The sequence below is a fragment of the Paraburkholderia phenazinium genome, assembly GCF_900100735.1.
In the GTDB taxonomy this organism is placed as follows: domain Bacteria; phylum Pseudomonadota; class Gammaproteobacteria; order Burkholderiales; family Burkholderiaceae; genus Paraburkholderia; species Paraburkholderia phenazinia.
The window spans coordinates 1-48,748 of record NZ_FNCJ01000034.1 but is presented as its reverse complement, the minus strand read 5'-3'; the positions used below and the strand labels follow the sequence as shown (position 1 = coordinate 48,748).

Below are 48,748 nucleotides of genomic sequence, written 5' to 3'. Positions count from 1 at the left end.
AAAACCATGAAGCCCCTTCATCAGCCTTCAGGTATCACCCACGGGCTCGAGTTCCTGATCGCCGAGAACTGGTCTGCTGATCAGGCGCTCGCTGTCGTCGAACTTATCGACGATCTCCGCGAGCGCATCGTCGGGCACTATCAGATTGCGCTCAACGAACTGCTGCGCGAACAGCGCTCGCCTCCTGGAAACCCTCACCCTCCTCGTGACAACGAGGCCGCCCCATTCTGACTAACGACCGGCACGCTCGACCATGGGCGCCAACGACTGACCACGGTTGTTGACGCTTTTACTCAACCTTGCGCCGCCGTTTAGTGTCGGATTTGCACCGCCGCTAACAGCACCTACTTTTCTTTGCCGGCCGCAAAGAAAAGTAGGCAAAAGAAAGCGGGCTCACACCGCCAGCTTGTAGGTGTCGACCGCTGCACCGTTATCGTTAGCGGTCCGAAAACAAGTTCAGCTCTCGCACCACACTACTGAGTGACACAGCGCTCATTCATCCCGCCCACGCACTTCGTGCATGGCGGTTCGGCATAACTACTCCCCTGCCGTCCCGCGCGTGGGCGTGGGCGTGGGCGTGGGCGTGGGCGTGGGCGTGGGCGTGGGCGTGGGCGTCGCAGTTTATGCTCTCACCGCAACGAAGTCGTTGCTAGTGCGCGATAGCGCGCGCCGTGTCTCGCCAAAGTACTCGAGTAAAGGATCAGTGACTCGAAACGCGCCAGTAGGTTCGGTGGCGTGTGCGCTGCCTGCTCCGCTGCCCCGGCGTCGCGGCCAAAGCGCGCTAGTGTTATGTGTGGTCGGAACGCTCGCGCGTCAACCGGTAAGCCGTGCTCGATCATCAGCGATCGTACCTGCCAGTCAAGTTTTACGAACTCGTCCGTCATCGCTAACGTCGCTACCGTCAGGCGCGGGTGCGCCGCGCTCGGCCAATGTTCTATGCGCGTCACCTCCGTAGGTGTCAGCGGCGCGCTATGTTCAGCCAGTGCTTCGGCGAGCGCGCCCCCCTGCTCTACGGTCAAGGCGCCGATGAACGTTACCGTCAAATGCAATTGCTCGTAGGGCACCCGCCGTGCATTCGCTGAAACCGGGATCGCTCTCAGTGCATCGCGCGTCTCAACATCCGGCGCCAATGCGATAAAGCAGCGCTGCCAGCCGTCGATCGCCTCTGAATCCGTTGCCTGCATCGTTTGTCACCATCCCCTGGTTAAAACTCCGCTCGCGCAAGAATACTGCGGGTGCCGCACCATACATCCGGTCTCGTCTCGCCAAACGTGTACTAGATTACGTCAGCGGCAAGCCCCTGCATCCTTCGCAAGCAGTTGCCAGCGCTGGCGCAGGTGGCCCCAAAACGACGTCATATTATCGCCGCCCTGCCCGCCCCCATCCTCCAATTGAAAAGCCGGGTCACCCTTGCGGGTGCCCGGCTTTGGGTACTGCTTTGTCGTCTCCACCTCGTCCTGCAAATCGTTGCCGGTCCTTCGCCCTTCGACGCGGCCGGCCGGAGACTTAGCGCGGCAGTTCCGAATGACCCATCAGGTAAGCGTCCACCGAGCGCGCGCACTGGCGCCCTTCGCGGATCGCCCACACTACCAGCGACTGTCCGCGGCGCATGTCGCCTGCCGTGAAGACCTTGTCCACCGAGGTGTAGTACGCCTTCTCGCCTTCCGTCGAGGAACGCACATTGCCGCGTGCGTCCTTGTCCACGCCGAAGGCTTCCAGGACCGGCGACACCGGCTGCGTGAAGCCCATCGCCAGCAGCACCAGGTCGGCCTTCATTTCGAACTCGGAGCCCGGCACTTCCTGCATCTTGCCGTCCTTCCATTCGACCCGCACCGCGATCAGCTTCTCGACCTTGCCGTTCTTGCCCTCGAAGCGCTTCGTCGCCACCGCCCAGTCGCGCTCGCAACCTTCCTCGTGCGACGACGACGTGCGCAGCTTGATCGGCCAGTACGGCCACACCAGCGGCTTGTTCTCCTCTCCCGGCGGTTGAGGCAGCAGTTCGAACTGCGTGATGTCCTTCGCGCCGTGCCGGTTCGAGGTGCCGACGCAGTCAGAACCTGTATCGCCACCGCCGATCACAACCACATGCTTACCCTTGGCCAGCAGTTGGCCTGCAACCTTGTCGCCTGCGTTCACCTTGTTCTGCTGCGGCAGGAATTCCATCGCGTAGTAGATGCCTTCCAGTTCGCGGCCCGGCACCGGCAAGTCGCGCGGCGTTTCCGAACCGCCCGTCAGCACCACCGCGTCGAACTGTTCTTTCAGTTCGGCAGGTGTGATGGTTTCCTTCGCCGTGTTGCCAATGTGCGCCGGCAACGGATCCTTGCCGATGAACACGTTGGCGCGGAACGTCACGCCTTCGGCTTCCATCTGACGCATGCGGCGATCGATCAGCCACTTTTCCAGCTTGAAATCAGGGATGCCGTAACGCAGCAGGCCGCCGATGCGGTCGTTCTTTTCGAACACCGTCACATCGTGCCCCGCGCGCGCGAGTTGCTGCGCGACCGCCAGGCCGGCGGGGCCGGATCCGACCACCGCGACCTTCTTGCCGGTCTTGTGCTTCGACGGAAGCGGGGCAACCCAACCTTCGGCCCATGCCTTGTCGATGATCGCGTGTTCGATCGACTTGATGCCGACCGGGTCGTCGTTGATGCCGAGCGTGCATGCTGCTTCGCACGGCGCCGGGCAGATGCGGCCGGTGAATTCCGGGAAGTTGTTCGTCGAATGCAGCACTTCGATCGCGTTCTTCCAGTCCTGGTGGAACACCAGGTCGTTGAAGTCCGGGATGATGTTGTTCACCGGGCAGCCGTTGTTACAGAACGGAATGCCGCAGTCCATGCAACGCGCGCCTTGAATCTTCGCGTCTTCGTCGGACAGCGCCGCGACGAATTCCTTGTAGTGCTTCACACGCGTGAGCGGAGCTTCGTACGCCTCGTGGCGGCGCTCGAACTCGAGAAAACCGGTTGCCTTGCCCATATGGTTCTCTTCTCTATCTGTATCAGGTGGGGTAATCGGTACCCGCCGCACACGAGGGCGGCAGGTACAACTAAGGGGTATCTATCGTCTTGCGCTGCAAATTACGCGGCGAGCACTTCGTTTTTCGCCTTCTTCGCAGCCATTTCGCCCAGCGCGCGCTTGTATTCCGTCGGGAACACCTTCACGAACTGACGGCGCGACGCATCCCAGTTTTCGAGCAGCGCCTTCGCACGCGGCGAACCCGTGAACTGGAAGTGACGTTCGATGAGCCCCTTGAGCAGCACTTCGTCAGTTTCGCCCGCGTGCCACAGGCCCTTGTCGACCGTGCGTTCCTGTTCTGCCTGTTGCAGCACCGGATCCAGCGCGACCATCGACTTGTTGCACTTGCCGGCAAACGTGCTGTCGGAGTCGTACACGTAGGCGATACCGCCCGACATGCCGGCCGCGAAGTTACGGCCGGTTTCGCCGAGCACCACGACCGTTCCGCCCGTCATGTACTCGCAACCGTGGTCGCCCGTGCCTTCGACAACCGCCGTTGCGCCCGAGTTACGCACGCAGAAGCGCTCGCCTGCCACGCCGCGGAAGAACGATTCGCCTTCGATTGCGCCGTACATCACCGTGTTGCCGCAGATGATGTTCTCTTCCGACTTGCCGCGGAAATCGTTGGTCGGACGAATGATGATGCGCCCGCCCGACAGGCCCTTGCCCACGTAGTCGTTACCGTCGCCGACCAGATCCAGCGTCACGCCCTTGGCGAGGAACGCGCCGAAGCTCTGGCCTGCGGTGCCCTTCAACTGGATGTGAATGCTGTCGTCAGGCAGCCCGTCGTGACCGTACTTCTTCGCGATCAAGCCGGACAACATCGCGCCGACCGTACGGTTCACGTTGCGCACCGGCTGGATGAACGAGACATGCTCGCCCTTCTCGATGGCCGCCTTCGCCTTCTCGATCAGCGTGTGGTCGAGCGCGCGGTCGAGGCCATGGTCCTGCACGTCGACGTGCTTGCGCGCCACTTCCGCCGGCACCGACGGGAGGTGGAACACGCGCGAGAAATCGAGACCCTTCGCCTTCCAATGCTCGATGCCCTTCTTCATGTCGAGCAGTTCGGCATGACCGATCAGGTCGTCGAACTTGCGGATGCCCAGTTGCGCCATGATTTCGCGCACTTCTTCCGCAACGAAGAAGAAGAAGTTGACGACGTGTTCCGGCTGGCCCTGGAACTTCGCGCGCAGCACCGGATCTTGCGTCGCGACGCCGACCGGGCAAGTGTTCAGGTGGCACTTGCGCATCATGATGCAGCCTTCGACGACGAGCGGCGCCGTCGCGAAGCCGAATTCGTCCGCGCCGAGCAGCGCGCCGATCACCACGTCGCGGCCGGTCTTCATCTGACCGTCGGCCTGCACGCGGATCCGGCCGCGCAACTGGTTCAGCACCAGGGTCTGCTGCGTTTCCGCGAGACCCAGTTCCCACGGCGTACCGGCGTGCTTGAGCGACGACAGCGGCGAAGCGCCCGTGCCGCCATCATGACCAGCGATCACGACGTGATCGGCCTTCGCCTTCGCCACACCCGCTGCCACCGTGCCGACGCCCGATTCCGACACGAGCTTGACCGAGATGCTGGCGGCCGAATTCGCGTTCTTCAGGTCGTGGATGAGCTGCGCCAGATCTTCGATCGAGTAGATGTCATGGTGCGGCGGCGGCGAGATCAGGCCGACACCCGGCACCGAGTAACGCAGCTTGCCGATGTAATCGGACACCTTGTGACCCGGCAGCTGGCCGCCTTCGCCCGGCTTCGCGCCCTGCGCCATCTTGATCTGGATCTGGTCGGCCGACGACAGATATTCCGCCGTCACGCCGAAACGGCCCGACGCCACCTGCTTGATCTTCGAGCGCAGCGAATCGCCTTCCTTCAGCGGAATGTCGACAATGACTTCGTCGCCGATGACCGACTTCATGGTGTCGCCGTTCTTGATCGGGATGCCGCGCAGTTCGTTGCGATAGCGGTTGGCGTCTTCGCCGCCCTCACCCGTGTTCGACTTGCCGCCAATGCGGTTCATCGCCACCGCCAGCGTAGCGTGGGCTTCGGTCGAGATCGAGCCGAGCGACATCGCGCCCGTTGCAAAGCGCTTGACGATTTCCTTCGCCGATTCGACGTCGTCGAGCGGAATCGCCTTGGTCGGGTCGAACTTGAACTCGAACAGGCCACGGAACGTCATGTGACGCTTGGTCTGATCGTTGATCAGGTGCGCGTATTCCTTGTACGTCTGGTACGAATTGCTGCGCGCCGAATGTTGCAGCTTGGCGATCGCATCCGGCGTCCACATGTGTTCTTCGCCGCGCACACGGTAGGCGTACTCGCCGCCCGCGTCGAGCATCGTGGCCAGCACCGGGTTGTCGCCGAAGGCTTCGCGATGCAGACGGATCGCTTCTTCCGCGACTTCGAAGAGGCCAATGCCACCCACCTTCGACGAGGTGCCCTTGAAGTACTTCGAGACCAGGTCTTCCGCAAGGCCGACCGCTTCGAAGATCTGCGCGCCGGTGTACGACATGTAGGTCGAAATGCCCATCTTCGACATGACCTTCTGCAGGCCCTTGCCGACTGCCTTCGTGAAGTTGTAGACCGCCTTCTCCGCCGACAGGTCGCCCTTCAGGCCGGCAGCCATCTGCGCGAGCGTTTCCATCGCGAGGTACGGGTGCACGGCTTCCGCGCCATAGCCCGCGAGCAGCGCGAAGTGGTGCGTCTCGCGCGCCGAGCCGGTTTCGACGACCAGACCCGCGCTCGTGCGCAGGCCGTGCTGCACCAGATGCGTGTGGATCGCGGCCGTGGCGAGCAGCGCCGGGATCGCGACGTTGTCGCGGTCGGTGCGGCGGTCGGACACGATCAGCATGTTGTAGCCGGACTTCACCGCATCGACAGCTTCCGCGCACAGCGACGCGAGGCGCGCTTCGATGCCTTCCTTGCCCCAGGCCACCGGGTAGCAGATGTTCAGTTCATAAGAGCTGAACTTGCCGCCGGTGTATTGATCGATGGCGCGGATCTTGGCGATGTCGCGGAAATCGAGCACCGGCTGCGACACTTCGAGACGCATCGGCGGGTTGATGTTGTTGGTGTCCAGCAGGTTCGGCTTCGGACCGACGAACGACACCAGCGACATCACCATGTTTTCGCGGATCGGGTCGATCGGCGGGTTCGTCACCTGAGCGAACAGCTGCTTGAAGTAGTGATAGAGCGTCTTGTTCTTGTTGGACATGACCGCCAGCGGCGAGTCGTTGCCCATCGAACCGACCGCTTCTTCGCCGGCTTGCGCCATCGGCGCCATCAGGAACTTGAGATCTTCCTGCGTATAGCCGAAGGCCTGCTGGCGATCCAGCAAGGCGGCGGCTTCGCGGCGCTCCGTCACGACGTCTTCGGCCTTCGGCTCGATTTCGTCGAGCTTGATGCGCACCGCATCGATCCAGCTCTTGTACGGCTTGGCGTTGGCGAGGTTGTCCTTGAGTTCCTTGTCGTCGATGATGCGACCGTGTTCCATATCGATCAGGAACATCTTGCCCGGCTGCAGACGCCACTTCTTGACGATCTTCGACTCAGGAATCGGCAGCACGCCAGCTTCAGACGCCATGATGACCAGGTCGTCGTCGGTAATGATGTAGCGCGCCGGACGCAGGCCGTTACGGTCGAGCGTGGCGCCGATCTGGCGGCCGTCGGTGAAGGCGATCGCAGCGGGGCCGTCCCACGGCTCCATCATGGCGGCGTGGTATTCGTAGAACGCGCGGCGGTTGTCGTCCATCAGCGTGTGCTGTTCCCATGCTTCCGGGATCATCATCATCACCGCGTGGACGAGCGGGTAGCCGGCCATCACCAGCAGTTCGAGACAGTTGTCGAACGAAGCGGTGTCCGATTGGCCCGGGTAGATCAGCGGCCACAGTTTCGGCAGGTCGTCGCCGAGCACGTGCGAGGCGATCGCGCCGGTACGGGCGTTCAGCCAGTTGACGTTGCCCTTCACCGTGTTGATTTCGCCGTTGTGGGCGATCATCCGGTACGGGTGAGCCAGTTCCCACGCCGGGAAGGTATTGGTCGAGAAGCGCTGGTGCACCAGTGCCAGCGCCGAAATGGTCCGGTCGTCCTGCAGGTCGCGGTAGTACACGCCGACCTGGCCGGCCAGCAGCAGCCCCTTGTAGACCACCGTGCGCGCCGACATGGACGGCACGAAGTATTCCTTGCCGTGCTTGAGCTTGAGCGCCTGGATGCGGTGGCTCGCGGTCTTGCGGATCACGTATAGCTTCCGCTCGAGTGCGTCGGTCACCATGATGTCCTTGCCGCGGCCAATGAATATCTGGCGGATCAGCGGCTCGCTCGCCTTGACGGTGGGCGAAATCGGCATGGAGTGGTCGACCGGCACATCGCGCCAGCCCAGCACCACCTGGCCCTCGGCCTTCACCGTCCGTTCGAGTTCCTGTTCGCAGGCGAGCCGCGAGGCGTGTTCCTTCGGCAGGAAGATCATGCCGACGCCGTATTCGCCGGAAGGCGGCAGCGTCACGCCCTGCTTGGCCATTTCCTCACGATAGAACGCGTCCGGGACCTGGATCAGGATGCCCGCACCGTCGCCCATCAGCGGATCGGCGCCGACGGCGCCCCGGTGGTCGAGGTTTTCGAGAATCTTCAGACCCTGCTGGATGATCTCGTGGCTTTTCTTGCCCTTGATGTGTGCAACGAAGCCGACGCCGCAGGCGTCATGCTCGTTTTGCGGGTCATAGAGACCTTGCGCGGCGGGAACCGAGGAGACCGGTTGCTGGTGATCGTTCATGGGGACACCGTCTGTAAGGGGGCCGGGGAAGGCCGTTGAACCGTTTTGTTATTGCCCGCAGTCACACTGCAACCGCGCAGCCGGCTTCGACGCAATCCGCATCGAAACAGCCGGAATTCGGAATATACGCGACGAATCAAAGGAATAGCAAATAAAACGTGCTGGTATGACCCCGATTATCATATTGGTGCATCGCACCCTAGTTTTATTGGTGCCATATCAAAAAGGTGCAAAATAAAACGGCACCCGGAGATGCCGTTTTGCGCAGACTGCCTACGCAGGCCGTTGAAACAACACGACTTATTGGGTCTGCGGCGTTTCCCGGACCTTGCGCGGCCGCCCGCGCGGTAGCGGCGAGACCCGGCGATTGGCCGCCCGCGCTGCCCACTCACGGTAGGTGTCGCTACCGAGCACCCAGCCCTTGAGCGTGGCCTGCTGCAGTTGACTGGCTTCGCGCTCGTCGAGCGGCTGCTCGCACAACTCGCGATACGCTCGCTGCCGCTCGAACGGCGTATTGCCGAGCGACCAGTACAAGGGATGGTCGGTGATCAGGCTGTCGAGCGTGAGCCCAATGTGGTGCCGGTAGCTCGACCAGCGGTAGTCTTCCGGCGCGCTCACCAGTTGGCCGCGCACCGGACACATCTCGACCACCCGGCTTGCCAGCAGGAAATAGCGCTCGCCTTCAATCACCGTGGCCCGGTAGCGCCCCTCCCATAGGGTGCCGCGCCGCGCGTAGCGCCGGTTGAAGTGCGCCACGTAGCGGCGGCCGACTGCCTGCATTGCCTTGGGCAAGCTGGACTCCTCGGTCGGTGTGACGAGCAGTTGCACCGCGCCTGGCATCAACGCATACGCGTGAATCGACAGGTGGTGGTCGCGGGAAGCCGCCTTCAGGCAATCGATGAAGAGCTCGTAATCCTGGTCGTCGACAAATGCGGGCTGCTGATCGAGCCCGCGCAGGATGACGTGTTGCGGCTGGTCGGGAACATAAAGACGTGCGAGCCGTGCCATGCTGGAGTATCCAATAGTCGCGTTGGTATATACCCGAAGGTCCAAAAAAGCCGAACGCCCGTACGATTCGGTGCGAAGCGGCTGAGCCGAAAACCGCGCGGAGCTTAGGGAGAAAGCTCTAACCGCCGCGTATGGTTTGTTTCAAACGTTGTGGTCATAATGAGCGGGCCTTTTCTGGAGGAGCACATATATGAAATTAAAACAGGCCATGACGGGGATCGCGGCGCTCGCCTGCATGACGGCAGCCCACGCGCAATCGGCCGGAACCTTTTACATCACGAACGGCTGGTTGCATCTTGCACCTCAGTCCAGTAGCCAACCGTTGAGGGAGACAAGCGTTGGCGGTTCACCCGTCAATGTCACCTTGCCTAACACTGGAGCCAACCTCGATAGCGCCGACACATTCGGCATCACCGCGGGTTACTTCGTCACCGACCACATCGCGACTGAATTCGTGGTTGGCATCCCGCCGAAGTTCAATCTCGACGGCTCGGGTTCCTTCGCGCAATACGGCAAACTCGGTGACGCCAAGCAGTGGAGCCCCACGCTGCTCTTCAAGTACTACTTCTTGCCTGCGCAATCGCGATTCCGTCCTTACCTGGGCGTGGGTGTCACCTATGTCAAGTTCACCGACGCAGAGATCACCAACAGCGTATTCCAACAAGAAGTCCTGCATGGTCCGACCACCGTATCCACGGATAGTTCGTGGGAGCCGGTGTTTAATGGGGGCTTCACGTTCGCCATCGACCAGCACTGGTTCGCCGGTTTCTCGCTGTCATACCTGCCGCTCAGCACTACCGCCAAGTTGAACACCGCAGCCCAGACCCCGGTCGGCACGCTCAACGTCCAGTCGCAGACGAAGATCAAGCTGAACCCGATCGTCAGCTACGTCAGCATCGGTTATCGTTTCTGACACTAAGACTAAGGGTAGACGAGTTTTGGGGGCTTGAACAATGCCGTCATGCGATCGTGACGGCATTTTCTTTTGTCTGACGCACAAAGTGCTTGTGCGGAAGGCAGGGCGACACCCTGCTTTGTAAATTTGACTAGCGGCGGCGCGCCTGTCGTGCAAATTGTGCTCCGGCAAAAGGTACGGCGCGCCGCCGGGAACGACGTCGGGGATTGGGCATCGAAGTTGCGTAGTATCGGGTTTACTCCCCCGATTCAAGCGGGGTCTCTTTGACTCATCTACGACGGAGCGACCATGACTGCACTACCGAATACGCGAGACGCCCTCGGCGAATCCTGGACATCGACCAGCCGCCGTACGCGCCGTATCGCGCGCCACAGCCGCCACGCGGCCGAAGACATCGCCACCGAACTGCGCTCACTGATGTCGGAACTCGAAGACACCTTGGCCGACGGCACTCAGGCCGATGCGGTGGCCCTGCGCGCCCAGTTGAAGAAGCGCCTGGATGTCGCCCGCGAGCGCCTGAATGAAACCCGTGACGCGGTGCGGCAACGCGCCGAAGTCGCGCTCGCGGACGCCGACGACTTCGTGCATGAAAACCCGTGGCAAACCCTTGCTATCGTGGGCGGCGTTGCGCTGATTGCCGGCGCGTTGCTGGCGCGCAGCCGCTGAACCCTGCGAGGCCCTCAAGTCCGTGCCTGAGTAACGCGAAGGACGGGGGGATCGCATCGACGCGCGCGCCGGTGTTCAGATACTTCGCCGGCGCATGTTCGTTGAGCATTGCGGGTGCGGCTTCGCTCGACGTTGCTCGCCTGCCGCGGGCCTAGTTGTCGGCGATCACGAACAGGCGCTGGTATTCCTTCAGCGCGTAACGGTCGGTCATGCCCGCAATGTAGTGGGCGATCAGGCGCGGCTGGATCTGCGCATCCGGCGACTGGTACGAAGGCGGCAGCAGCCGCGGATCGTCGGTAAACGCGTCGAACAGGCCGAACATCACCCGGCGCGCCTTGTTCGCCATGCGCATCACTCGATAGTGCCGGTACAGATTCTTGAACAGGAAGCGCTTCAGCACCGCCGCCTGTGCGGCTACCGTCTCGCTATGGGCGACGAGCGGCGGCGCGGCACGCACGGCATCAAGTGAAGCCGGGGCGTGCTGAATCAGATTACTGGTGGTGGTTTCGATCAAATCGACGATCAGCGTATTGATGATGCGCCGCACCGTCTCGTGAATCAGCCTGCGCCCCTCGATGTGCGGATAGTCGCGGCGCGCCGCTTCGAAGTGCGTCTGCCAGAGTTCGACTTCGGCCAGTTGCTCGACCGTGATTAGTCCAGAGCGCAGTCCGTCGTCGACGTCGTGATTGTTGTACGCGATCTCATCGGCGACATTGGCGATCTGCGCCTCGATCGACGGCTGCCGCCCTTCCAGAAAGCGCTCGCCGAGGGGCCCGAGGCGCCGCGCGTTTTCCCGTGAGCAATGCTTCAGGATGCCTTCGCGCGTTTCGAAACACAGATTGAGGCCATTGAACGCGCCGTAGTGCTCTTCGAGATCGTCGACTACGGCGAGGCTCTGCAGGTTGTGCTCGAAGCCGCCATGCTCGCGCATGCGCTCGTTGAGTGCGTCCTGGCCGGCATGGCCGAATGGCGTATGGCCGAGATCGTGAGCCAGCGAAATGGCTTCGACCAGATCCTCGTTGACGCGCAGGTTGCGAGCCACCGAACGGGCGATCTGCGCAACTTCAAGACTGTGAGTGAGACGGGTGCGAAACAGGTCGCCCTCGTGGTTCACGAACACCTGGGTCTTGTATTCGAGGCGCCGGAACGCGGTGGAATGGACAATCCGGTCGCGATCGCGCTGGAACTCGGTGCGCGCGCTGGGCGGCGCTTCGGCGTAGCGGCGGCCGCGCGATTGCGACGCGTGCGCGGCATAAGGTGCGAGATGCGCTTCGAGCGCGGCCACGGTGGGCGTCACGGGAAACGCTGGCGCCCCGCTCGCGGACCTCGCGCCGGTTGATTCATTCAAAGTCTCGCTATGCGTCTCGCTCACCAGCTTCTCCGAATCAATGGCGACACCCGGGACGCGAGGCAGCAGCGCGCCCTCCAAGAAAATGTGCGCCGCTCCCTACCTCGGGCCTGGCGCGTGGCGCCAGCTTCGCGGAGCGCTCAGACGGCCGCAGCTAGCGTGGCATGCACAGCAGGCTCGGGGGCCGGGCCGATCAGCGTCTCACCGAAACGCTTCAGCAGAATGAATTTGATCTCGCCAGCTTCGGCCTTCTTGTCGACCCGCATCAGGTCGACATAGCGGGCCTCGCCGAGCGCCGGAGCACGGGTGGGCAGATGCGCAGCCGTGATCACTTCGACGAGACGCTTGCGCGAAGCTTCATCGAGGTGGCCGAGGCGCACCGACAGATCGGCCGCCATCACCATGCCGCAACCAACAGCCTCGCCATGCAACCATTCGCCGTAGCCGAGTCCGGCTTCGATCGCATGACCGAAGGTGTGGCCGAAGTTGAGGATCGCGCGCAGGCCGCCTTCGCGTTCGTCCGCCGCCACCACCGACGCCTTGATCTCGCACGAGCGCTTGACCGCCTCTGCGAGCGCCTGCGGCTCGCAGTGGTTCAAGGCGCCGATATTCGCCTCGATCCAGTCGAAGAACCCCGCGTCGGCAATGGCACCGGTTTTGATGACTTCCGCAACGCCTGCTGCGAGCTCACGCGCCGGCAGCGTCCGCAGCGCGCCGATGTCGGCGATCACGGCCTGCGGCTGGTAGAACGCGCCGATCATGTTCTTGCCGAGCGGATGGTTGATCCCAGTCTTGCCGCCCACCGACGAATCGACCTGCGACAACAAGGTAGTCGGCACCTGGATGAACGGCACGCCGCGCATATAGCAAGCGGCGGCAAACCCCGTCATGTCGCCGATCACGCCGCCGCCCAGCGCGATCAGCGTGGTCTTCCGGTCAGCCCGCGCGCCAAGCAGCGCGTCGAAGATCAGATTGAGCGTTTCCAGGTTCTTGTAGGCCTCGCCATCCGGCAGCACTACCGTGGAGACCTGCTTGCCCAGTGGCGCCAGCGCGCGGCGCAGCGCATCGCCATAGAGCGGTTCAACCGTGGTGTTGGTGACGATGGTGACGGACGAACCGGCGATATGCGGTGCAAATAGCGCGGTCTGGCCGATCAGGTCGGTACCGATATGGATGGGGTAGGCGCGATCGCCCAGTTCGACATTGACGGTAATCATGCTGGCATTATGACGCAGGATGTTTGGCGACGCCGGCCATCTCGAGCTGCATGAGGACCATGTTGACGAGGCCGTTGACCGACGGTCGGCCGGTTTCGATGACGAAATGGGCGCACTCCCGGTACAGCGGGTCGCGCACCTCGTAGAGTTCTTCCAGACGCCCTTTGGGATCTTCGGTTTGCAGCAGCGGGCGATTCTTGTCGCGCCGCGTGCGCAGCCACAGGTCATGCGGATTGGCTCGCAAATAGACGACAAGGCCGTTATTGTGCAGCGCCAGGCGATTTTCCTGCCGCAATACGGCCCCGCCACCGGTGGCCAGCACGATGTTTTGCTGGCCGGTCAGGTCGGTGATGACCTGCGATTCCCGGTCGCGAAAGCCCCCTTCGCCCTCGAGTTCGAAGATGACGGGGATGCGCGCGCCCGTGCGCGCCTCGATTTCGTGGTCGGAATCGAAGAACGGACGATCCAGCCGGCGCGCCACCGCGCGGCCCACGGTGGTCTTGCCTGCCCCCATGAGCCCTACAAAAAATACATTGGCGTGTGCGTCCCGCGCTTGCAACGGTGTCCTCTGGCTAATCCGGTATGGTTCGTGCCGCAGCTTACTGGCAAAGCGACTGCCTTGTCGAGCCTGCGGGCCGCGGCTGCGGCAGGCGCTCAATTCGTCTGCACAACGCGCGGGGTGATGAAAACGACCAGCTCGCTGCGCTGGTCACGGTGTGCCCGATGACGAAAAAGTGCGCCCAAAAGGGGTATTTTGCCCAGGAGTGGCACCCGCGTCACATCATCCCGGTCATCCGTGGCATAGATGCCGCCAATCGACACCGTGCCGCCGTCCTCCACCTCGACGCGCGTGCGCACGTGTTTGGTGTTGATGGCCGGGCCCGCGGCGGTCTGCTCGCCCACGCTGTCCTTGGCGATGTCGAGATCCAGCACCACCCGGCCGTCCGGCGTAATTTGCGGCTCGACCTCCAGTTTCAGGCTGGCGCGGCGAAACTGCACGCCGGAGACACCCTGGCCGACCTTGGCCTGATATGGCAGCTCGGTGCCCTGCTCGACGATCGCTTTCATGCGGTCGGCAGTTACCACCCGGGGACTGGAGACCGTTTCGCCATGCCCTTCGGCCTCCAGCGCGCTCAATTCGATGTTGAGAAGCCGCGTGGCCTGGGCCGCAAACAGCGTGAGGCCCGCTGTGGCGGCGTCAAAACCGGCCAGCGGCCGCGCCGAGAGATCATAGACGGTGCCGTCCTTGCCGCCGGCGAATCCGGTTGCCGTGCCGCCGTCGGCACTCGCCGTGGCGAGCGACAGGCGCACGCCCAGGTTGCGCGAAAAGCCCTGCTCGCCTTCGACAATCCGTGCTTCGATCAGCACCTGGCGCGATGGCCGGTCGATCGAAGCCAGCAATTCGGCAATCTGCGCGAGACGCGCCTCCAGATCCGTCACGAATAGCAGGTTGGTGCGCGTATCCGCCATCGCCGCGCCGCGCTTTGACAGCACCCGCTGGCTCCCCGAGCCGGTCAAGAGGCGCCGCACGTCTTCCGCATGCGCGTAATGCAACTCGAACGTGCGGCTCGCGAGCGGCTCCAGATCCGCAACCCGCGCGTGGGCCTCGAAGCGTTGTCGCTCGCGCGCCGCCAGATCGGCGAGCGGCGCGACCCAGAGCACATTGCCGTGACGCTCCATGGCGAGGCCGTTGACGTCGAGCAGAGTATCGAAGGCGGTGCGCCATGGCACCTTGTCGAGCCGCAGCGAGACCGTGCCGCGTACGCGCTCGCTTGCGACAATGTTCAGGCCCGTGAACTGGGCGAACGCATTCAGCACCGCGCCGAGTTCCGCGCGCTGGAAGTTCAGCGAGATCGGTTTATCAGGCGCGAGACCGTCGTCGCTGCGGCTAGACGCGTCGCCAAGGCGCTGCGCCGGGGGAAGCGGGACCGGCGGGCCTTCGAGAGCCCCGGCCGGCGCTGGCTCCCGGTTCGCCGTGGCGCGCGATGCCGACAGCGGTGTGCCCTCGAGTGGGGTGTTGTCCGGCAGAACGCCGTCGGGTGAAGCACCATCAACTTGAGCGCCGTCGAACTGTGGGCCGCCGACGCCACCGCTGCCGACGCCCTCCGCGTTTATCGCGCTTTCCGGACGCACGGAAGCCTGTGAGTCGTCTGCGGAGTCCTGCCCCAGAAACGGGTTCGGCACGTCGACCGCGAGATTGCGCGGTAACGGTGGCGCGCCGTACGGCTCGACCGTGTCGTCGGACGGCATCATCGCGGGCAGCGGCGGCAGCGACGCCTGCGCCACGCCCATCAACAGACAGGCAGCGCCGATTGCCAGCCGGATGCTCTCGGCCCACGTTCTCATGAGGCCTCCGTCAAGGCAAGCGTGCGCGAACCGACACGATTCGTCAGCGTGATACTGAGCGCGTCCATGCCCGTGACCCGGTCGTCGCCCACCCGCTGACCTCGCTCGACAGTCGCCGCGCCATCGGCGGTTTCGAGCAGCGCAAGGCCGCGCGTGCGGTCGCGCAACAGGCCGACTAGCCGCAGGAGGCCAGCTTGCGCTGCGTCCCCGTCCGCTTGCGGTTGCACTGAAAACGGGTCGTAGAACACCACGACCTCGTCGTCGGCCTCGAGGTCTTCGTCGATGAAAAGCTCCTGGCGGACCGGCGCGGGGCTCAGCGCATGGAACAGATGCAGGTTTGCGCTGATGAGCAAGACGCCGGTGCCGCGCTTGACGGTCACATCTTCAGGCACGACCAGCAGCGGCAGGTCCGACAGGCCACGCAGGAACACCATCAGGTGCAGGAAGTCGGCCTGGGCGGTCAGATGCATCGAGCGCATCGTATCCAGCCCTGCACTCCCTGCATCGTGTCCTGCGCCCGGCGCCAGAGTGAGCAAGGTCACGCCGCTGCGGGCTGCGAGCAGTGATATCAGACGCACGTCATCGGCAGGCGTCCACGGCTCTGGCGCCGGTCCAAGCGGCATCGCTGCGACGTTACGCCGCAGTTCAGGCAACTCGCCAAGCGAGCGCTGCGCCCTGGCGAGTCGATTTCGAGCCTCAGAGAGAGCCGCGCGGCCAGCCTGCACTCCGGCCAGATCCGCAGAAATCCACGCGTTCGCGCCGGCACAAAAGACAGCAATGCCTATCAGCACCCCAACCAGAAGCCGGCGCCGTCCGCTCCACGCCGTCAGCGGCAAGCGCAGCCGGTTCAACCAGCTCGAAAGCAGCGCCGTCTCTCCCGCTGCGGCAGCGTGCTGAGCAAGCAAGGTGCTCATCGCACACCTCCCGGCTGAGCCGGTTCGCGCATTGGTCCGCTTGCGGAGACTCCCGATGGCGGCGCGTCTTTAGCGGCCTCATCCCAGTGCAAGCGTGCGGCAAACTCGAGCGTGCCGCCGCCGCTCGCTGCGACAGCGCGTCCGGTACGCGCCAGAGGACGCAGATCGGCGACCTCGGCGCTCTTCACGCCACGCACCATACTCAATTGCTTGAGCCACAGCGTGGACCCCAAAGGATCCCGCGAAGTCGCGAGCAGTTCCGTCTCGTGCCCGCGCTGCCGTAGCTGTTGCAGGGCGACGTCGTCCGTAGGCAGGCGGCTCAAGGTGTCGAGCAGATCAAGCAGACGCATCAACGGCGCGGATAGCGCGACCGCACGCGTGTAACGGTGGTTGCGTTGATCAGCTTCGTGGCGCAGTCTCGCGTGCTCCGCAAGGGGGGGCGCCAAGCGCGCCAGTTCGTGCTCGCTCGACACGCGCTGCGTATCCAGCCGGGTACGTTCGAAGGTCTGCCAGCCGGCCACCGCAAGCACCGCCGCGCAGCCCAGCAACGCCGCGCCCAGGCATTCGAGCAGGCAGCGCCGCCGCGCGCGCCGGGCGTCGCGTTGCCTGTATGGCAAAAGATTGAAGCCACCGATCCAGACCGCTTGACCGGCCGCCCCCATGCGCGAGTTCATCCACGTCATTCCATCACCCCACGCAAGGCGAGACCGAATGCCACCACGCAATTTGGCTCGCGCAACAGTGCGGCGGACAACGGGCGCGCGCAATCGCCAATCGCAACGCATTCGAACGGCAGCAGCGTGCAGCCCAGCACATCGCCGAGATCCGCGACCGAAAAACCGACCCCATCAAGCAGATCCAGTTCACCTCCGAGCAACGCGCAGCCGAGTGCACCGCCGTCTGCAAGGTCGCGTAACGCGTCGGCCAGATCTTCGTGCTCGGGGGCGGGATAGTGCATCTCACCGACAACGGCCTCGTCTGCAATACGCCAGCCATACACGCCGTCCGCGCCGATCCAGAGCGCCGCGTAGGTTTCGTGCGGCTCCAGTTCGAGGGCCGCTGTATGAACCAGCGCGCGCAGCGCGGCGTGCGGCTCGCCGTCGATCGCGGTCAACGTCACGCCAGCCGCTGCCGCACACTCGATGCGCGCCTCGAGATGCTGGCGGGTAGCTGCTGCAATCGTCACGGAACCTGCCCGGCGCGGCGAGCCATCTACGAACCAGTCGACCGCCAGCGCATGACGCTCGATCCCCGCGATCCGCTCCGCTTCGCTCAATACGGCCGACTCCAGCGCCGCGAGCGAGGCGCCGCTCGCGGCCGTTACGGCGCTCATGCCACCGAGCCGCGCCAGCGGCAAACTCGACATGAACGTCGCCGAGGCCGGCAGCGCCATCGCGCAACGCAACGAGCTGGACGCACAAGGGCGTGGCAGCTCCGCGAACACATCGCGCAATGCGCGGATCACCGCCGCGCGATCCACGATCTCCACACCCGCGATCGCCCCCGCGACCAATGGGACAGCCGCGAGATACTCGACGCGCACCGGGCCGCCCACGGGCACACGCTGACTCAGCACCACCAGCCTCACCGCCTGCGGGCTCACGTCGATTCCCGCAGCAAAACGCCGCACCTTCACCAACAACGAACTTCTGATCGCCATCCCGCCTCCCCTCAGACACACGCCAAACACGCAACACACGCGGCGAACCATTCGCTCGCGCGTACCGGGCAACCACCTTCCCGACGCTGTGCGCCATGCCCCCCGAGGAGGCCGGAAAACGTGGAAATGCCCTGCTATTTCTTGAGAGGAGAATTGTGCGCAGCCGCTGCGTTGCGCGATATTCAGCCGAATGGCTAACGTGAGGTCCCACGGCTCCCTGGGCGACCTCAAAGCGTCTACAGTAGGGTCATCTCCTGCGCGGCACGCCACCCATCCGTAAGCATGCCGAAAGCTGATGAGCCTGGCGGCTATAATCGCGGGACTGTTTTTTGGTGTTCATATGCAATCTTCGTCCCCTACGTCCCCGCCGCCCTCGCCACCCGCTCCGCAGAAGCGCAAACGTTCGTTGTTACTGACGCTCGTCCTGGGTCTGGTTGGTCTGATGTTCGCCGGCATCGCTTGTGCCGGACTCGTGCTCGGCTATGCGCTGGTCGTGGCCACGCCGAACCTGCCTTCGCTCGACGCGCTCACCGACTACCGTCCGAAAGTGCCGCTGCGCATTTACACGGCGGACCACGTGCTGATCGGCGAATTCGGCGAAGAGCGGCGCGATGTCGTGCATATTCAGGACGTGCCCGACAGTCTCAAGAAGGCCGTGCTCGCCATTGAAGACGCACGCTTCTACGACCACGGCGGCGTCGACCTGACGGGTATTGCACGCGCCGGTTTCGTGGCGCTGACCAACGGTCACGCCACACAAGGCGCCAGTACGATCACCATGCAGGTGGCGCGCAACTTCTTCCTTTCGAGCGAAAAAACCTACACCCGTAAGATCTACGAGATGTTGCTCGCGTACAAAATCGAATCGAAGCTGTCGAAAGATCAGATTCTCGAGGTGTACATGAATCAGATCTATCTGGGCCAACGCGCCTACGGCTTCGCTAGCGCGGCGCGGGTGTATTTCGGCAAGGACATGAAGGACCTGACGCTCGCCGAATCCGCCATGCTAGCCGGCCTGCCCAAGGCCCCCTCGGCCTATAACCCGGTGGTCAACCCCAAGCGCGCCAAGGTTCGTCAGGAGTACATCCTGCAGCGCATGCTGGAGTTGCACTACATCACGCAGGAGCAGTACGACGAAGCGAGCAGGCAGCCGCTCGCCGTCAAGGGCGCGGGCAAGGAGTTCAGCGTGCACGCGGAATACGTCGCGGAGATGGTCCGTCAGATGATGTACGCGCAGTATCACGAAGAGGCCTACACGCGTGGGCTGAATGTGGTGACGACGATCGACTCGGCGGATCAGGATGTCGCATACCGTGCGTTGCGCAAAGGCCTGATGGACTACGAGCGGCGCCACGGCTATCGCGGGCCGGAAGCCTTCATCGATCTGCCCTCCGACGCGGACGAGCGCGAACAGGCCATCGACGACGCCCTGCTCGAACATCCCGACAACGGCGAAATCATCGCGGCCGTCGTAACGACCGCCAATCCGAAGCAGGTCGAGGCGACCCTCGCCGACGGCAATGTCGCCACCTTGCAAGGCGACGGCCTGCGCTTCGCAGCCTTCGCACTGGGCCCGCGCGCGCAGCCGAACCAGCGTATCCGTCCCGGCGCAATCATCCGCGTCGTCAAGGGTGACGACGGCACCTGGTCAATCACGCAGTTGCCGCAGGTCGAGGGCGCCTTCGTCTCGGTCGTGCCGCAAGACGGGGCGATCCGCGCGCTGGTTGGCGGCTTCGACTTCAACAAGAACAAGTTCAACCACGTCACCCAGGCGTGGCGGCAGCCGGGTTCGAGCTTCAAGCCGTTTATCTATTCGGCTTCGCTGGAAAAGGGCCTCGGCCCGGCCACGGTCATCAACGACGCGCCGCTCTTCTTCAGCGCCGCGGAAACCGGCGGTCAGGCGTGGGAGCCGAAGAACTACGGCGGCGGCTTCGACGGCCCAATGACAATGCGCACCGCGCTGCAGAAGTCGAGGAACCTCGTATCGATCCGGATTCTCAGCCAGATCGGCCCGAAGTACGCGCAGCAGTACATCACCCGTTTCGGCTTCGATGCGGATCGCCACCCGGCCTATCTGCCGATGGCGCTCGGCGCGGGTCTCGTCACGCCGCTACAGATGGCCGGCGGCTTTTCGGTGTTCGCCAATGGCGGATATCGGATCAACCCGTATCTGATCGCGGAAGTGACCGACCAGCGCGGTATGGTCGTGGCGCAAGCCAAGCCGCTCGTCGCCGGACAAAGCGCGCCGTACGCCATCGACGCGCGCAATGCCTACGTGATGAACAGCCTGCTGCAAAGCGTCGCGCAACGCGGCACCGGGGCGAAGTCCAATGTCCTGAAGCGCACCGACCTCGCGGGCAAAACCGGCACGACCAACGATTCACGCGACGCCTGGTTTGCGGGTTACCAGCACACGCTCACCGCCATCGCATGGATCGGCTACGACAATCCGCGCAGCCTCGGCGACAAGGAAACCGGCGGCGGTCTGGCGTTACCGGTGTGGATCGACTACATGGCCAAGGCACTGAAGGGCGTGCCCGATTACAAGATGCCGATGCCGCAGGGGGTCGTCACGCTCGGCGACGAACTGTATTTCGACAACTTCACGCCGGGCAACGGTTTCGTCTCGACGGTCGGGATAAGTCAGGCCGATCTGGATGCGGACTCGAGCGATGCGGCATCCGGTGCGGCGGCAGCGCCTGCGCCGGAACAGGTGGGCGACCAGGAAAAGCAGGACATCATGAACCTGTTCCGCGGTCATTAACGGTTTCGTTGGTGCGGCCGTGTCAGCGCGGCTGAGTCCGCACGGCTGTGTCGCCGCGGTTTCGTCAGCGCGCTATCGGAAGCGCGCCAACGAGATTGCGACCGTTCAATGCGGTCGCGAGCGGCTGGCCATACAACGTCCTCGGCCTCCTCCGGCGTCAAGAAAGACGCCGCTGAGACCTCGCGCTTACGGCTGGAAGCGAACCGGCTCGCCGGCCTGCTGCGTCGCGTAGTCCGACAGCGCGGCGAAAAACTCGGTGCCATTGCGGGTGTCGCGCCATGCGTCGTCGGTAAAGCGGAAATGGAAACCGCCTGCTTTTGCAGCGATCCAGATTTCCCGCATCGGCGGCTGCAGATTCACGATGATCTTCGAGCCATTCTCGAATTCGAGCGTCAAAACATTGCCGCTGCGTTCGAACTCGATATCGGCTTCCGTATCGTCGAGCGTGCGTTCGATGGCCGCAAGCGCGGCCTCGGCGCGGGTCAGGTATTCGCTATCGGACATGCTAAACTCCAACGATCATTTTTTCAGGGACAGTCATGCGAGTCGTTTCTCGGATGCGCACAGTGGCGCCCGGCGCGTGGGCGCCCCGCGCGATTGTAGCCGCTTTGGTCATTGTCGCAGGTTGCGCTCTTGGCGGCTGCGGGCAACGCGGGCCGCTCTACTTGCCGACCGTGCCGCCAATGCCGGCCAAACCCGTCGACGAGACCCAGACGCGATCCACTGACGCAGTGAAACCCGATTCGCAAGCGGCCTCCGGCACGATCCCCGACACCTCGGGTACGCCGTTGACGCTCGCGCCGGAAACCGAACTCCATACCGTACCCGACTCGGCTGCGTCGGCACCGCAAGTGCCGGCCTCCGATAGCACCCCCGTTCAATAAGACTTTCGCATGACTCGATCCGCATTTGCCTATGTCGACGGCGTCCTGCACGCCGAAGGCGTGTCCGCCGTTTCACTCGCCGAACAGTTCGGCACGCCGCTGTACGTGTATTCGCGTGCGGCGCTGACCGCTACATGGCAAGCCTATGCGGGCGCATGCGCAGGCCGCCGCGCCACGGTTCACGTGGCCGTCAAGGCAAACAGCAATCTCGCAGTGCTGAACGTGTTCGCAAGGCTCGGAGCGGGCTTCGATATCGTCTCCGGCGGTGAACTGGCGCGCGTCCTGGCTGCCGGCGGCAAAGCGGAACACGTCGTATTTTCGGGTGTCGGCAAGAGCGCCGGCGAAATGCGCGAGGCGCTCGAAGCGGGCGTCAAATGCTTCAACGTCGAATCGATTCCCGAACTCGACCGCCTGAACACCGTGGCTGCGTCGGTGGGCAAGAAAGCGCCGGTCTCGCTGCGCGTGAATCCCGACGTCGATGCGAAAACGCACCCGTATATTTCCACCGGCCTGAAGTCGAACAAGTTCGGCGTCGCGTTCGACGAGGCGCGCGCCACCTATCGCGCCGCCGCGGCCATGACGCACCTCGAGGTGGTTGGGATCGACTGCCATATCGGTTCGCAGATCACCGAAATCGCGCCTTATCTGGACGCGGTGGACAAGGTGCTCGAACTGGTCGAACAGATCGAAGCGGACGGTCTGTCGATCCGCCACATCGACGTGGGCGGCGGTCTCGGCATCACCTATGACGACGAAACACCGCCGGATATCGGCGAGTTCGTGCGTACGGTGCTCGATCGTATCGAAGCGCGCGGTCATGGCCATCGCGAAGTGTATTTCGAGCCGGGTCGTTCGCTGGTCGGCAATGCCGGCGTGCTGCTCACGCGTGTCGAGTTTCTCAAGCCCGGCGCCGAAAAGAACTTCGCCATCGTCGACGCAGCGATGAACGATCTCGCGCGCCCGGCCATGTACGAGGCGTATCACGGCATCGAACCGGTCGTGAAGCGCGACTCCCCGGCGCATGTGTACGACGTGGTCGGCCCGGTCTGCGAAAGCGGCGACTGGCTCGGCCGTGAGCGCCTGCTGGCCATCGAGCCGGGCGATCTGCTCGCGCTGCGCTCGGCCGGCGCCTACGGTTTCGTGATGAGTTCGAACTACAACACGCGTCCGCGTGCCGCCGAGGTCATGGTCGATGGCGACAAGGTGCACCTGGTCCGCGCGCGCGAAGAGGTCAAGCAGTTGTTCGCCGGCGAAGCCATCCTGCCCGATTGAGCGGCTGATCGACAGCTAACGAACGGCTCAACACACTGCAAACAAAAAGGCGATGCCACCGCGGCATCGCCTTTTTTATTGGTCGGTGCTTAAGACAGCCAAAGGCGCTCGGTCACCTCTTCGCAACTCCTAAGGCCACGCGCTCGCGCAGCCACACAAGCAGCCGCCATCCCAGCAAGGCAAGCATGATCGCGCCGTAGATCTTAGGCAGCAGCAGATCGTGCTTGCCGGACTTCATCCACCAGAAATGCAGGATCGCGAGCACGCCGATCGCGTAAATCGCGCGGTGCAGCGTCTGCCAGCGGCGCCCGAGCTTGCGCACCATGGCGCGCGGCGAAGTCGCGGCCAGCGCGATCAGCAGCACGAAGGCCGCGAAACCGACCATGATGAACGGGCGCTTGCCGATGTCCTTCAGGATGGCCGCCACGTCGAACCATTTGTCGAACCACAGGTACGTCGTGAAATGCAGCGTAGCGTAAAAGAATGCGTACAGACCGAGCATGCGCCGAAAACGCGCCAGCGCAGTCACGCCGGTCAAGCGGCGCAACGGCGTCACAGCCAGCGTGATGCACAGGAACACCAGCGTCCACAAACCGGTTGAGCGGGTGATGAACTCGATCGGATTGGCGCCAAGCCGGTCAGTCAAGCCGAACAACACGATCCGCGCGAGCGGATACCACGCCGCCACGAAGACAGCGATCTTCACCGGCACCACCCAGCGGGTGCCCGCTGCGGCGGGACGCTTTGCAGCAGGCGGCGGGCGTCGCGAAGCGGGCTCAGTCACGGTGGGGGTTTCAGAGGAGGACATGGCAGATAACGCTCAAAAATTCTTCTTCAGGTCCATGCCCTGATAGAGCGACGCGACCTGATCGCCGTAGCCGTTAAACATCAGCGTCTTTCTCTTGGGCGTGAAGAAACCGTCTTCGCCGATACGCCGCTCGGTTGCCTGGCTCCAGCGCGGATGGTCGACATTCGGATTCACGTTCGAGTAAAAGCCGTATTCGTTCGGCGCGTAGGTGTTCCAGCTCGTGGCCGGCTGCTTGTCGACGAAGCGGATCTTCACCAGCGACTTGCCGCTCTTGAAGCCATATTTCCAGGGAACGATGATCCGCAACGGCGCACCGTTCTGGTTGGGCAGCACTTCACCGTAGACACCCACCGTCAGTAAGGTCAGCGGATTCATTGCTTCGTCCATCCGCAGGCCCTCGGAGTACGGCCAGTCGAGAATCGGCGTGGACAGCCCCGGCATCTGCGACGGATCGGCCAGTGTGATGAACTGCACGTATTTGGCATTGCCGTTCGGCTGGGCCCGCTTGATGAGCTCCGACAACGGAAACCCGATCCACGGCATCACCATCGACCAGCCCTCGACACAGCGGTGCCGGTACACGCGCTCCTCGAGCGGCGCCAGCTTCAGCAGATCGTCGATGTCGTACACCTTGGCGTTCTTCACCTCGCCCTCGACGCTCACGCGCCAGGGGTGCGGCCGCAACGTCCCGGCATTCTGCGCCGGATCGCTCTTGTCGGTCCCAAACTCGTAGAAGTTGTTGTAGGTAGTGATGTCCTTGTAAGGCGTGACCTTATCCGCCGCGACGAACCTGGAATTCGTCTTCGCCGTCAGCTTCTGTCCCTTTGCATCCGGCGACGAATACTCGGCGAACGCCTCACCGCTCACGCCGATCAGACTGCCCATCGCTGCCGCGCCCGCCGCCCGCAGCACGCGCCGCCGGTTCTCGTACGCCCGCTTCGGCGTGATTTCGCTGGGGGAGATATCGTCACCCTGCAGTGCAATCCTGTCGCTTCGCTTGATCCACATCGTGCAGCTCCTGCTGGCCCGGCGGGCCATGTTGATGATCGTTCGACTACGCATCCATAGCTACTATTCTGACCAACACTCTGGATGCGCGAATATTCCCGTGCATAAGAAAAAACCGCCGGTGCGGGGCACACGGCGGCTTTTTAGTCGATTCAGAACGGCGGATATTACAGCTTGCCGTAGCTATGCAGCCCGGAGAGGAACATATTCACGCCGAGGAACGCGAACGTGGTCACCAGCAGACCGGTCAGCGCCCACCATGCGGCAACCGCGCCGCGCAGCCCCTTCATGAGCCGCATGTGCAGCCAGGCGGCGTAGTTCAGCCAGACGATCAGCGCCCAGGTTTCCTTCGGGTCCCAGCTCCAGTAGCCGCCCCAGGCCTGAGCCGCCCACAGCGCGCCAAGAATCGTGGCAATCGTGAAGAACGCAAAACCGACCGCGATCGACTTGTACATCAGGTCGTCGAGCACTTCGAGCGGCGGCAGGCGGTCCGCCAGCACGCCTTTTTCCTTCACCAGATACGCGACGCCAACCATCGCAGACAGCGCGAAGCTGCCGTAGCCGATGAAGTTAGCCGGCACGTGGATCTTCATCCACCAGCTTTGCAGCGCCGGCACGAGCGGCTGAATCTGCTGCGCATCGCGCGAAATCGAGTACCACATCAGGAAGCCGACCGCGGCGCTGATCACCAGCAGCACAAAGGCGCCGAGCGCCCGGGTGTTGTAGTGTTGTTCGTAATACAGATAGAAGAGCGCGGTGATCAGGCTGAACAGCACGAACACTTCATACAGGTTCGAGATGGGGATATGGCCCACGTCCGAGCCGATCAGGTACGACTCGTACCAGCGCACCATCAGGCCCACAAAGCCCATCAGCACGGCGGCCCACGTCATCTTCGAGCCGATCGCGGCACCGGTGGGCGAACGCGAGATCAGACCGATCCAGTAGAACAGCGTGGCAAGCACGAACAGCGCGCTCATCCACAGGATCGCGGACTGGCTCGACAGGAAGTATTTGAGGAAGAACGCGCTGTCAGCCCGTGCCAGGTCGCCCTGATAGACCTGGATCGCGAACAGCGACAGCAGCGCGATTCCGGCAATCAGGAGCCGCGCCGGCTTCCAGCGCCAGCCGAGCGTGACGAAAACCGGCACCGCACACACCAGCACCAGCTTGTCGTAGTAGTTCATGAACGGGTGATAGCGCGACAGCGCGAACCCCGCGCCCCCGACCATCGCAAGAGCAAACAGCCAGTCGAATACGCCGAGGCGCTTCAGAAAGGGCCGTTCGTCGAGCAGCGCCGGATGCTGTTCCGGCCGGGCTGCCGCGTTCTTGGCCGACGCGCTGCCGCGCGACGGGGAGGAGGAAACCTGAGTCAAGTCCATGATCTTACCGGGTCGAATCGTGTGAGCCTGCGGACGATGCACCGGAGGTGCCGGCCTTGTCGGCTGCGTCATTGGGTTTGGCACCCAGCACGGCGCCGACGGCGTCGCGCGTCTGAGCAAACTCCTTGTCGAAGTCGAGCGTCTTGCGCGCGCTCGACATCGCCATCACGACGTTCGTGCCGTGACCGGTATCTTTGATCCAGAACCAGAGGCGCCGTTCGCGGACGTAGAACATCGAGAAGATGCCCAATACGAGGAGCAGGCTGCCAAGATACACGACTTTTTTGCCCGGCGCGCGCGTCAACTGAAATACCGAAGCTTGCACCTGCTTGAATGAGTCGAGTTGTAAATAGACCGGCGAACCATACAAAAAGCTGTCGGATATGGCGTTGATCGAGCTCTGAATAAACAGGCTGTTGTCTGCCGAGGCCGCGACATCGGGCTCGCCGGCCTGCTCGCGCGCCAGTTGCCACAAGTCCCAGGTCGAGCCTTCGAGCATGCGCAGCAGCAGCGAGGCCGCCTTTTCCTGCTCGCCCTTCGGCACCGAACGGTCGATGAACGCCGCAATCGCCTGGAAGCCGCCGATATTCTGGCCGCCCTGCACGATGCCGACGCTGCTGTCCCCGCCCGCAAAGAGGGTCATGACACGCAGCGCGCTTTCTTCCAGGTGTTGCTGCAGATCCGGGTTCGACGCCGGCACCGAGCGCTGCGCGAAACGGTGCGCAGCGGCGGCACGCATCGCCGGATTCTCGAGCGTGGCGCGCAGGTTCATCCATTCCTTAACGGTACCGCCCTGGTCAGCGGGAATGCGCAGATAGCGGAACGGATCGTCCGGATTGATGCGCATGCCGGCAAGGAACATCTTCTCGCCGCCCACGTCGACCGGCAGCATGTAGTTGTTGTACTCGCGCGCCTGGCCGTCCTTGCCACGCACCTTGTACTGTACCGAGGGACCGACATTGTGCAGGTCCAGCGGCTTCGAGCTCTTCGCGCCCGAGCCAAGGCGCTCGTCGAACGCCTCCTTCAGCGACTGATGCGCGACGCCGCGGGCATCGTTGGCGCCGCTGCCGTTCGAGACGTTTTCGACGTTGATGGCGCGGAAATCGGCGAATTCGATAGTCTGGCCATCCGCGTCCGGCACCGCGTTACCCAAGGGCGCCGAGTTGCCGATCGTGCCGCCGAACGGCGCGGTTTTCGCACTGTCACCGGTCATCGGATACGCGGTCATCTGCATTTGCGAGCCGCCGTCCTGGAAACTCGACTGGTAGATCGACACGCCGTCGTACTCGAACGGCTTGTTCACCTCGACCCGTGCCGGAATCTTCTCGCCGGTCTTGTGGTCGATCACGACAATGTCGCTCGCGAACAGCTTCGGCATGCCGGTTGAGTAGTAATCGACGATGAACTTGTTCAACTGGATCGAGAACGGCAGGTCCTGGATCAACGATCCATTCGGCTGGTTCAGGATCGCCGTGGAGACGTGTTCGCCTTCCGGCACCCACGCGTAGCCGCGGAACGTCGGGTTGGACTGCGACAGGCGGTGCTCGGGCGGAATGTCGCTGATCACCGAGTTATTGTTAATGGGCGTCTTGTTGAACATCCACATCTGCAGCTTGATCGGCAGGTTGCTGTCGAGCAGGCCGCCCAGGCAGATGATGACGATCGCAAGGTGCGCGGAGATATAGCCGAGCTTGGTGAGCGCGCCGCGCTTGGCGGCAATCAGCGTCGCGCCACTCGATTCCCGCGTGACGAACTTGTAGCCGAGCCGGCCCGAAAGTTTCGCCAAGGTGGCCGTAGCCTGCTCGCGCGTGCCGCCCACGGCGAACTCACCCTTGTGATGGAACGCGCGCAGGCTCGATTCGCGGACCTTGTCCTTCCAGCTCTTCATGTCGGCGATCACCTTCGGCGCGTTGCGGGTCACGCATAGCGATACCGAAACCATCAGAAAGCCGAGGATCAGCATGAACCACCACGAGCTGTACACGGTGTACAGGCTCAGCGAACGGAAGATGTCCGCCCAGAACGGGCCGAACTGATTGACGTAGTTGGGATACGGGTCGTCCTGGGTGAGGACGGTGCCGATGATGCTGGCAATCGACAGGATCACCAGCAGCGCGATGGCAAATCGCATCGAACTCAGCAACTCGATGACGCGACGCATGGGCCGCTGGCCCGACTTCAATTCAATACCCGACGTGGTGACGCTCATTCACACTCCAACAGAACAGCAAAAAAGGGTGAACGGCCGCCGCTGACGCACGAAGCGCACGACGCCATCACCCTTTTCTTGTTTTTCACCGGCCTCGTTGGGCCGGTTGCACTTGCGTGCGGGCTTCTTAATGCAAGCCCGCGATGTAATCCGCCACGGCCTTGATATCGCTATCCGAGAGCCGCGACGCAATGGTATGCATTGCATCGTTGTTGTTGCGCGCGCCCGGACCCTGCGTGAACGCGGTCAACTGCGTCACCGTATAGTCCGCCCACTGCCCCGACAGACGCGGATACTGCACCGGAATGCCCTGGCCGGTAGGCCCGTGGCAGCTCGCACACGCCGGCACAGCCCGTTCGGCGATGCCCGCGCGATAAATCTTCTGCCCCAACGGGACCGTGTTCTTGTCGTGTGCGTAACCCGGCTTCGGCGTCTGCGCCGCGAAATACGCGGCGACGTTAACCATATCCTGGTTGGAGAGCGCTGCGGCCATGCCGGCCATAATCGCATTATTACGCGCAGGCTGCTTGGCGCCGGGCTGGGTTTTGAAATCCATCAACTGCTTGACGAGATATTCGGGGTGTTGGCCAGCCAGCTTGGGATAGGCCCCGCCGGCGCTATTGCCGTCGGCACCGTGACACGACGCGCATACTTGCGCCGCAATTGCCTGCCCCCGATTGATGTCCGGTTTTGCCGGATCTGCTGCTCGCGCCTGAACTGCTAAACCTGAAAGACCTGCCGCTACTTGAAACACCATCAGAGCTTTGCACAGTCGATTCATTCGCACACCCTGTTTCGTCTTGTGGGAATTAGAGGTTCTGCAAAACGACGGCGACCGATTTACCGCAGAGGCACGCGCGCTGGCCCCTCCTCAGGTCTTCAGTAAATTCAGTAAACCGTCGTATTGTACAATAACTCGCTAATCGCTTAGACGCCAGTCGGGCTTGACCCGTCCCCACTCCGGGTTCCCCGGCGTCTCATATCCTGGTTCCCCCATGTCTTCCTTCCTGCTCCACCAATCGCGCTTCTTTACGACCGTCAATCACCTGCGTGATCTGCCGGCCACTCCGCAACCCGAAATCGCGTTTGCCGGGCGCTCGAATGCGGGCAAGTCGACGGCGATCAATCTGCTGTGCAACCAGAAGCGCCTCGCGTTCGCCAGTAAGACGCCGGGCCGCACCCAGCACATCAACTACTTCTCGGTGGGGCCTGCGGCCGAGCCAGTGGCTCATCTGGTGGATCTGCCCGGTTACGGCTATGCGGAGGTTCCTGGGGCCGCCAAGGCGCACTGGGAGGCACTGTTGTCCACTTACCTGCAGTCGCGCTCGCAACTGCGCGGCATGATTCTGATGATGGATTCGCGGCGCCCGCTGACGGATCTGGATCGCCGGATGATCGAGTGGTTTGCGCCGACCGGCAAGCCGATCCATACGCTGCTCACAAAGTGCGACAAATTGACACGGCAGGAGAGCATCAACGCGCTGCGGGCCACCCACAAGGGTCTGGCCGAATATAGCGCCGCTGGCTACCAGGGAGAATTGACCGCCCAATTGTTCTCGGCCCTCAAACGGGTCGGTCTGGACGAGGCCCACGAACTCATCGAAGGCTGGCTGATCCCTGAAGAGACGGGCGGTACGGACGCTGTCGAATAAGTTACAGCGGCTGCGAAATAAGCGCCTGATACGACATTGACACCGCTGGGGCCCTGTCTGGGCCCTATTTCGTTCGCCCATAAAAAAACCCGCCGCTACTGACGGCGGGCCAAACAGCCTAATCGAAAAACGACAGGCACCCGCTCAGGGAGGAGAAGCGGGGAGGTCAGCGCATGGCGCCTTGCTCGATCGGTATGATATACCATTGTCTCGAAAAGAGTTTCCGGCAGGCGGAGGCACGCGTTTTTGTCATCTCCACGAAATCCACGACATTCGATATGAGCTTCTATCCGCATCATCGTCTGCGCCGCATGCGCCGTGACGACTTCTCGCGCCGCCTCATGCGCGAAAACATCCTCACCACCAATGACCTGATCTACCCCGTGTTCGTTGTCGAAGGCACCAACGTGCGGCAAGCCGTACCGTCGATGCCGGGCGTCGAGCGTGTCTCGGTCGATCTGCTGATGGGCGTGGCCGAACAGTGCGTCGAACTGGGCGTGCCCGTGTTGTCGCTATTTCCGGCAATCGAGCCGTCGCTGAAGACCCCGGATGGCCGCGAGGCCACCAACGCAGCCGGCCTGATTCCGCGTGCGGTTCGCGAACTGAAGAAGCGTTTCCCGGATCTGGGCATTCTCACCGACGTTGCGCTCGATCCGTACACGAGTCACGGCCAGGACGGCGTGCTCGACGAAGCGGGTTATGTGATCAACGATGAGACCGTCGAGATTCTCGTCGAGCAGGCACGGGCGCAAGCTGAAGCGGGTGTGGATATCGTCGCGCCCTCGGACATGATGGATGGGCGCATCGGCGCGATCCGCGAAATGCTCGAGAGCGAGGACCACATCCACACGCGGATCATGGCCTACTCGGCCAAGTTCGCGTCGGCCTTCTACGGCCCGTTCCGCGATGCTGTCGGTTCCGCGACGAACCTCGGCAAGGGCAACAAGATGACCTATCAGATGGACCCGTCGAATTCGGATGAAGCGCTGCGCGAAGTGCGCGCGGACATCGAAGAAGGCGCGGACATGGTGATGGTGAAGCCAGGCATGCCGTACCTCGATATCGTGCGACGCGTGAAGGACGAGTTCCGCTTCCCGACTTATGTCTATCAGGTGAGCGGCGAGTACGCGATGCTCAAGGCGGCGGCGCAGAACGGCTGGCTCGATCACGACAAGGCGATGATGGAGTCGCTGCTGGCGTTCAAGCGCGCTGGTGCGGATGGCGTGCTGACGTACTTCGCGCTCGATGCAGCGCGCATTTTGCGGGCGCAGAAGTAACGGGTTGCGGGGCGCAGATTTCGGCGCCTCATGCTCGCGTATGTGTGAATGCAGGCGCGAACCCCGCTCAAATGGCTGGCGTGTAATGGCCGAACGTGCAGGTGCCGGTTGAGCGGCAGACGTTAGACCGACACGGCGGCGCCGATCAGGCAGCTAGCGGTTGATGAAGCGGAAGTGCCGGAGGCGGCGCTTCCGCTTTTTTATGGTTACGTGCTTGCAGTTTGCAAAGGGGACCAATCCTGGCGAACTGGGCACCGTAAAAGGCGTTCCGCCCGGTTACGACTGAGGTGGCGTAGATAGCCGGTCGAGGCTCCGCAGAAACGTATCCGCCGACTCGTAACCCACCACACGAAGCACTTCGGCGCCGCTTTGATCGAAGAAGATGATGCCCGGCGGCCCGAACAGCTTGAAGCGCTTCAGCAGCGCCTGGTCGTCCGGCGTGTTCGCGGTCACATCCGCGCGCAACAGATTGAGTTGCTGCAGACGGGTATGCACGCGTGGGTCGCTAAAGGTGAACTTCTCCATCTCCTTGCAGCTCACGCACCAGTCCGCATAGAAATCGAGCATCGCCGGCTGGGCGGCGGTCTTGACGGCCTGGTCGAGCTCAGTCGTTGACCGGACCGGCGCAAATGTGAGGCTGTTCGCAGGCGCAGCATTCGGCGCGCCTGAGGGCGTGCCGGCCACTTCGCTCACGCCGCCACGCGCGGCCAGTACCGCTAGCGGTTTCAGCGGATCCGACGAGCCGGCTGCGAGCCCGACCAGCAGCACCGCCGCCCAGATGGTCAGCGCGACGCCCAGACCGCGGCCGAGCCGGCGCCACAGCGAACTCGTGCCAGCCGGCGGCGAGAACAATCCCAGCGCGGCCGCCGCAACCAGCAACCACAACGCGCTCAGCAACATTTGCGCAACCGCCCCCAGCACCGGCCAGACGATCCACAGTGCGGCGGCAAGCAGGACCACGCCGAAGAACACCTTCACACCGTCCATCCATGCGCCCGCACGCGGCAGGAACGTACCTGCGCCGAGACCGATGATCAAAAGCGGAACACCGAGGCCGATGCCCATCGAGAACAGCGCGGCCCCGCCGAGCACCGCGTTACCGGTATGCGCGACAAACGCGAGGATGACGAAGAGCGGCGCGGTCATACATGCACCTACAACCAGCGCGGACAGCGCGCCCATGGCCGCCACGGCCGCGAATTTGCCACCCGAGCGCCCTTGCGATGCACGCGAGGCGCCATCCTGCCAACGCTGCGGCAAGGCGATGTCATAACCGGCTATCAGCGTCACGGCAAACCCCGTCAGGAGCACGCCGAATGCACCCAGCACCCAAGGATTCTGCAGCCACGCGCCAAGGCTCTGGCCAACCAACGCCGCGGCGATCCCGAGCGCCGTGTAGACCAGCGCCATGCCGATAACATACGCCAGCGAAAGCGCGAAGCCACGCCCACGGGTCACGCGCGCCCCTTCACCGATGATGATCGCCGACAGGATCGGAATCATCGGATACGAACACGGCAGCAGGCTAAGCACAGCCCCGGCGACGAAGAACAAGCCGACGATCGCAAAGAAGCTACCGCCTTGCAGGAGCGACTGCGCATAGTCGGCGCTGGTCGTACGTTCGTACCAGGAAGGGGCGTCACCTGCTGGCGCGCGGCTTTGCGCGACCTGTGCGACGGCCGCAGCGGGCGCTTCAGCGGTAGCGGCGTGCAGCGCGGCGCCGTCGACGTGGTACACGCGCTCCATGGGCGGATAGCAAATGCCTGCGTCGGCACATCCCTGGGAAGTTACGGCCAGGTCGAACGGTCCCGGCGCCTGCTTCACCGGGATGCGAATCGTCAACTCATTGCGGTACGTCTCGACGTTCTTCGCGAAGGTCTCGTCATACTTCACGTGACCGGTCGGCAACTGAGGATCGCCAATCGTCACGGTACCGTTGCGAGTGGCGAACGAGAATCGCTCCCGATACATGTAATAACCGTCGGCGATCTTGTAGTGAACCAGCACTTCGCCGGGCTGCTCGGTCGCGCTGAACTTGAAGGCGACCGCCGGATCGAGGAAATCATCCGCGGCATGCGCCGCGCCGGCGGACATCAGAACAAGCAGCAGGCAGGAGATAAACAGGACGGCCGCGCGCAGCGACTCGCGCCCCCGTTGGTGCAGAGCGTTAAACATGAACAGGACGTTGAGTTTCAGCAATGACCCACTGGCCGTAGGCTACGGAAGCCGTGGCTTGCCAGCAGAGGATTTCGGGGGTGTCGTACGGATGGTGCTTCTGGATGAACAGTTCGAGCTCCAGAGCCCGGACGGCGCTCGTTTTGAAGAGCAATTGAATCTCGTCTGCGGACTCGATTTTGCCTTGCCAGTGGTAGCTCGAATGGACGGCTCCCTGCTGACTGACGCAGGCGGCAAGCCGAGCGTCGAGCACCTGCGCCGCGAGCTTCTCTGCGGGGTCCGCGTCGGGCACGGTCGTCAGGATCAACGTCACATTCGAACTCACAGACAGCTCCGGCAAGGTCTAACAGGTGTGCCGCTATCGTATCACCGGAGCCGGTCGGCCGCAGAGGCTGCCTGAAGGCTATCTGAAGGCTATCTGTGGGCTAACGCGGAAGCTGCACAGCCGGCGGCGCCTCGGTGTTTTTGCGCCGCCACAAACAAAAAGGCCAGGCATTCGCCTGGCCTCTTCGCCTATGCAGGAAGCTTATTCAGCTTCTTGCACTTCAACTTCTTCGACTTCCGGACGGTCCATCAATTCGACCAGTGCCATCGGTGCATTGTCGCCAACGCGGAAACCGAACTTCAGGATGCGCAGGTAGCCACCCGGACGGTTCGCGAAACGCGGGCCGAGCACGTCGAACAGCTTCGAAACGGAGTCACGATCGCGCAGGCGGTTGAACGCCAGACGACGATTTGCCAGCGACGGCTTCTTGCCGAGCGTGATCAGCGGCTCGACGACTTTACGGAGTTCCTTCGCCTTCGGCAGCGTCGTCTTGATGACTTCGTGCTCGATCAGCGAGTTGGACATGTTACGGAGCATTGCCAGACGGTGGCTGCTCGTGCGGTTCAGTTTCCGCAGACCATGACGGTGACGCATGTTAATTCCTTCGATTCAAAGTTTTGGTCCAGCTCTTCTATCGCGCTCGGCGAACCCGGAGGGTTGCGAGTGCACGGGCCGGTAGTGAAAAAAGGCAAGACGCGGATTTTAAAGGAAAATCCGCGTCCGTGCCAGTAGTGCAGCGGTGACTTTCGTCCCGGATGCAGCCTCAATTACTTGTCCAGCCCAGCCGGCGGCCAGTTTTCGAGCTTCATGCCGAGCGTCAAACCACGCGACGCCAGTACTTCCTTGATTTCGTTCAGCGACTTGCGGCCCAGATTCGGCGTCTTCAGCAGCTCGTTTTCCGTGCGCTGGATCAGGTCGCCGATGTAGTAAATGTTCTCGGCCTTCAAGCAGTTCGCGGAACGAACCGTCAGTTCGAGATCATCCACCGGACGCAGCAGGATCGGATCGATCTGCGGCGCACGCGACGGCGCTTCCGCCGTAGCTTCGGTGCCTTCCAGAGCAGCGAACACCGACAGTTGATCGACCAGAATGCGTGCCGATTGACGGATCGCTTCTTCCGGCGAAATCACACCGTTGGTTTCGATGTTCATCACGAGCTTGTCGAGGTCGGTACGCTGTTCGACACGCGCGCTTTCCACGGCGTAGCTCACACGGCGAACCGGCGAGAACGACGCGTCCAGCACGATACGGCCGATGATCTTGGCCGACTCTTCGCCGTAACGACGCACGTTACCCGGCACGTAACCGCGGCCCTTTTCGACCTTGATCTGCACGTCGAGCTTGCCGCCCTTCGACAGATGCGCAATCACGTGATCCGGATTGATCACTTCGCAATCGTGCGCGAGTTCGATGTCGCCAGCGGTGACAACGCCTTCGCCTTCCTTGCGCAGCGTAACCGTCACTTCGTCACGGTTATGCAGCTTGAAGACCACGCCCTTCAGGTTCAGCAGCAGGTTGACTACGTCCTCTTGCACACCGTCGAGCGTCGAATACTCGTGAACCACGCCTGCGATCGTCACTTCGGTCGGCGCGTAGCCGATCATCGACGACAGCAGCACGCGCCGGAGCGCGTTACCCAAGGTGTGGCCGTAACCGCGTTCAAACGGTTCCATGACCACTTTCGCATGGCTCTCACCAAGCGATTCAACAGCGATGATCTTGGGCTTCAACAAACTGGTTTGCATAGGTTTTCCTTTTCAATACCCTCGGCTCGTTACACCGATAAGGCTGACCGGTAACAACCTGAAAATAAACAGCCGAGGCGCCCCCTTGCGCATCGCAATCAGGGTGCCCCGGCCGTCAATCCGATTACCGCGAATACAATTCGACGATCAGGCTTTCGTTGATATCGCCAGCGATATCGCTGCGTTCCGGCTTGCTCTTGAACGTGCCTTCGAACTTCTTCGAATCGACAGCGACCCAGCTTGCCAGACCACCTTGCTCAGCCAGCGACAGCGCTTCGACGATACGCGCTTGCTTCTTCGACTGTTCGCGGACAGCGACGACGTCACCTGCCTTAACTTGCATCGACGGGATGTTCGACACCACGCCGTTCACCATGATCGCCTTGTGGCTCACGAGCTGACGTGCTTCAGCGCGCGTCGAGCCGAAGCCCATGCGATACACGACGTTGTCGAGACGCGACTCGAGCAGTTGCAGCAGGTTTTCACCCGTGTTGCCCTTGAGGCGGTCGGCTTCAGCGAAGTAACGGCGGAACTGGCGCTCGAGCACACCGTAGATGCGCTTCACTTTTTGCTTTTCGCGCAGCTGCGTGCCGTAGTCGGACGTACGGGCACCCGAGGTGCGGCCATGTTGGCCAGGCTTGCTGTCAAGCTTGCACTTGTCAGCCAGCGAACGACGGGCGCTCTTCAGGAAGAGGTCAGTGCCTTCACGGCGGGACAGCTTGGCCTTAGGGCCGATATAACGTGCCACGTTGATTCCTTCTATGATTGATCACGCGAACTCGCGTTCACGCTAGTCCGAACCCTTTGGGTCGAACGGTGGGCTTAGTCAATTCAATAACGCAAGCAGCCCGTCGTCGCCGGCACACAACCCGGCGGCAACAGGCGCTCGCGAAACCAGCGTCTTAGATACGACGACGCTTCGGCGGACGGCAGCCGTTGTGCGGTACCGGCGTCACGTCGGAGATCGCGGTGATCTTGATGCCAAGACCATGCAACGCGCGCACCGCGGACTCACGGCCAGGGCCAGGGCCCTTGATCCGCACTTCGAGGTTCTTCACGCCGTATTCCATCGCCACGCGGCCAGCCGATTCGGCTGCCACCTGGGCTGCAAACGGGGTCGATTTACGCGAACCCTTGAAGCCCTGACCACCCGACGTTGCCCAGGCAAGTGCATTGCCTTGACGATCGGTGATCGTGATGATGGTGTTGTTGAACGACGCGTGAACGTGAACCACGCCCTCGGCGACGTTCTTCTTGACCTTCTTGCGAACGCGTTGCGCCGCGGAGTTGTTCGAAGCCTTAGCCATTACGTTTTCCTGTAACTGTCAGTTCCGCTTACTTCTTCAGCGATTGCGCTGCACGACGCGGACCCTTGCGCGTACGGGCATTCGTACGCGTGCGTTGGCCACGCAGGGGCAAGCCCTTACGGTGACGCACGCCACGATAGCAGCCGAGATCCATCAGGCGCTTGATGTTCATCGTTGTTTCACGGCGAAGATCGCCTTCAACGATGAACTTGCCGACTTCTTCACGCAGCTTTTCGAGGTCTGCGTCGTTCAGGTCCTTGACCTTCTTCGAAAATGCCACACCAGCAGCGACGCAAATGTCGCGCGAGCGCGTGCGGCCAATACCGTAAATTGCCGTCAGGCCAATTTCGGTATGCTGGTGATTCGGGATGTTAACCCCTGCGATACGAGCCATTGTTTTTCCTCAAACAAAAAGCGCAAGCAAAAGCGCGGCGTTCAGCCTTGACGCTGTTTGTGGCGCGGATCAGAGCTGCAAATCACGCGCACAACGCCTTTGCGCTTGATGATCTTGCAATTGCGGCAAATGCGCTTAACCGATGCCATCACTTTCATGATATTACCCTTTTTTCAAATCACTTCGCCCGGAACACGATCCGCGCACGCGACAGATCGTAAGGCGTCAATTCAACCGTCACCTTGTCGCCCGGCAGGATTCGGATGTAGTGCATCCGCATCTTGCCGGATATGTGTCCCAATACGACATGGCCGTTTTCCAGCTTCACCCTGAAGGTAGCATTAGGCAGGTTTTCGATGACTTCACCCTGCATCTGGATCACATCGTCTTTGGCCATAAGTCCTTTCAACGCATCGGGACGCCGCCGCCTTTGAAATTGGCTTTCTTCAGCAGCGATTCATACTGTTGCGACATAACGTACGACTGCACCTGCGCCATGAAATCCATTGTGACGACGACAATGATCAGCAGCGACGTTCCACCAAAATAAAACGGCACGTTCCAGCGCAGCACCAGAAATTCGGGCAGCAGACACACGAACACGATGTAGATCGCACCGGCCAGCGTCAGACGCGTGAGGATGCGGTCGATATATCGAGCCGTCTGGTCGCCCGGGCGGATACCCGGAACGAAAGCGCCGCTCTTCTTCAGGTTGTCGGCCGTCTCTCTGCTGTTAAACACCAGTGCGGTGTAGAAAAAGCAGAAGAAAACGATCGCCAACGCGTACAACAACACATACACCGGTTGACCAGGCTTAAGGGCCTCAGCCACGTTGTGCAGTGTGTCTGCGAACCAGCTGTTACGCGACCCCGAACTAAACCAGTTCAGGATAGTTGCCGGGAAGAGAATGATCGACGATGCAAAGATCGGCGGAATCACGCCCGACATGTTCAGCTTCAGCGGCAGATGTGACGACTGCCCGCCGTAAATCTTGTTACCGACCTGCCGCTTCGCATAGTTCACGAGGATCTTGCGCTGGCCGCGTTCAATGAACACCACCAGATACGTCACAGCAGCAATCAGTGCAACCACGATAATCGCCGAGACCGGACCCATCGAACCGGTTTGCACCAGTGAGAACAGTCCGCCGATCGCATTCGGGAAACCCGCTGCAATCCCGCCGAAAATAATGATCGAGATGCCGTTGCCAAGCCCGCGCTCCGTGATCTGCTCACCCAGCCACATCAGGAACATCGTGCCGGTCACCAGCGTTACGACCGTTGTCAGCCGGAACACCATACCCGGATCGATCACAAGGCCTTGCTGATTCTCAAGCGCGACGGCAATGCCGAACGCCTGGAACGTCGCCAGCAGGACCGTAAAGACACGCGTGTACTGCGTAATCTTCCGTTGACCCGCCTGCCCTTCTTTCTTCAGCGCTTCCATTTGCGGCGAGACGATCGCCAGCAACTGCATGATGATCGACGCCGAAATGTACGGCATGATCCCAAGCGCGAAAATCGTGAACCGCGAAAGTGCGCCACCCGAGAACATGTTGAACATGCCAAGGATGCCACCCGACTGGCTTTGGAACAGCTTTGCCAGTTGCTCCGGATCAATACCCGGAACCGGAATATGCGCGCCGATACGGTAGACGACCAGCGCCAGCAGCAGGAACACTGCACGCCGACGCAGATCGCCAAACTTCGCCGCGCTTCGACCGGGTTTTGCGAGACTCGGGCTGTTAGCCAAGTAGCTTCTCCGATGCAAATGCTAGTGACGGCAAACGACTTGCACGTTACTCGGCAAAGGAGCCGCCAGCTGCTTCAATCGCAGCGCGCGCACCCTTCGTCGCACCCAGACCCTTCACAACGATCTTGCGCTTCAGCTCGCCCGTCGCGATGATCTTGGCGCTCTTGATCAGCTCACCGACCAGGCCGGCTTGCTTCAGAGCGAGCAGATCGATTTCGTCGACCGGCAGCTTTTCCAGATCCGAGAGACGCACTTCACCAACGAATTCCTTCGTCAGCGAGGTGAAGCCGCGCTTCGGCAGGCGACGTTGCAGCGGCATTTGACCGCCTTCGAAGCCCACCTTGTGGAAGCCGCCCGAACGCGATTTCTGACCCTTGTGACCACGGCCAGCCGTCTTGCCGAGGCCCGAACCGATACCACGACCCACGCGACGCTTTGCGTGCTTCGAGCCTTCGGCCGGCTTCAGGTTATTCAATTCCATTATCAACTCCTTGAGTCCGGGTCAGCCGCTTAGCTGATGACCTTAACGAGGTACGAAACCTTGTTGATCATGCCGCGCACAGCCGGCGTGTCTTGCAACTCGCTAACCGAGTTGAGTCGACGCAGGCCCAAGCCACGCACCGTAGCGCGGTGCGTTTCGCGGGTCCCGATCAGGCTCTTGACGAGCTGAACCTTGACAGTTTTATCAGACATGGTGTCCACCTTTAGCCCAGAATTTCTTCGACGGACTTGCCACGCTTCGCCGCGATGTCGCTCGGCGTGGACTGCTTGCGCAGGCCGTCGAGCGTTGCACGAACGAGGTTGTAGGGGTTCGTCGAACCGTGGCTCTTGGCCACCACATTCTGCACGCCCATCACGTCGAACACTGCGCGCATCGGGCCGCCGGCGATCACACCGGTACCGTCCTTGGCCGGAGCCAGGAGGACCATCGATGCGCCGTGCTTACCGTGCACTTCGTGTTGCAGGGTACCGTTCTTCAGCGGCACCTTGAACATGTTGCGGCGGGCTTGTTCCATCGCCTTCTGAACAGCGACCGGCACTTCCTTCGCCTTGCCCTTGCCCATACCGACGCGGCCATCACCGTCGCCGACCACGGTCAGTGCGGCAAAACCGAGAATCCGGCCGCCCTTCACAACCTTGGTCACGCGGTTGACCGAAATCATCTTTTCGCGCAGGCCGTCGTCGCGTTCGTCAGCCTGAACTTTCGCTTGCATCTTTGCCATGACGAATTCTTCCCTTAGAACTTGAGTCCGGCTTCGCGCGCCGCATCAGCCAGCGCTTTCACGCGGCCGTGGTAACGGAAACCCGAACGGTCGAAGGCGACGGATTCGATGCCGGCAGCCTTAGCCTTTTCTGCAATGCGCTTGCCGATCAGCGTAGCAGCAGCAACGTTGCCGCCCTTACCCGTTTGATCAGCCAGTTGCGCACGCACTTCGGCTTCGAGCGTCGACGCGCTGGCGAGCACCTTGGTGCCGCACGGCGAGAACACTTGCGCATAGATGTGCGTGTTCGTGCGATGCACGGCGAGACGCGCGACCTGCAGCTCAGCGATCTTGATACGCGTCTGACGAGCGCGGCGCAGGCGAGATTGAGTCTTATCCATGATTGCGCACCCTTACTTCTTCTTCGTTTCTTTGAGGATCACAACCTCGTTGGCGTAACGCACACCCTTGCCCTTGTAGGGCTCCGGCGGACGATAGCCGCGCACTTCTGCAGCGACCTGGCCAACTTGTTGCTTATTGATCCCCTTGATCACGATTTCGGTTTGCGTCGGGGTTTCAGCCTTGACGCCTTCCGGCATCTGGTGCACCACGGGGTGCGAGAAACCCAGCGACAGGTTCAGCTTGTCGCCTTGCGCTTGTGCGCGGTAACCGACGCCAACCAGCGTCAGCTTGCGCTCGAAACCCTTCGTCACGCCGTTCACCATGTTCGCAACCAGTGCGCGCATCGTGCCCGACATCGCGTTCGCTTCGCGGCTTTCGTCAACCGGCTCGAACTTCAGCGTGCCGTTGTCGTTCACCACTTTTACGAGGCGGTTTGCAGCTTGCGTAATCGTGCCCAGCGGACCCTTGACGGTGATGCGTTCGTCGCTCAGGGCCACTTCTGCGCCTTGCAGCGCGATCGGGCTTTTACCTACTCGAGACATGTTTCTCTCCTTTCGGCCTTAAGCGACGTAGCAGATGACTTCGCCGCCAACGCCCGTAGCGCGCGCCTTGCGGTCCGTCATCACGCCCTTCGGCGTCGACACGATTGCCACGCCGAGGCCATTCATGACCACGGGGATGTCGTTACGGCCGCGGTACACACGCAGACCAGGCTTCGAAACGCGTTCAATGCGTTCGATGACCGGACGGCCAGCGTAGTACTTCAACACGATGTTCAATTCCGACTTCGCACCTTCAGACTTCACTGCGAAATCGTCGATATACCCTTCGTCCTTCAGGACTTGCGCGATCGCAACCTTCACTTTCGACGAGGGCATTTGCACCGAAACCTTCTCAACCATCTGCGCGTTGCGGATGCGAGTCAGCATATCGGCGATAGGATCACTCATGCTCATTTACGTTTCTCCTATTACCAGCTCGCCTTGGTCAGGCCAGGGATCTCGCCGCGGAACGCGATTTCGCGAATCTTGTTACGCGCCAGCCCGAATTTACGGAACGTACCGCGCGGACGACCAGTGATCGCGCAACGGTTGCGCTTACGGGTCGGGTTAGAGTTGCGCGGCAGTTGTTGCAGTTCGAGACGGGCTGCGTAGTGCTCTTCGTCCGACTTGCTCATATCGCCAATGATCGCCTTCAACTCGTTACGCTTGGGAGCGTACTTTGCAGCGAGGCGAGCACGCTTCTTTTCACGTTCGATCAGTGCCAGTTTAGCCACGGTAACCTCAGTTTCTGAACGGGAACTTGAAGCTGGCGAGCAGAGCCTTTGCTTCGTCGTCGGTCTTCGCAGTCGTCGTGATGCTGATGTTCAGCCCACGCAGTGCGTCGATCTTGTCGTAGTCGATTTCGGGGAAAATGATCTGCTCTTTCACACCGATGTTGTAGTTGCCGCGACCATCGAACGCACGACCCGACACGCCACGGAAGTCGCGCACACGGGGGAGCGCAACCGTCACGAAACGGTCCAAAAATTCGTACATTGCTTGACCACGCAACGTGACCATTGCACCGATCGGATAGCCTTGACGGATCTTGAAGCCAGCGATTGCCTTGCGTGCCTTCGTGATCACCGGCTTCTGGCCAGCAATCTTCGTCAGGTCGCCAACGGCGTTTTCGATGATCTTCTTGTCAGCAACCGCTTCGCCAAGGCCCATGTTCAGGGTGATCTTGGTGATGCGCGGCACTTCCATCACGGACTTGTAACCGAACTTCTCGATGAGGCCGGGTACAACCTTTTCTTTGTAAAACTCTTGCAAACGAGCCATTTTTTTACTCCGCAGCGTCAGGCGCTCAGCTCAGCACCGGTCGTCTTGAGGAAACGGACCTTCTTGTCCCCCTCGACCTTGATGCCTACACGCGATGCCTTGCCATTCGCGTCGACCAATGCGACGTTCGAAATTTGCAGCGGCATCGTCTTGGCTTCCACGCCGCCCGTCGTACCCTTCATCGGGTTCGGCTTGACATGCTTCTTGACGAGGTTGATACCCTCGACAACAACTTTGTCTTCGCCAACGGACAGCACGATGCCGCGCTTGCCCTTGTCCTTGCCGGTGATGACGATAACTTCGTCACCTTTGCGAATCTTGTTCATCGCGACTCCTTACAGCACTTCCGGTGCCAGCGAAACGATCTTCATGAATCGTTCGCTACGCAACTCGCGCGTGACAGGCCCGAAAATACGGGTGCCAATAGGTTCGAGCTTGGCATTCAACAACACAGCGGCGTTGCCGTCGAACTTGATCAGCGAGCCGTCTTGACGACGAACGCCCTTGGCGGTACGAACCACCACGGCGTTATAAATTTCGCCTTTCTTCACGCGCCCGCGCGGCGTTGCTTCTTTGACGGTCACCTTGATGATGTCGCCAATGCTGGCATAACGACGCTTCGAGCCGCCGAGCACCTTGATGCACATGACTTCACGCGCACCCGTGTTGTCGGCCACTTCAAGCCGAGTTTCGGTCTGGATCATGGTTTATCTTTCCCAACTTAATCCGGTCACACCACCATGGCGTACCCGGTCAGTCTTGGTCCCGTCAGCCAATCGGCTGCTTGGGTTAGAACAGCAGCGACGGCAAACGAAACCCGCCATCGCAATCCGGTGAATCCTTCGGAACAGACTGGCGCCTGAACCGCTTCCCCCACCAACTTCGCCCGCGACGGGGCTCCCACAAAGAGGGAAGACCGAGATTATAACAAATAATCTCGGCCTTGCAAGCGAAACTTACTGCGATTTCAACTACTTCTACAACTTGTTGCGTCAGATGACGCGAGCAGCCTCGACCAGGCGAGCCACAACCCAAGCTTTCGTCTTAGAAATCGGACGCGTTTCCTGGATTTCAACGAGGTCGCCCTCGTTGTACGTGTTCGCATCGTCGTGCGCGTGGTACTTCTTCGAACGCACAACGTACTTGCCGTAGATCGGGTGCTTCACGCGGTGCTCAACCAGCACGGTGACCGTCTTGTCCATCTTGTTGCTGACGACCTTGCCGACCAGCGTCCGCTTGAGCGAGGTTTTTACGCTATCGTTCATTTCTGGTTCGCCTTCTCAGTCAGGACGGTCCGCACACGTGCGATGTCGCGACGGACCTTCTTTAGCTGGCTCGTGTTCGTGAGCTGCTGGGTCGCGAGTTGCATGCGCAGGCCGAATTGCGCCTTCAACAGGTCCGACAGCTCCTTGTTGAGCGCGGCCTGATCTTTCTGGTGAAGTTCGGAAGCCTTCATCATTTGCTCCTTAGGCGCCGAGCTGACGAACGATAACGGTCGTCTTGAGCGGCAGCTTCGCTGCAGCCAGACGGAACGCTTCGCGTGCCAACTCTTCGGTTACGCCGTCCATTTCGTACAGCATCTTGCCCGGTTGAATCTCTGCGACGTAGTACTCAGGGTTACCTTTACCGTTACCCATACGTACTTCAGCCGGCTTATGCGAGATCGGCTTGTCCGGGAAAATGCGGATCCAGATACGGCCACCACGCTTGATGTGACGGGTCATTGCACGACGCGCCGCTTCAATCTGGCGCGCGGTCAGACGACCACGACCGATAGCCTTCAGACCGTATTCACCGAACGACACCGCGTTGCCGCGGGTAGCGATACCGGTGTTACGACCCTTCTGCTCTTTGCGATACTTTCTGCGTTTCGGTTGCAGCATCGTTATTCTCCAGTCTTGCCGTCACCGCCGGCGCCGCCAGCACCACCCGTACGACGCGGGGCGCCACGGCGTGCACCTGCCGGAGCAGCACCTTCACCATCGCGACGCGGACGGCGATCGCCACCCGGACGTGCGTTACGGCGCGGACGCTTTTCTTCGGCGACTTCTTCAACCACCGGTGCGTCGTTGCGGCCGAGCGTGTCGCCCTTGTAGACCCACACCTTCACACCGATGATGCCGTACGTCGTCTTCGCTTCCGAAGTTGCGTAGTCGATGTCAGCGCGCAGCGTATGAAGGGGCACGCGACCTTCGCGATACCATTCCGTACGAGCGATTTCGATGCCGTTCAGACGGCCAGCGCTCATGATCTTGATGCCTTGAGCACCCAGACGCATGGCGTTTTGCATTGCACGCTTCATCGCGCGGCGGAACATAATCCGGCGCTCGAGCTGTTGCGTGATCGAATCGGCGATCAGTTGCGCATCGGTTTCCGGCTTGCGGATTTCTTCGATGTTGACGTGGACCGGAACGCCCATGCGGCGTTGCAGTTCCGACTTCAGCAGCTCGATATCCTCGCCCTTCTTACCGATGACCACACCCGGACGCGAGCTATAAATCGTGATGCGCGCGTTCTTCGCCGGACGCTCGATAACGACGCGACCAACCGAAGCGTTCTTCAGCTTCTTCTTCAGGTACTCACGTACACCGATGTCTTCCTGCAACATCGCCGCGAAATTGTTGTTGTTCGCGTACCAACGCGACGCCCAATTGCGGCTGACGGCCAAACGGAAGCCAGTCGGATGAATTTTCTGTCCCATCGTATGACCCCTTAGTTACCGACCGTCACAGTGATGTGACAGGATTGCTTCTCGATGCGGTTACCACGGCCTTTAGCGCGCGCGGTAAAACGCTTGAGAGAGGCAGCCTTGTCGACGTAGATGCTCGTGATCTTGAGCTCGTCGATATCGGCGCCTTCGTTGTGCTCCGCATTCGCGATCGCCGACAGCACGACCTTTTTCACGATTCCCGCAGCCTTCTTCGGCGAGAACGTCAGAACGTTCAGCGCCTTGTCGACCGGCAAACCGCGGATCTGGTCGGCCACAAGGCGCGTTTTCTGCGCCGAGATGCGGGCACCGCGATGAATTGCTTTCACTTCCATCATGAGCCCCTTATTTCTTAGCCTTCTTGTCGGCTGCGTGACCCTTGAACGTACGGGTCAATGCAAACTCGCCAAGCTTATGGCCGACCATGTTTTCCGAGATGTACACCGGAACGTGTTGACGGCCGTTGTGCACAGCAATCGTCAGACCGATGAAATCCGGCAGAATCGTCGAACGACGCGACCAGGTTTTGATCGGCTTCTTGTCACGCGAAGCTGCAGCCGCCTCAACTTTCTTCAGCAAATGGGCGTCGCAGAACGGACCTTTTTTTACAGAACGTGCCATTGCCTACTCCTTAACGCTTGTGACGGCGCTGGACGATCATGCTCGTCGTGCGCTTGTTGCTGCGGGTACGATAACCCTTCGTAGGCGTGCCCCACGGGCTCACCGGGTCGCGACCTGCAGCCGTCTTGCCTTCACCACCGCCGTGCGGGTGATCGACCGGGTTCATTGCAACGCCACGCACCGTCGGGCGGATACCGCGCCAGCGGTTCGCGCCAGCCTTACCGATTTGACGGAGGCTGTGCTCTTCGTTGCCAACTTCACCAATCGTCGCGCGGCATTCAACGTGAACGCGGCGGATTTCACCCGAGCGCAGGCGGACCTGTGCGTAGGTACCTTCACGAGCCAGCAGCATCGCCGACGTACCAGCCGAACGCGCCATTTGCGCGCCTTTGCCCGGCAGCATTTCGATGCAGTGAATCGTCGTACCGACCGGAATGTTACGGATCGGCAGCGTGTTGCCTGCGCGGATCGGCGCTTCCGAACCGGACATCAGTTGCTGGCCGACGGTAACGCCCTTCGGTGCAATGATGTAACGGCGTTCGCCGTCTGCGTACAGAACCAGCGCGATGTTCGCGCTACGGTTCGGATCGTACTCAAGACGTTCGACCTTTGCCGGAATGCCATCCTTCGTGCGACGGAAGTCGACGACACGATAGTGATGCTTGTGACCACCACCCTTATGGCGCGTGGTGATGTGGCCGTTGTTGTTACGGCCGGCGGTCGAGGATTGCGAGTCGAGCAGCGGTGCGTACGGCTTGCCCTTATGCAGATCCTTGTTGACCACCTTGACCATCGCGCGGCGACCCGGCGAAGTCGGCTTAACTTTAACGATTGCCATGATTACTTGGCCTCCGCTTCAAAGTTGATTTCCTGACCCGGCTTCAGGCAGACGTAGGCCTTCTTCACGTCCTTGCGCTTGCCCATGAAGCGGCCAAAGCGCTTTGCCTTGCCCTTCTGAACCAGCACGTTGACGGAATCGACTTCCACCTTGAACATCAGCTCAACAGCGGCCTTCACTTCCTGCTTCGTGGCATCCGGCGCGACTTCGAACACAACTTGCTCGTTCTTGTCGGCCACCAGCGTCGCCTTTTCGGAGATCACCGGCGCGAGCAGGACCTGCATCAAACGATGATCGTTCTTGCGAATCTCGCTCATGACAGCAACTCCTCGATCTGGGCGACCGCAGCCTTCGTGATCAGGATCTTCTTGAAGTAGATCAGCGACAGCGGGTCGGCGTAACGCGGCTCGACAACTGCCACATGGGCGAGGTTGCGCGACGCGAGGTACAGGTTTTCGTCAACCGTGTCGGTAATCACCAGCACGGATTCGAGACCCATCGCCTTGAATTTTTCGGCCAGCAGCTTCGTCTTCGGGGCTTCGAGCGTCAGCTCGTCCACCACCGAGATGCGGCCTTCGCGAGCCAGCTGCGAGAAGATCGAGCAGAGGCCTGCGCGATGCATCTTCTTGTTAACCTTGTGCGAAAAGTTTTCTTCCGGCGAATTCGGGAAGATACGGCCACCGCCGCGCCACAACGGGCTCGACGACATACCGGCACGGGCGCGACCCGTACCCTTTTGACGCCACGGCTTCTTGGTCGTGTGCTTGACTTGCTCACGGTCCTTCTGCGCGCGGTTACCGCTGCGTGCGTTAGCCTGGTAGGCCACCACAACCTGGTGAATCAGGGCTTCGTTGTAATCACGGCCGAACACGACGTCCGACGCGCTCACAGCTGCGCCTTCCTGACCATTGGCATTCAGGAGCTTAAGTTCCATTATTTCGCTCCTTTCACGGCGCGCGTCTTCACGGCCGGCGTCACGAAAACCTTGCCGCCCTTAGCACCCGGCACGGCACCCTTGACCAGCAACAGCTTGCGGTCGGCGTCGATACGAGCGATTTCGAGGTTTTGCACGGTTACCGTATCGTCACCCATGTGACCGGTCATGCGCTTACCCGGGAAAACACGACCCGGATCCTGCGCCATACCGATCGAACCCGGCACGTTGTGCGAGCGCGAGTTACCGTGCGATGCACGGCCGGATGCGAAGTTGTAACGCTTGATGGTACCGGCGTAGCCCTTACCGATCGACACGCCTTGCACGTCGACCTTTTGGCCTACTTCGAAGAGGTCGGGGCCAACCACGGTGCCGTTCGACAGCTCGGCAGCCTTAGCGGCATCGATCTTGAATTCTTTGAGGATTTCACCGGCTTCAACACCGGCTTTGGCGAGATGACCTGCCAGCGGCTTCGTCACGCGCGATGCACGGCGCGTACCGAATGCAACCTGAACGGCCGTGTAGCCATCGGTTTCCACAGTCTTGATCTGCGTCACGCGGTTGTCGGACACGTCCAGAACGGTGACGGGAATCGAATCCCCTTCAGCCGTAAAGATACGGGTCATGCCAACCTTGCGACCTACGAGTCCAAGGCTCATCGTTTTCTCCATTCCCGACTGCGATTGGTCGGGGCTAATTTACAAAATGCCGGTGCCGTTTCGGGCATGCGCCTCGGATGAAGCGATGCTCAGCACACCGACTTTTTTGCGCAAATGCGCGAAAAGCCCACTATTATAGCGAGGCTTTTCGTTTTCCGCAAGCAATCAATGACTTAGCGATGCCCAGTGGACCGGACATCGCCGCAAAGCCTTATTGCAGCTTGATTTCCACGTCCACACCAGCCGGCAGATCGAGCTTCATCAGTGCGTCGACGGTCTTGTCCGTCGGGTCAACGATGTCCATCAGGCGTTGGTGGGTGCGGATTTCGAGCTGGTCGCGCGACGTCTTGTTGACGTGCGGCGAACGCAGGATGTCGAAACGTTGAATACGGGTCGGCAGGGGCACCGGACCACGAACGATTGCGCCAGTCCGCTTTGCCGTGTCGACGATTTCAGCCGCCGATTGATCGATCAGGCGATAGTCGAAAGCCTTCAGGCGAATGCGGATTTTCTGGTTCTGCATGACAATTCCTTGGAAAAGAGCGAGGCGATGTTGCACCGCCAAATATAAAAAGAACGTAGGACCGAACACCAACCGAGGGTGGGCGCCCGGTCCCGGGCACCTTTACTGCAAATTACTGCGACCGCAAACCCTCGATTTTACTCGAGAATCTTGGCGACAACACCTGCGCCGACGGTACGGCCACCTTCGCGGATTGCGAAGCGCAGACCTTCTTCCATCGCGATCGGGTTGA

At 61.5% G+C, this 48,748-nt stretch carries 57 protein-coding genes; 8 read left to right on the top strand and 49 right to left on the bottom strand.

Annotation, left to right across the window (positions count from 1 at the left end):
- Window positions 1-231, top strand: a 231-nt coding sequence (locus tag BLQ92_RS37825) for a hypothetical protein (protein ID WP_244896712.1), incomplete at its 5' end; no start/stop codon positions are given.
- A gap of 398 nt (window positions 232-629) precedes the next feature.
- Here the strand turns inward: BLQ92_RS37825 and thpR are convergent.
- The 4 genes from thpR to BLQ92_RS37805 all read right to left on the bottom strand — a co-directional run bounded on the left by thpR (window position 630) and on the right by BLQ92_RS37805 (window position 8,786).
- The gene (gene thpR / locus BLQ92_RS37820) at window positions 630-1,184 is read right to left on the bottom strand and encodes an RNA 2',3'-cyclic phosphodiesterase (protein ID WP_090695844.1); all 555 of its coding nucleotides are present in this window, start codon (window positions 1,182-1,184) and stop codon (window positions 630-632) included.
- Between the two features lie 322 nt (window positions 1,185-1,506).
- Window positions 1,507-2,973 carry a glutamate synthase subunit beta gene (locus tag BLQ92_RS37815; RefSeq protein WP_090695842.1) on the bottom strand — a complete coding sequence of 489 codons (1,467 nt, stop codon included), beginning with the start codon at window positions 2,971-2,973 and terminating at the stop codon, window positions 1,507-1,509.
- Between the two features lie 101 nt (window positions 2,974-3,074).
- On the bottom strand, window positions 3,075-7,778 hold the full coding sequence (locus tag BLQ92_RS37810) for a glutamate synthase-related protein (protein ID WP_090695840.1): 4,704 nt from the start codon (window positions 7,776-7,778) through the stop codon (window positions 3,075-3,077).
- Window positions 7,779-8,078: 300 nt separating this feature from the next.
- The gene (locus BLQ92_RS37805; RefSeq protein ID WP_090695838.1) at window positions 8,079-8,786 is read right to left on the bottom strand and encodes a transposase; all 708 of its coding nucleotides are present in this window, start codon (window positions 8,784-8,786) and stop codon (window positions 8,079-8,081) included.
- A 190-nt stretch (window positions 8,787-8,976) separates the two neighbouring features.
- On the opposite strand from BLQ92_RS37805, the gene BLQ92_RS37800 reads away from it, so the two are divergent.
- Window positions 8,977-9,699 carry an OmpW/AlkL family protein gene (locus tag BLQ92_RS37800; protein ID WP_090695836.1) on the top strand — a complete coding sequence of 241 codons (723 nt, stop codon included), beginning with the start codon at window positions 8,977-8,979 and terminating at the stop codon, window positions 9,697-9,699.
- Between the two features lie 291 nt (window positions 9,700-9,990).
- Window positions 9,991-10,368, top strand: a complete 378-nt coding sequence (locus tag BLQ92_RS37795) for an ElaB/YgaM/YqjD family protein (protein ID WP_090695834.1) — start codon at window positions 9,991-9,993, stop codon at window positions 10,366-10,368.
- A 151-nt stretch (window positions 10,369-10,519) separates the two neighbouring features.
- Here BLQ92_RS37795 and BLQ92_RS37790 read toward each other — a convergent pair whose 3' ends face one another.
- The 7 genes from BLQ92_RS37790 to pilM form a co-directional block, all read right to left on the bottom strand.
- Window positions 10,520-11,740 carry a deoxyguanosinetriphosphate triphosphohydrolase gene (locus BLQ92_RS37790; protein WP_090695849.1) on the bottom strand — a complete coding sequence of 407 codons (1,221 nt, stop codon included), beginning with the start codon at window positions 11,738-11,740 and terminating at the stop codon, window positions 10,520-10,522.
- A 116-nt stretch (window positions 11,741-11,856) separates the two neighbouring features.
- The gene (aroB, locus tag BLQ92_RS37785; RefSeq protein ID WP_090695832.1) at window positions 11,857-12,933 is read right to left on the bottom strand and encodes a 3-dehydroquinate synthase; all 1,077 of its coding nucleotides are present in this window, start codon (window positions 12,931-12,933) and stop codon (window positions 11,857-11,859) included.
- Window positions 12,934-12,940: 7 nt separating this feature from the next.
- Window positions 12,941-13,492 carry a shikimate kinase gene (locus BLQ92_RS37780; protein WP_090695830.1) on the bottom strand — a complete coding sequence of 184 codons (552 nt, stop codon included), beginning with the start codon at window positions 13,490-13,492 and terminating at the stop codon, window positions 12,941-12,943.
- 95 nt (window positions 13,493-13,587) lie between these two features.
- Complete coding sequence (locus tag BLQ92_RS37775) at window positions 13,588-15,279, bottom strand: type IV pilus secretin PilQ (protein ID WP_090695828.1); 1,692 nt, start codon at window positions 15,277-15,279, stop codon at window positions 13,588-13,590.
- Window positions 15,276-16,193, bottom strand: coding sequence for a hypothetical protein (locus tag BLQ92_RS37770; RefSeq protein ID WP_090695826.1), 918 nt, complete (start codon window positions 16,191-16,193; stop codon window positions 15,276-15,278). Before BLQ92_RS37770 ends, BLQ92_RS37775 begins: the two co-directional genes overlap by 4 nt.
- On the bottom strand, window positions 16,190-16,876 hold the full coding sequence (locus tag BLQ92_RS37765; RefSeq protein WP_218133065.1) for a fimbrial assembly protein: 687 nt from the start codon (window positions 16,874-16,876) through the stop codon (window positions 16,190-16,192). The genes BLQ92_RS37770 and BLQ92_RS37765 overlap by 4 nt, the downstream gene beginning before the upstream one ends.
- Window positions 16,873-17,853: a type IV pilus biogenesis protein PilM gene (gene pilM / locus BLQ92_RS37760; RefSeq protein WP_090695824.1), complete on the bottom strand. Its 981-nt coding sequence runs from the start codon at window positions 17,851-17,853 to the stop codon at window positions 16,873-16,875. Before pilM ends, BLQ92_RS37765 begins: the two co-directional genes overlap by 4 nt.
- A 340-nt stretch (window positions 17,854-18,193) precedes the next feature.
- Between pilM and BLQ92_RS37755 the strand changes: the two genes are divergently transcribed.
- Window positions 18,194-20,617, top strand: a complete 2,424-nt coding sequence (locus BLQ92_RS37755) for a penicillin-binding protein 1A (RefSeq protein ID WP_090695822.1) — start codon at window positions 18,194-18,196, stop codon at window positions 20,615-20,617.
- Between the two features lie 186 nt (window positions 20,618-20,803).
- On the opposite strand, the gene cyaY is transcribed toward BLQ92_RS37755, so the two are convergent.
- The gene (gene cyaY / locus BLQ92_RS37750) at window positions 20,804-21,121 is read right to left on the bottom strand and encodes an iron donor protein CyaY (protein ID WP_090695820.1); all 318 of its coding nucleotides are present in this window, start codon (window positions 21,119-21,121) and stop codon (window positions 20,804-20,806) included.
- 35 nt (window positions 21,122-21,156) lie between these two features.
- Between cyaY and lptM the strand changes: the two genes are divergently transcribed.
- Both lptM and lysA read left to right on the top strand, forming a co-directional pair.
- Window positions 21,157-21,501 carry an LPS translocon maturation chaperone LptM gene (lptM, locus tag BLQ92_RS37745; RefSeq protein ID WP_090695818.1) on the top strand — a complete coding sequence of 115 codons (345 nt, stop codon included), beginning with the start codon at window positions 21,157-21,159 and terminating at the stop codon, window positions 21,499-21,501.
- 9 nt (window positions 21,502-21,510) lie between these two features.
- Window positions 21,511-22,773: a diaminopimelate decarboxylase gene (gene lysA / locus BLQ92_RS37740; protein ID WP_090695815.1), complete on the top strand. Its 1,263-nt coding sequence runs from the start codon at window positions 21,511-21,513 to the stop codon at window positions 22,771-22,773.
- A 112-nt stretch (window positions 22,774-22,885) separates the two neighbouring features.
- On the opposite strand, the gene msrQ is transcribed toward lysA, so the two are convergent.
- The 5 genes from msrQ to BLQ92_RS37715 all read right to left on the bottom strand — a co-directional run bounded on the left by msrQ (window position 22,886) and on the right by BLQ92_RS37715 (window position 28,961).
- Window positions 22,886-23,581 (bottom strand): protein-methionine-sulfoxide reductase heme-binding subunit MsrQ, encoded by a 696-nt coding sequence (msrQ, locus tag BLQ92_RS37735; protein ID WP_090695813.1) that lies wholly within the window; start codon window positions 23,579-23,581, stop codon window positions 22,886-22,888.
- A gap of 12 nt (window positions 23,582-23,593) precedes the next feature.
- A complete protein-coding gene (gene msrP, locus BLQ92_RS37730) occupies window positions 23,594-24,589 on the bottom strand; it encodes a protein-methionine-sulfoxide reductase catalytic subunit MsrP (protein WP_090695810.1) in 996 nt (331 codons plus the stop codon).
- Between the two features lie 167 nt (window positions 24,590-24,756).
- The gene (gene ccsB, locus BLQ92_RS37725; RefSeq protein WP_090695808.1) at window positions 24,757-25,971 is read right to left on the bottom strand and encodes a c-type cytochrome biogenesis protein CcsB; all 1,215 of its coding nucleotides are present in this window, start codon (window positions 25,969-25,971) and stop codon (window positions 24,757-24,759) included.
- Between the two features lie 4 nt (window positions 25,972-25,975).
- Entirely contained in the window at window positions 25,976-28,180 is a 2,205-nt protein-coding gene (locus tag BLQ92_RS37720; protein ID WP_090695806.1) for a cytochrome c biogenesis protein ResB, read from the bottom strand.
- 127 nt (window positions 28,181-28,307) lie between these two features.
- Entirely contained in the window at window positions 28,308-28,961 is a 654-nt protein-coding gene (locus BLQ92_RS37715) for a c-type cytochrome (protein ID WP_090695804.1), read from the bottom strand.
- A gap of 214 nt (window positions 28,962-29,175) precedes the next feature.
- Between BLQ92_RS37715 and yihA the strand changes: the two genes are divergently transcribed.
- Together yihA and hemB are read left to right on the top strand one after the other, a co-directional pair.
- Entirely contained in the window at window positions 29,176-29,832 is a 657-nt protein-coding gene (yihA, locus tag BLQ92_RS37710; protein ID WP_090695802.1) for a ribosome biogenesis GTP-binding protein YihA/YsxC, read from the top strand.
- 278 nt (window positions 29,833-30,110) lie between these two features.
- The gene (gene hemB, locus BLQ92_RS37705) at window positions 30,111-31,109 is read left to right on the top strand and encodes a porphobilinogen synthase (RefSeq protein WP_090695846.1); all 999 of its coding nucleotides are present in this window, start codon (window positions 30,111-30,113) and stop codon (window positions 31,107-31,109) included.
- A gap of 276 nt (window positions 31,110-31,385) precedes the next feature.
- Here the strand turns inward: hemB and dsbD are convergent, their stop codons facing one another.
- From dsbD to BLQ92_RS37545, 32 genes are all read right to left on the bottom strand, one after another.
- Window positions 31,386-33,284 carry a protein-disulfide reductase DsbD gene (gene dsbD / locus BLQ92_RS37700; RefSeq protein ID WP_090695800.1) on the bottom strand — a complete coding sequence of 633 codons (1,899 nt, stop codon included), beginning with the start codon at window positions 33,282-33,284 and terminating at the stop codon, window positions 31,386-31,388.
- Complete coding sequence (gene cutA, locus BLQ92_RS37695; protein WP_090695798.1) at window positions 33,277-33,609, bottom strand: divalent-cation tolerance protein CutA; 333 nt, start codon at window positions 33,607-33,609, stop codon at window positions 33,277-33,279. Before cutA ends, dsbD begins: the two co-directional genes overlap by 8 nt.
- A gap of 201 nt (window positions 33,610-33,810) precedes the next feature.
- Complete coding sequence (gene rplQ / locus BLQ92_RS37690; RefSeq protein WP_074262693.1) at window positions 33,811-34,203, bottom strand: 50S ribosomal protein L17; 393 nt, start codon at window positions 34,201-34,203, stop codon at window positions 33,811-33,813.
- A 173-nt stretch (window positions 34,204-34,376) separates the two neighbouring features.
- Window positions 34,377-35,354: a DNA-directed RNA polymerase subunit alpha gene (locus BLQ92_RS37685; RefSeq protein WP_006052226.1), complete on the bottom strand. Its 978-nt coding sequence runs from the start codon at window positions 35,352-35,354 to the stop codon at window positions 34,377-34,379.
- 124 nt (window positions 35,355-35,478) lie between these two features.
- Window positions 35,479-36,102: a 30S ribosomal protein S4 gene (gene rpsD / locus BLQ92_RS37680; protein WP_090695796.1), complete on the bottom strand. Its 624-nt coding sequence runs from the start codon at window positions 36,100-36,102 to the stop codon at window positions 35,479-35,481.
- A gap of 154 nt (window positions 36,103-36,256) precedes the next feature.
- Window positions 36,257-36,661 carry a 30S ribosomal protein S11 gene (rpsK, locus tag BLQ92_RS37675; RefSeq protein ID WP_006052224.1) on the bottom strand — a complete coding sequence of 135 codons (405 nt, stop codon included), beginning with the start codon at window positions 36,659-36,661 and terminating at the stop codon, window positions 36,257-36,259.
- A gap of 28 nt (window positions 36,662-36,689) precedes the next feature.
- A complete protein-coding gene (gene rpsM / locus BLQ92_RS37670; protein WP_006052223.1) occupies window positions 36,690-37,055 on the bottom strand; it encodes a 30S ribosomal protein S13 in 366 nt (121 codons plus the stop codon).
- Between the two features lie 41 nt (window positions 37,056-37,096).
- On the bottom strand, window positions 37,097-37,213 hold the full coding sequence (gene rpmJ / locus BLQ92_RS37665; RefSeq protein WP_004199844.1) for a 50S ribosomal protein L36: 117 nt from the start codon (window positions 37,211-37,213) through the stop codon (window positions 37,097-37,099).
- Between the two features lie 20 nt (window positions 37,214-37,233).
- Window positions 37,234-37,452 carry a translation initiation factor IF-1 gene (infA, locus tag BLQ92_RS37660; RefSeq protein ID WP_004521905.1) on the bottom strand — a complete coding sequence of 73 codons (219 nt, stop codon included), beginning with the start codon at window positions 37,450-37,452 and terminating at the stop codon, window positions 37,234-37,236.
- Between the two features lie 8 nt (window positions 37,453-37,460).
- Window positions 37,461-38,807: a preprotein translocase subunit SecY gene (secY, locus tag BLQ92_RS37655; RefSeq protein WP_090695794.1), complete on the bottom strand. Its 1,347-nt coding sequence runs from the start codon at window positions 38,805-38,807 to the stop codon at window positions 37,461-37,463.
- 46 nt (window positions 38,808-38,853) lie between these two features.
- On the bottom strand, window positions 38,854-39,288 hold the full coding sequence (gene rplO / locus BLQ92_RS37650; protein ID WP_074301421.1) for a 50S ribosomal protein L15: 435 nt from the start codon (window positions 39,286-39,288) through the stop codon (window positions 38,854-38,856).
- Between the two features lie 29 nt (window positions 39,289-39,317).
- Window positions 39,318-39,500: a 50S ribosomal protein L30 gene (gene rpmD / locus BLQ92_RS37645; RefSeq protein ID WP_007180126.1), complete on the bottom strand. Its 183-nt coding sequence runs from the start codon at window positions 39,498-39,500 to the stop codon at window positions 39,318-39,320.
- Between the two features lie 11 nt (window positions 39,501-39,511).
- Window positions 39,512-40,030, bottom strand: a complete 519-nt coding sequence (rpsE, locus tag BLQ92_RS37640; protein WP_090695792.1) for a 30S ribosomal protein S5 — start codon at window positions 40,028-40,030, stop codon at window positions 39,512-39,514.
- Window positions 40,031-40,044: 14 nt separating this feature from the next.
- On the bottom strand, window positions 40,045-40,410 hold the full coding sequence (gene rplR / locus BLQ92_RS37635; RefSeq protein WP_006052218.1) for a 50S ribosomal protein L18: 366 nt from the start codon (window positions 40,408-40,410) through the stop codon (window positions 40,045-40,047).
- A 12-nt stretch (window positions 40,411-40,422) separates the two neighbouring features.
- A complete protein-coding gene (gene rplF / locus BLQ92_RS37630; protein WP_090695789.1) occupies window positions 40,423-40,953 on the bottom strand; it encodes a 50S ribosomal protein L6 in 531 nt (176 codons plus the stop codon).
- Window positions 40,954-40,971: 18 nt separating this feature from the next.
- A complete protein-coding gene (rpsH, locus tag BLQ92_RS37625; protein ID WP_074262699.1) occupies window positions 40,972-41,367 on the bottom strand; it encodes a 30S ribosomal protein S8 in 396 nt (131 codons plus the stop codon).
- A 14-nt stretch (window positions 41,368-41,381) separates the two neighbouring features.
- Window positions 41,382-41,687 (bottom strand): 30S ribosomal protein S14, encoded by a 306-nt coding sequence (gene rpsN / locus BLQ92_RS37620; protein WP_074262700.1) that lies wholly within the window; start codon window positions 41,685-41,687, stop codon window positions 41,382-41,384.
- A 7-nt stretch (window positions 41,688-41,694) separates the two neighbouring features.
- On the bottom strand, window positions 41,695-42,234 hold the full coding sequence (gene rplE, locus BLQ92_RS37615; RefSeq protein ID WP_006052214.1) for a 50S ribosomal protein L5: 540 nt from the start codon (window positions 42,232-42,234) through the stop codon (window positions 41,695-41,697).
- A 17-nt stretch (window positions 42,235-42,251) separates the two neighbouring features.
- The gene (rplX, locus tag BLQ92_RS37610; protein WP_090695787.1) at window positions 42,252-42,560 is read right to left on the bottom strand and encodes a 50S ribosomal protein L24; all 309 of its coding nucleotides are present in this window, start codon (window positions 42,558-42,560) and stop codon (window positions 42,252-42,254) included.
- A 9-nt stretch (window positions 42,561-42,569) separates the two neighbouring features.
- The gene (gene rplN / locus BLQ92_RS37605; RefSeq protein ID WP_006052212.1) at window positions 42,570-42,938 is read right to left on the bottom strand and encodes a 50S ribosomal protein L14; all 369 of its coding nucleotides are present in this window, start codon (window positions 42,936-42,938) and stop codon (window positions 42,570-42,572) included.
- Window positions 42,939-43,226: 288 nt separating this feature from the next.
- Window positions 43,227-43,499 (bottom strand): 30S ribosomal protein S17, encoded by a 273-nt coding sequence (rpsQ, locus tag BLQ92_RS37600; protein ID WP_007180129.1) that lies wholly within the window; start codon window positions 43,497-43,499, stop codon window positions 43,227-43,229.
- Window positions 43,496-43,690 (bottom strand): 50S ribosomal protein L29, encoded by a 195-nt coding sequence (rpmC, locus tag BLQ92_RS37595; protein ID WP_007180130.1) that lies wholly within the window; start codon window positions 43,688-43,690, stop codon window positions 43,496-43,498. The genes rpsQ and rpmC overlap by 4 nt, the downstream gene beginning before the upstream one ends.
- A gap of 10 nt (window positions 43,691-43,700) precedes the next feature.
- The gene (gene rplP / locus BLQ92_RS37590; protein WP_074262702.1) at window positions 43,701-44,117 is read right to left on the bottom strand and encodes a 50S ribosomal protein L16; all 417 of its coding nucleotides are present in this window, start codon (window positions 44,115-44,117) and stop codon (window positions 43,701-43,703) included.
- 2 nt (window positions 44,118-44,119) lie between these two features.
- Entirely contained in the window at window positions 44,120-44,935 is an 816-nt protein-coding gene (gene rpsC, locus BLQ92_RS37585; protein ID WP_090695785.1) for a 30S ribosomal protein S3, read from the bottom strand.
- A gap of 11 nt (window positions 44,936-44,946) precedes the next feature.
- Entirely contained in the window at window positions 44,947-45,279 is a 333-nt protein-coding gene (gene rplV / locus BLQ92_RS37580) for a 50S ribosomal protein L22 (protein WP_208449389.1), read from the bottom strand.
- 7 nt (window positions 45,280-45,286) lie between these two features.
- On the bottom strand, window positions 45,287-45,562 hold the full coding sequence (rpsS, locus tag BLQ92_RS37575) for a 30S ribosomal protein S19 (protein WP_004199273.1): 276 nt from the start codon (window positions 45,560-45,562) through the stop codon (window positions 45,287-45,289).
- A 10-nt stretch (window positions 45,563-45,572) separates the two neighbouring features.
- Window positions 45,573-46,400: a 50S ribosomal protein L2 gene (rplB, locus tag BLQ92_RS37570; RefSeq protein ID WP_090695783.1), complete on the bottom strand. Its 828-nt coding sequence runs from the start codon at window positions 46,398-46,400 to the stop codon at window positions 45,573-45,575.
- A gap of 2 nt (window positions 46,401-46,402) precedes the next feature.
- Entirely contained in the window at window positions 46,403-46,717 is a 315-nt protein-coding gene (rplW, locus tag BLQ92_RS37565) for a 50S ribosomal protein L23 (protein WP_090695781.1), read from the bottom strand.
- Complete coding sequence (rplD, locus tag BLQ92_RS37560) at window positions 46,714-47,334, bottom strand: 50S ribosomal protein L4 (protein WP_074262706.1); 621 nt, start codon at window positions 47,332-47,334, stop codon at window positions 46,714-46,716. Before rplD ends, rplW begins: the two co-directional genes overlap by 4 nt.
- Window positions 47,334-47,993: a 50S ribosomal protein L3 gene (gene rplC / locus BLQ92_RS37555; protein WP_090695779.1), complete on the bottom strand. Its 660-nt coding sequence runs from the start codon at window positions 47,991-47,993 to the stop codon at window positions 47,334-47,336. Before rplC ends, rplD begins: the two co-directional genes overlap by 1 nt.
- 211 nt (window positions 47,994-48,204) lie before the next feature.
- The gene (gene rpsJ / locus BLQ92_RS37550; protein ID WP_006998489.1) at window positions 48,205-48,516 is read right to left on the bottom strand and encodes a 30S ribosomal protein S10; all 312 of its coding nucleotides are present in this window, start codon (window positions 48,514-48,516) and stop codon (window positions 48,205-48,207) included.
- A 137-nt stretch (window positions 48,517-48,653) separates the two neighbouring features.
- The coding region (locus BLQ92_RS37545; RefSeq protein ID WP_024163108.1) for an EF-Tu C-terminal domain-related protein at window positions 48,654-48,748 on the bottom strand (95 nt) is incomplete at its 5' end.

Coding starts and splice junctions, on each gene's coding strand:
- thpR (WP_090695844.1), bottom strand. CDS start 1,184: ATGCAGGCAACGGATTCAGAGGCGATCGACGGCTGGCAGCGCTGCTTT.
- BLQ92_RS37815 (WP_090695842.1), bottom strand. CDS start 2,973: ATGGGCAAGGCAACCGGTTTTCTCGAGTTCGAGCGCCGCCACGAGGCG.
- BLQ92_RS37810 (WP_090695840.1), bottom strand. CDS start 7,778: ATGAACGATCACCAGCAACCGGTCTCCTCGGTTCCCGCCGCGCAAGGT.
- BLQ92_RS37805 (WP_090695838.1), bottom strand. CDS start 8,786: ATGGCACGGCTCGCACGTCTTTATGTTCCCGACCAGCCGCAACACGTC.
- BLQ92_RS37800 (WP_090695836.1), top strand. CDS start 8,977: ATGAAATTAAAACAGGCCATGACGGGGATCGCGGCGCTCGCCTGCATG.
- BLQ92_RS37795 (WP_090695834.1), top strand. CDS start 9,991: ATGACTGCACTACCGAATACGCGAGACGCCCTCGGCGAATCCTGGACA.
- aroB (WP_090695832.1), bottom strand. CDS start 12,933: ATGATTACCGTCAATGTCGAACTGGGCGATCGCGCCTACCCCATCCAT.
- BLQ92_RS37775 (WP_090695828.1), bottom strand. CDS start 15,279: ATGAGAACGTGGGCCGAGAGCATCCGGCTGGCAATCGGCGCTGCCTGT.
- BLQ92_RS37770 (WP_090695826.1), bottom strand. CDS start 16,193: ATGAGCACCTTGCTTGCTCAGCACGCTGCCGCAGCGGGAGAGACGGCG.
- BLQ92_RS37765 (WP_218133065.1), bottom strand. CDS start 16,876: ATGACGTGGATGAACTCGCGCATGGGGGCGGCCGGTCAAGCGGTCTGG.
- pilM (WP_090695824.1), bottom strand. CDS start 17,853: ATGGCGATCAGAAGTTCGTTGTTGGTGAAGGTGCGGCGTTTTGCTGCG.
- BLQ92_RS37755 (WP_090695822.1), top strand. CDS start 18,194: ATGCAATCTTCGTCCCCTACGTCCCCGCCGCCCTCGCCACCCGCTCCG.
- cyaY (WP_090695820.1), bottom strand. CDS start 21,121: ATGTCCGATAGCGAATACCTGACCCGCGCCGAGGCCGCGCTTGCGGCC.
- lptM (WP_090695818.1), top strand. CDS start 21,157: ATGCGAGTCGTTTCTCGGATGCGCACAGTGGCGCCCGGCGCGTGGGCG.
- lysA (WP_090695815.1), top strand. CDS start 21,511: ATGACTCGATCCGCATTTGCCTATGTCGACGGCGTCCTGCACGCCGAA.
- msrQ (WP_090695813.1), bottom strand. CDS start 23,581: ATGTCCTCCTCTGAAACCCCCACCGTGACTGAGCCCGCTTCGCGACGC.
- msrP (WP_090695810.1), bottom strand. CDS start 24,589: ATGTGGATCAAGCGAAGCGACAGGATTGCACTGCAGGGTGACGATATC.
- ccsB (WP_090695808.1), bottom strand. CDS start 25,971: ATGGACTTGACTCAGGTTTCCTCCTCCCCGTCGCGCGGCAGCGCGTCG.
- BLQ92_RS37720 (WP_090695806.1), bottom strand. CDS start 28,180: ATGAGCGTCACCACGTCGGGTATTGAATTGAAGTCGGGCCAGCGGCCC.
- BLQ92_RS37715 (WP_090695804.1), bottom strand. CDS start 28,961: ATGAATCGACTGTGCAAAGCTCTGATGGTGTTTCAAGTAGCGGCAGGT.
- yihA (WP_090695802.1), top strand. CDS start 29,176: ATGTCTTCCTTCCTGCTCCACCAATCGCGCTTCTTTACGACCGTCAAT.
- hemB (WP_090695846.1), top strand. CDS start 30,111: ATGAGCTTCTATCCGCATCATCGTCTGCGCCGCATGCGCCGTGACGAC.
- dsbD (WP_090695800.1), bottom strand. CDS start 33,284: ATGTTTAACGCTCTGCACCAACGGGGGCGCGAGTCGCTGCGCGCGGCC.
- rplQ (WP_074262693.1), bottom strand. CDS start 34,203: ATGCGTCACCGTCATGGTCTGCGGAAACTGAACCGCACGAGCAGCCAC.
- BLQ92_RS37685 (WP_006052226.1), bottom strand. CDS start 35,354: ATGCAAACCAGTTTGTTGAAGCCCAAGATCATCGCTGTTGAATCGCTT.
- rpsK (WP_006052224.1), bottom strand. CDS start 36,661: ATGGCTAAGGCTTCGAACAACTCCGCGGCGCAACGCGTTCGCAAGAAG.
- rpsM (WP_006052223.1), bottom strand. CDS start 37,055: ATGGCTCGTATCGCAGGGGTTAACATCCCGAATCACCAGCATACCGAA.
- rpmJ (WP_004199844.1), bottom strand. CDS start 37,213: ATGAAAGTGATGGCATCGGTTAAGCGCATTTGCCGCAATTGCAAGATC.
- infA (WP_004521905.1), bottom strand. CDS start 37,452: ATGGCCAAAGACGATGTGATCCAGATGCAGGGTGAAGTCATCGAAAAC.
- rplO (WP_074301421.1), bottom strand. CDS start 39,288: ATGGAATTGAATAACCTGAAGCCGGCCGAAGGCTCGAAGCACGCAAAG.
- rpmD (WP_007180126.1), bottom strand. CDS start 39,500: ATGTCTGATAAAACTGTCAAGGTTCAGCTCGTCAAGAGCCTGATCGGG.
- rpsE (WP_090695792.1), bottom strand. CDS start 40,030: ATGGCAAAGATGCAAGCGAAAGTTCAGGCTGACGAACGCGACGACGGC.
- rplR (WP_006052218.1), bottom strand. CDS start 40,410: ATGGATAAGACTCAATCTCGCCTGCGCCGCGCTCGTCAGACGCGTATC.
- rplF (WP_090695789.1), bottom strand. CDS start 40,953: ATGTCTCGAGTAGGTAAAAGCCCGATCGCGCTGCAAGGCGCAGAAGTG.
- rpsH (WP_074262699.1), bottom strand. CDS start 41,367: ATGAGCATGAGTGATCCTATCGCCGATATGCTGACTCGCATCCGCAAC.
- rplE (WP_006052214.1), bottom strand. CDS start 42,234: ATGGCTCGTTTGCAAGAGTTTTACAAAGAAAAGGTTGTACCCGGCCTC.
- rplX (WP_090695787.1), bottom strand. CDS start 42,560: ATGAACAAGATTCGCAAAGGTGACGAAGTTATCGTCATCACCGGCAAG.
- rplN (WP_006052212.1), bottom strand. CDS start 42,938: ATGATCCAGACCGAAACTCGGCTTGAAGTGGCCGACAACACGGGTGCG.
- rpsQ (WP_007180129.1), bottom strand. CDS start 43,499: ATGAACGATAGCGTAAAAACCTCGCTCAAGCGGACGCTGGTCGGCAAG.
- rpmC (WP_007180130.1), bottom strand. CDS start 43,690: ATGAAGGCTTCCGAACTTCACCAGAAAGATCAGGCCGCGCTCAACAAG.
- rplP (WP_074262702.1), bottom strand. CDS start 44,117: ATGCTGCAACCGAAACGCAGAAAGTATCGCAAAGAGCAGAAGGGTCGT.
- rpsC (WP_090695785.1), bottom strand. CDS start 44,935: ATGGGACAGAAAATTCATCCGACTGGCTTCCGTTTGGCCGTCAGCCGC.
- rplV (WP_208449389.1), bottom strand. CDS start 45,279: ATGATGGAAGTGAAAGCAATTCATCGCGGTGCCCGCATCTCGGCGCAG.
- rpsS (WP_004199273.1), bottom strand. CDS start 45,562: ATGGCACGTTCTGTAAAAAAAGGTCCGTTCTGCGACGCCCATTTGCTG.
- rplB (WP_090695783.1), bottom strand. CDS start 46,400: ATGGCAATCGTTAAAGTTAAGCCGACTTCGCCGGGTCGCCGCGCGATG.
- rplW (WP_090695781.1), bottom strand. CDS start 46,717: ATGAGCGAGATTCGCAAGAACGATCATCGTTTGATGCAGGTCCTGCTC.
- rplD (WP_074262706.1), bottom strand. CDS start 47,334: ATGGAACTTAAGCTCCTGAATGCCAATGGTCAGGAAGGCGCAGCTGTG.
- rplC (WP_090695779.1), bottom strand. CDS start 47,993: ATGAGCCTTGGACTCGTAGGTCGCAAGGTTGGCATGACCCGTATCTTT.
- rpsJ (WP_006998489.1), bottom strand. CDS start 48,516: ATGCAGAACCAGAAAATCCGCATTCGCCTGAAGGCTTTCGACTATCGC.